49 protein-coding genes and 2 pseudogenes (1 of these 51 running past the window's edge) are annotated in these 57,671 nt (G+C 61.8%); 20 read left to right on the forward strand and 31 right to left on the reverse strand.

What is annotated here, in order from left to right:
• The 3 genes and pseudogenes from IE093_RS12880 to salA form a co-directional block, all read right to left on the reverse strand.
• Positions 1-448: pseudogene (locus tag IE093_RS12880) on the reverse strand (helix-turn-helix domain-containing protein); the annotation flags it as partial.
• A 283-nt stretch (positions 449-731) separates the two neighbouring features.
• Entirely contained in the window at positions 732-1,904 is a 1,173-nt protein-coding gene (locus tag IE093_RS12885) for an ABC transporter substrate-binding protein (protein WP_189469831.1), read from the reverse strand.
• A 52-nt stretch (positions 1,905-1,956) separates the two neighbouring features.
• Entirely contained in the window at positions 1,957-3,273 is a 1,317-nt protein-coding gene (gene salA, locus IE093_RS12890) for a salicylate 1-monooxygenase (protein ID WP_189469833.1), read from the reverse strand.
• A gap of 413 nt (positions 3,274-3,686) precedes the next feature.
• Between salA and IE093_RS12895 the strand changes: the two genes are divergently transcribed.
• Positions 3,687-4,595, forward strand: a complete 909-nt coding sequence (locus tag IE093_RS12895; RefSeq protein ID WP_189469835.1) for a LysR family transcriptional regulator — start codon at positions 3,687-3,689, stop codon at positions 4,593-4,595.
• Here IE093_RS12895 and IE093_RS12900 read toward each other — a convergent pair.
• The 15 genes from IE093_RS12900 to IE093_RS12970 form a co-directional block, all read right to left on the reverse strand.
• Entirely contained in the window at positions 4,550-5,443 is an 894-nt protein-coding gene (locus IE093_RS12900) for a universal stress protein (protein WP_189469837.1), read from the reverse strand. The two genes, IE093_RS12895 and IE093_RS12900, sit on opposite strands and share 46 nt — an antisense overlap.
• Positions 5,444-5,488: 45 nt before the next feature.
• On the reverse strand, positions 5,489-6,694 hold the full coding sequence (locus tag IE093_RS12905; protein ID WP_189469839.1) for a benzoate/H(+) symporter BenE family transporter: 1,206 nt from the start codon (positions 6,692-6,694) through the stop codon (positions 5,489-5,491).
• A gap of 33 nt (positions 6,695-6,727) precedes the next feature.
• Positions 6,728-7,459 (reverse strand): ABC transporter ATP-binding protein, encoded by a 732-nt coding sequence (locus IE093_RS12910; RefSeq protein WP_189469841.1) that lies wholly within the window; start codon positions 7,457-7,459, stop codon positions 6,728-6,730.
• A complete protein-coding gene (locus IE093_RS12915) occupies positions 7,456-8,223 on the reverse strand; it encodes an ABC transporter ATP-binding protein (RefSeq protein ID WP_189469843.1) in 768 nt (255 codons plus the stop codon). Before IE093_RS12915 ends, IE093_RS12910 begins: the two co-directional genes overlap by 4 nt.
• The gene (locus IE093_RS12920) at positions 8,220-9,305 is read right to left on the reverse strand and encodes a branched-chain amino acid ABC transporter permease (protein WP_189469845.1); all 1,086 of its coding nucleotides are present in this window, start codon (positions 9,303-9,305) and stop codon (positions 8,220-8,222) included. The genes IE093_RS12915 and IE093_RS12920 overlap by 4 nt, the downstream gene beginning before the upstream one ends.
• A gap of 10 nt (positions 9,306-9,315) precedes the next feature.
• Positions 9,316-10,176 carry a branched-chain amino acid ABC transporter permease gene (locus IE093_RS12925; protein ID WP_189469847.1) on the reverse strand — a complete coding sequence of 287 codons (861 nt, stop codon included), beginning with the start codon at positions 10,174-10,176 and terminating at the stop codon, positions 9,316-9,318.
• A gap of 64 nt (positions 10,177-10,240) precedes the next feature.
• Positions 10,241-11,413, reverse strand: coding sequence for an ABC transporter substrate-binding protein (locus tag IE093_RS12930; RefSeq protein WP_189469849.1), 1,173 nt, complete (start codon positions 11,411-11,413; stop codon positions 10,241-10,243).
• 835 nt (positions 11,414-12,248) lie between these two features.
• Positions 12,249-13,484, reverse strand: a complete 1,236-nt coding sequence (locus IE093_RS12935) for a benzoate/H(+) symporter BenE family transporter (RefSeq protein WP_189469851.1) — start codon at positions 13,482-13,484, stop codon at positions 12,249-12,251.
• Between the two features lie 210 nt (positions 13,485-13,694).
• Positions 13,695-14,474 carry a benzoate diol dehydrogenase BenD gene (benD, locus tag IE093_RS12940; RefSeq protein ID WP_189469853.1) on the reverse strand — a complete coding sequence of 260 codons (780 nt, stop codon included), beginning with the start codon at positions 14,472-14,474 and terminating at the stop codon, positions 13,695-13,697.
• Positions 14,471-15,499, reverse strand: a complete 1,029-nt coding sequence (gene benC, locus IE093_RS12945) for a benzoate 1,2-dioxygenase electron transfer component BenC (protein WP_189469855.1) — start codon at positions 15,497-15,499, stop codon at positions 14,471-14,473. The genes benD and benC overlap by 4 nt, the downstream gene beginning before the upstream one ends.
• A gap of 23 nt (positions 15,500-15,522) precedes the next feature.
• Positions 15,523-16,011, reverse strand: coding sequence for a benzoate 1,2-dioxygenase small subunit (gene benB, locus IE093_RS12950; protein ID WP_189469857.1), 489 nt, complete (start codon positions 16,009-16,011; stop codon positions 15,523-15,525).
• Positions 16,012-16,045: 34 nt separating this feature from the next.
• On the reverse strand, positions 16,046-17,413 hold the full coding sequence (locus tag IE093_RS12955) for a Rieske 2Fe-2S domain-containing protein (protein ID WP_189469859.1): 1,368 nt from the start codon (positions 17,411-17,413) through the stop codon (positions 16,046-16,048).
• A gap of 80 nt (positions 17,414-17,493) precedes the next feature.
• A complete protein-coding gene (catA, locus tag IE093_RS12960; protein ID WP_189469861.1) occupies positions 17,494-18,465 on the reverse strand; it encodes a catechol 1,2-dioxygenase in 972 nt (323 codons plus the stop codon).
• A 60-nt stretch (positions 18,466-18,525) separates the two neighbouring features.
• A complete protein-coding gene (gene catC, locus IE093_RS12965; RefSeq protein WP_189469863.1) occupies positions 18,526-18,816 on the reverse strand; it encodes a muconolactone Delta-isomerase in 291 nt (96 codons plus the stop codon).
• A gap of 63 nt (positions 18,817-18,879) precedes the next feature.
• On the reverse strand, positions 18,880-20,001 hold the full coding sequence (locus tag IE093_RS12970; protein WP_189469865.1) for a muconate/chloromuconate family cycloisomerase: 1,122 nt from the start codon (positions 19,999-20,001) through the stop codon (positions 18,880-18,882).
• A gap of 104 nt (positions 20,002-20,105) precedes the next feature.
• Here IE093_RS12970 and IE093_RS12975 point away from each other — a divergent pair, with 104 nt between their 5' ends.
• Entirely contained in the window at positions 20,106-21,008 is a 903-nt protein-coding gene (locus IE093_RS12975; protein ID WP_189469867.1) for a LysR family transcriptional regulator, read from the forward strand.
• A gap of 85 nt (positions 21,009-21,093) precedes the next feature.
• On the opposite strand, the gene IE093_RS12980 is transcribed toward IE093_RS12975, so the two are convergent.
• The 9 genes and pseudogenes from IE093_RS12980 to pilM all read right to left on the reverse strand — a co-directional run bounded on the left by IE093_RS12980 (position 21,094) and on the right by pilM (position 33,304).
• Positions 21,094-22,512 carry an FAD-dependent oxidoreductase gene (locus tag IE093_RS12980; RefSeq protein ID WP_189469868.1) on the reverse strand — a complete coding sequence of 473 codons (1,419 nt, stop codon included), beginning with the start codon at positions 22,510-22,512 and terminating at the stop codon, positions 21,094-21,096.
• A gap of 17 nt (positions 22,513-22,529) precedes the next feature.
• Positions 22,530-26,981 (reverse strand): glutamate synthase large subunit, encoded by a 4,452-nt coding sequence (gene gltB / locus IE093_RS12985; protein WP_189469871.1) that lies wholly within the window; start codon positions 26,979-26,981, stop codon positions 22,530-22,532.
• Positions 26,982-27,421: 440 nt separating this feature from the next.
• Entirely contained in the window at positions 27,422-28,531 is a 1,110-nt protein-coding gene (aroB, locus tag IE093_RS12990; protein ID WP_189469872.1) for a 3-dehydroquinate synthase, read from the reverse strand.
• 2 nt (positions 28,532-28,533) lie between these two features.
• Positions 28,534-29,076 carry a shikimate kinase AroK gene (gene aroK, locus IE093_RS12995; RefSeq protein WP_189469875.1) on the reverse strand — a complete coding sequence of 181 codons (543 nt, stop codon included), beginning with the start codon at positions 29,074-29,076 and terminating at the stop codon, positions 28,534-28,536.
• A pseudogene (locus IE093_RS13000) lies at positions 29,076-30,362 on the reverse strand (type IV pilus secretin PilQ); the annotation flags it as partial. The gene aroK and the pseudogene IE093_RS13000, both read right to left, overlap by 1 nt.
• Before the next feature lie 167 nt (positions 30,363-30,529).
• Positions 30,530-31,066, reverse strand: coding sequence for a pilus assembly protein PilP (locus IE093_RS13005; RefSeq protein ID WP_189469877.1), 537 nt, complete (start codon positions 31,064-31,066; stop codon positions 30,530-30,532).
• Positions 31,063-31,689, reverse strand: a complete 627-nt coding sequence (locus IE093_RS13010; protein WP_189469879.1) for a type IV pilus inner membrane component PilO — start codon at positions 31,687-31,689, stop codon at positions 31,063-31,065. The genes IE093_RS13005 and IE093_RS13010 overlap by 4 nt, the downstream gene beginning before the upstream one ends.
• Positions 31,686-32,243, reverse strand: a complete 558-nt coding sequence (locus tag IE093_RS13015; RefSeq protein ID WP_189469881.1) for a PilN domain-containing protein — start codon at positions 32,241-32,243, stop codon at positions 31,686-31,688. The genes IE093_RS13010 and IE093_RS13015 overlap by 4 nt, the downstream gene beginning before the upstream one ends.
• Positions 32,240-33,304, reverse strand: a complete 1,065-nt coding sequence (gene pilM / locus IE093_RS13020) for a type IV pilus assembly protein PilM (protein ID WP_189469883.1) — start codon at positions 33,302-33,304, stop codon at positions 32,240-32,242. The genes IE093_RS13015 and pilM overlap by 4 nt, the downstream gene beginning before the upstream one ends.
• A gap of 242 nt (positions 33,305-33,546) precedes the next feature.
• Between pilM and IE093_RS13025 the strand changes: the two genes are divergently transcribed.
• Together IE093_RS13025 and IE093_RS13030 are read left to right on the forward strand one after the other, a co-directional pair.
• A complete protein-coding gene (locus tag IE093_RS13025; protein WP_189469885.1) occupies positions 33,547-36,072 on the forward strand; it encodes a penicillin-binding protein 1A in 2,526 nt (841 codons plus the stop codon).
• 102 nt (positions 36,073-36,174) lie between these two features.
• Positions 36,175-36,924 carry a DUF481 domain-containing protein gene (locus IE093_RS13030; RefSeq protein ID WP_189469887.1) on the forward strand — a complete coding sequence of 250 codons (750 nt, stop codon included), beginning with the start codon at positions 36,175-36,177 and terminating at the stop codon, positions 36,922-36,924.
• 70 nt (positions 36,925-36,994) lie between these two features.
• Here IE093_RS13030 and IE093_RS13035 read toward each other — a convergent pair whose 3' ends face one another.
• Positions 36,995-38,266: a malic enzyme-like NAD(P)-binding protein gene (locus IE093_RS13035; protein ID WP_189469889.1), complete on the reverse strand. Its 1,272-nt coding sequence runs from the start codon at positions 38,264-38,266 to the stop codon at positions 36,995-36,997.
• Between the two features lie 357 nt (positions 38,267-38,623).
• On the opposite strand from IE093_RS13035, the gene IE093_RS13040 reads away from it, so the two are divergent.
• Entirely contained in the window at positions 38,624-39,604 is a 981-nt protein-coding gene (locus IE093_RS13040; RefSeq protein WP_189469891.1) for a malate dehydrogenase, read from the forward strand.
• Positions 39,605-39,728: 124 nt separating this feature from the next.
• Here IE093_RS13040 and rpmE read toward each other — a convergent pair whose 3' ends face one another.
• The gene (gene rpmE, locus IE093_RS13045) at positions 39,729-39,944 is read right to left on the reverse strand and encodes a 50S ribosomal protein L31 (RefSeq protein WP_189469893.1); all 216 of its coding nucleotides are present in this window, start codon (positions 39,942-39,944) and stop codon (positions 39,729-39,731) included.
• Positions 39,945-40,075: 131 nt separating this feature from the next.
• Between rpmE and IE093_RS13050 the strand changes: the two genes are divergently transcribed.
• The 13 genes from IE093_RS13050 (at position 40,076) to tatC (ending at position 52,602) form a co-directional block, all read left to right on the forward strand.
• A complete protein-coding gene (locus IE093_RS13050) occupies positions 40,076-42,364 on the forward strand; it encodes a primosomal protein N' (protein ID WP_189469895.1) in 2,289 nt (762 codons plus the stop codon).
• A 297-nt stretch (positions 42,365-42,661) separates the two neighbouring features.
• The gene (argS, locus tag IE093_RS13055) at positions 42,662-44,347 is read left to right on the forward strand and encodes an arginine--tRNA ligase (RefSeq protein ID WP_189469897.1); all 1,686 of its coding nucleotides are present in this window, start codon (positions 42,662-42,664) and stop codon (positions 44,345-44,347) included.
• Between the two features lie 3 nt (positions 44,348-44,350).
• Positions 44,351-45,073 carry an SPOR domain-containing protein gene (locus IE093_RS13060; protein ID WP_189469899.1) on the forward strand — a complete coding sequence of 241 codons (723 nt, stop codon included), beginning with the start codon at positions 44,351-44,353 and terminating at the stop codon, positions 45,071-45,073.
• A gap of 139 nt (positions 45,074-45,212) precedes the next feature.
• A complete protein-coding gene (hslV, locus tag IE093_RS13065; RefSeq protein ID WP_189469901.1) occupies positions 45,213-45,731 on the forward strand; it encodes an ATP-dependent protease subunit HslV in 519 nt (172 codons plus the stop codon).
• 3 nt (positions 45,732-45,734) lie between these two features.
• A complete protein-coding gene (gene hslU / locus IE093_RS13070) occupies positions 45,735-47,054 on the forward strand; it encodes an ATP-dependent protease ATPase subunit HslU (RefSeq protein ID WP_189469903.1) in 1,320 nt (439 codons plus the stop codon).
• Positions 47,055-47,182: 128 nt separating this feature from the next.
• Positions 47,183-47,566: a gamma-butyrobetaine hydroxylase family protein gene (locus IE093_RS13075; RefSeq protein ID WP_189469905.1), complete on the forward strand. Its 384-nt coding sequence runs from the start codon at positions 47,183-47,185 to the stop codon at positions 47,564-47,566.
• 155 nt (positions 47,567-47,721) lie between these two features.
• On the forward strand, positions 47,722-48,471 hold the full coding sequence (gene ubiE, locus IE093_RS13080; protein ID WP_189469907.1) for a bifunctional demethylmenaquinone methyltransferase/2-methoxy-6-polyprenyl-1,4-benzoquinol methylase UbiE: 750 nt from the start codon (positions 47,722-47,724) through the stop codon (positions 48,469-48,471).
• Entirely contained in the window at positions 48,471-49,091 is a 621-nt protein-coding gene (locus IE093_RS13085; RefSeq protein ID WP_189469909.1) for a ubiquinone biosynthesis accessory factor UbiJ, read from the forward strand. The genes ubiE and IE093_RS13085 overlap by 1 nt, the downstream gene beginning before the upstream one ends.
• Positions 49,088-50,710: a ubiquinone biosynthesis regulatory protein kinase UbiB gene (ubiB, locus tag IE093_RS13090; protein ID WP_189469911.1), complete on the forward strand. Its 1,623-nt coding sequence runs from the start codon at positions 49,088-49,090 to the stop codon at positions 50,708-50,710. The genes IE093_RS13085 and ubiB overlap by 4 nt, the downstream gene beginning before the upstream one ends.
• Before the next feature lie 53 nt (positions 50,711-50,763).
• On the forward strand, positions 50,764-51,105 hold the full coding sequence (locus IE093_RS13095; protein WP_189469913.1) for a phosphoribosyl-ATP diphosphatase: 342 nt from the start codon (positions 50,764-50,766) through the stop codon (positions 51,103-51,105).
• Positions 51,106-51,118: 13 nt separating this feature from the next.
• Positions 51,119-51,376 carry a Sec-independent protein translocase subunit TatA gene (gene tatA / locus IE093_RS13100; protein WP_189469916.1) on the forward strand — a complete coding sequence of 86 codons (258 nt, stop codon included), beginning with the start codon at positions 51,119-51,121 and terminating at the stop codon, positions 51,374-51,376.
• A 6-nt stretch (positions 51,377-51,382) separates the two neighbouring features.
• On the forward strand, positions 51,383-51,820 hold the full coding sequence (gene tatB, locus IE093_RS13105) for a Sec-independent protein translocase protein TatB (protein WP_189469917.1): 438 nt from the start codon (positions 51,383-51,385) through the stop codon (positions 51,818-51,820).
• A complete protein-coding gene (gene tatC / locus IE093_RS13110) occupies positions 51,817-52,602 on the forward strand; it encodes a twin-arginine translocase subunit TatC (protein ID WP_189469920.1) in 786 nt (261 codons plus the stop codon). Before tatB ends, tatC begins: the two co-directional genes overlap by 4 nt.
• A 91-nt stretch (positions 52,603-52,693) precedes the next feature.
• On the opposite strand, the gene elbB is transcribed toward tatC, so the two are convergent.
• A complete protein-coding gene (gene elbB, locus IE093_RS13115) occupies positions 52,694-53,353 on the reverse strand; it encodes an isoprenoid biosynthesis glyoxalase ElbB (RefSeq protein WP_189469922.1) in 660 nt (219 codons plus the stop codon).
• Positions 53,354-53,615: 262 nt separating this feature from the next.
• On the opposite strand from elbB, the gene hemB reads away from it, so the two are divergent.
• Complete coding sequence (gene hemB, locus IE093_RS13120) at positions 53,616-54,623, forward strand: porphobilinogen synthase (RefSeq protein WP_189469924.1); 1,008 nt, start codon at positions 53,616-53,618, stop codon at positions 54,621-54,623.
• Between the two features lie 186 nt (positions 54,624-54,809).
• The gene (gene ppk1 / locus IE093_RS13125; protein WP_189469926.1) at positions 54,810-57,029 is read left to right on the forward strand and encodes a polyphosphate kinase 1; all 2,220 of its coding nucleotides are present in this window, start codon (positions 54,810-54,812) and stop codon (positions 57,027-57,029) included.
• A 70-nt stretch (positions 57,030-57,099) separates the two neighbouring features.
• Here ppk1 and IE093_RS13130 read toward each other — a convergent pair whose 3' ends face one another.
• Positions 57,100-57,671, reverse strand: the 3' portion of a protein-coding gene (locus IE093_RS13130) for a 3-deoxy-7-phosphoheptulonate synthase (RefSeq protein WP_189469928.1). 490 nt of this gene lie beyond the right edge of the window; only the last 572 of its 1,062 coding nucleotides appear in the window; its start codon lies beyond the right edge, outside the window; its stop codon occupies positions 57,100-57,102.

Genomic DNA, 57,671 nt, shown 5'->3' on the forward strand with positions numbered 1-57,671 from the left:
GTCTCGTCACGCTGGGTCTTCAGGGAATGTCGGATACGTTTGAAGCGGTATCCGTTTTTTTCAGTGCTCGCCGCAGAGTCGCCGCACTGAAGCGCTTGCCAGTGTCTTCCTGCAACCGGGCTTGCAAGGTCCGAAGCTGGTGAGGATGTTGCTGCACGAGATCCTGCAACCGATCGACGTCCTGAGCATCCAGAATGGACGGGCGACCGCACCGAGGCTTGTCCACCAGAGTGGAAAGGCCAGCGGTCTCCCAGTTCTTGAACCAGATCGAGATGGTATCGCGTGTCACTTGCAGGATGTCTCTGATCTGATTGATGGTGTACCCCTGATGGCTGAGCAAGATGGCGTGGGCACGACGACGCAAGGCGCGCTTCTCGCCATGGTGATAGGCTGCTGTCAGGACTTCCAATTCCTCGTCGGTGAGAGGAGCAACAAAACGCTGGGCCACCCTTGTCATCCCTGATTGGAAATGTTGGCATAGCATGCAGGAAAACTTATGTAAAGTCACTTAACAACTCGAACCTCAAATCCACAAACAAATTAGCCACACTTAAAGCAAAGCCAAGCCATTATTACCAGCCAAGTCCCATGCTTCAGCCAAAAAGTCGAGTAGATGTGGGCCAGAGTGTCGGAGCGACGGCTTTATTGATCTCCATTCACGCCCCAGGGAGACGGTGAACGACTGTAAGGGCGAGCCGAGCCCGCCCCCACAGTCACTCGGTTAAGTCGAATTACATCCTGCAATCGCGATCGGGCACCTCGAGCTGCTCGGAAGCAATACCGACTACCACATGCCGCCCCTCGCGGATTTCACGCAGGTAGATGTTCTGGATGGGATGATGAGAAGCCGAGAAGCGCATCGGCCCCCGGGGGCTTTCGAGCTCTACACCGGCCAGAGCCTCGATGAGGGCATCCTTGTCTTCTATATTGCCAGCCACCTTGTCCAACGCCTGTGACAGCATCATGCCGGTATCGTAACCATGGACGGCATAGGTGTCGGGCATCACGCCGTAGTTGGCCTGATAAGCTTCGACGAAGGCGTGATTCTCGGGTGTATCCAGCGTTTCGGCGTAGTGCAGGGTGGTCAAGACGCCCTCGGCGGCCTCACCCAGGGCACTCAGGTTGCCATCGGTCAAAAAGCCGGAGCCCAGCAGCGGGATACTCGCGTTGAGGCCTGCCGCTGCGTAATCGCGAACGAAGCTGACGCCGCCGCCTCCGGCGAAGAAGGTATAGACGGCATCCGGCTTCAGGCTGGCGATCTGCGCCAGGTAGCTCTGGAACTCGGTGCTCGGGAACGGTACCAGGATCTGCTCGACGATCTCGCCCCCGACGCTAGTGAAGGCCTCTTCGAACGCAGCGAGGTCCTCCTTGCCGGCGGCATAGTCCCAGGTAATGGTCACCACCTTGCGATGGCCACGGTCGTAAGCGACCTTGCCCATCGGGTAGCTGTCCTGCCACATGCTGTGCGAGGTACGAAAGACGTTGGGCATACACAGTTGGTTGGTGGCAGCTCCCAGCCCGGCATTAGGAATGATGGTGATCGCACCGGTCTGCTTGGCGACGCGCAGCATGCCCATGGCAACGCCAGAGTGTACCGGGCCGATGACGACGTCGACGTTGTCGCCCTTTACCAGGCGGCTCATGTTCTGCGGTGCCCGGGAGGGATTGGCTTCGGAGTCCAGTATCACGTACTCGACATCACGATCGCCGAGTTGTCCACCCTGTTGCTCGATGGCCAGTTTCAGGCCATTGGTGATAGCTTCCCCCAGCGCGGTATAGGTGCCGGTATAGGGCAGCATCAGACCGAGTCTGACGGGATGTTCATCGGCCTGGGCCACCCCGGCCGCAAGGACGTTTACGCTCAACACCGAGGCCATGGCCACTTTCTTGTAGAGTTTTTTCATGTTGTCACCAGAGAATGCATTGTTGTTGGATGGTGGTTGTCGCCAAGGGCCGTCATGAAATGAACGCAGCCGTCTCCTGCCATCCCAATGACGCCATTACCTCTCTCACCCCAGCTCTGGGGTCGTAATTCCAGATCCAGTCGAAACGGTGCTTCAGGTCATCGGCCAATTTCTCTTCATCGCTGCCGATGCCCTCACCGCAGTACTCATAGACCTCACCGGCCTCACGCGAGGTCGTCTGCACCCGACAGGCACGCGGGCGACGACAACGTTCGAATGCCGTCAATACCTGCTCGGCGTTGTCGCGGGTGCAGCGCTCATCCGTCAGCAGGGACGCAAGCACATACGCATCCTCTAGCGCCTGACCCGCACCGGCACCCTGGTGGGGCAACATGGCATGAGCGGCATCGCCGATGAGCAGCACCCGGTCACACACATGGCAGGGCAGCTCGGGCAGCTCATGCAGCGCCCAGCGGGTCGGTTCGGGAATGCAGCGCAGGATGGCCTTCGACGCCTCGCCCCAATCCGCAAAGTCTTCCAGCATCTCGGCCTGAGATACCTCGACCACCCAGGGCTCGCCCGCCGGCAGTTGCGGCTCGGCGGTGCTGCGATCCGAGACGAAGGCGACGACATTGATCAACGTGGATTGCTTTACCGGGAAGGTCAGGATGTGTTTTTGCGGGCCGAGATACATCTGGGGCACGGTGGCAAGACGCGCCTCGACACCCACCTCGGTGAAGGCACGCTTCAGTTCCTCGACCGGCACGAGACCACGGTAAGCCTTGGTGCCGCTCCAGCGAGGCTCTATCGTGCCGTCGCTCTCCTCTGGCAGCACATGCCGGCGTACCGCGGACTTGATCCCGTCGCAGCCAATCAGGATGTCGCATTGAAAGATGGTGCCATCCTCGAAGTCGACCGTGACACTCTCCGGTTCCTGACGTACCGCGGCACAACGCTTGCCGAAATGGGCGATGCCATCGGGCAGGCAGTCAACCAGGGCATCGAGGAAGTCGGCACGGTGGACGGAGGATTGGCCACACCCTGGTGCGATGCTCGCCGCCAGATAGCCCTCGTCGTGCCAGCGTCGCCACTCGAACCAGACATCCTCGAAAGGCTGCGGCGACTTGTCGGCAATCCGGGTGTAGGGCTCCTCCAGCCCGAGCAGGGAAATGCTCCGCACCGCATTGGGACCGAAGGATACACCGGCACCAATTTCGGAAAACTTCGCCGCCGCTTCGAACAGGTTGACCTCAAGACTCTTGTCCCGGGAAAGACCGATCGCCAGGGCCACGCCTCCTATCCCGCCACCGACGATGCCGATGGAAAGACGCTTGTCTCGAGGGACTGCTTTTTCGCTTGGTTGCTGCATGATCGCCGCTCCTGTCGGGGGATGATTGTGGTTATGTGTCACAAGGCTATGTGCCCTCTGCACCCCCCACAACGAAGCGGCTTTCATTCACTGCATAAATGGCGGTAATATCCAGAAAAACCAGATAATTACAAACACAAGACAAGGGCGGGATAGACGTTTGTCTAGCCCTGAAAGGCGGCGATATCACCTTGCCCAGTGGCCCCATGCATCCCGCCACGGCGCTGCCGGAGACAGGCACTTAGAGCTCATTTCACAACCACACCAATGGAGTGGGCTGTTCCGGGGGCAGGCCTTCGCGAAGGCGCTGTGAACCCTTCCCTGGGCGCTACATTTGCCATCCATGGCAAATGACCTTCACTGCGCCCTGCCCCCGGCGCCCATCACCCAAGAGAGTTTGGAAAGGAACTCTTATGCTCAAGCTGTCGGATATCGATATCAACTTGTTGGTGGTGTTCGACCTTCTCTACCAGAAGCGCAACACACAGCTGGTGGCGCAGCATCTCGGTTTGACCCAGCCAGCGGTGAGTCACGCACTGAAGCGGCTGCGCAAGCTGTTGGGTGACGAGCTCTTCGAACGAACGTCCAAGGGGTTGATGCCGACGCCCTATGCCACTCGCATCCACGCCCCTGTCTCCGAGGCCCTCTCCAGCCTGCAGGAGACGCTCAGCCTTTCCCATGACTTCGACCCGACAACCAGCCAGCGCACGTTCAATATCTCGATGACGGATATCGGCGAGATCTACTTCCTGCCCAAATTGATGCTGCGCCTGGCCAGGGAGGCACCGAACGTCACGCTCAGCACCACCCGCAGCCACACTCTCGATATGAAACAGGAAATGGAAGAGGGCAATATCGACTTGGCGGTGGGATGGATTCCACAACTGGGGGCGGGGTTCTATCAGCAGCGGCTATTCGTGCAACGCTATGTCTGCCTGATGCGCGACGGGCACCCCCTGGCCAAGGGTGGATTCTCCCGTGAGGATTTCACCTCGGCCCAGCACATCCTGGTCGTCGCCAAGGGCACGGGGCATGGCAAGGTGGAAGAACTGCTCGCCAAGAGCGGCATCACCAGACCGGTGCGCCTTCAGGTCCCCCACTTCGTCGCCGTGCCCTATATCGTCAGCACCACCGACTTGGTGGTGACCGTCACCAACAAGCTGGCCGAGGCCACCGAGGACCGGTTTTCACTGCGTGCCTACCCTCATCCCCTGGAGCTTCCCGAGGTTCCCATCAACATGTTCTGGCACCGCCGGTTTCACCAGGATCCTGGCAATCAGTGGCTGCGCAGCCTGATCCACGAGATGTTTGCAGAGTCCTGAGGAGCAGCCGGCCGCATCACCGCCACTGGGCAACGCGCCTCATGCAGGACCTCGTGACTGACACTGCCGGCGGCCAATTGCGATAGTCCACTGCGCCCATGGGTCGTCATCACGGCCATGACGTTGGGTTGGTCAGCGAGATAGCTGACGATGGATTCGGCCGGCTCGTAACCGTGCAACACCTCCCAGTCCGCATCGAAGTCATACTCCTCCTTGATGCGGCAAGCGAGAGCGTGGATATAGCCCGATTCCATGATATCGGCATGGCCACCAGGGTCCGACGGCTCAGTCGCGCGGATCCCCTGAGGAAGCGCAGAGGCCTTCACGGCTTCGGTGCCCACCACGTGCAGCAACTGAAGCCCAGCGCCCAACTCCTTGGCCATGGACACGGCCCGAGGCAGCACCGCTTCAGCAAGCTTCGAACCATCGACACAGACCATCAGTGTCTCGACCCGTTCCTGCACCAAGGGATTGAATCGCGGCCCTCCGAGTACCACCAAGGCGTTGGAATGCTGCACGACGGCTGCCGCCACACTGCCCAGGAACAGTTCGGAGACTGGGCGGCGACTATGGGAGGTCATGCATAGCAACGCTTCGTCTGGGTTCGCGGCCAGCTGGGCCAGCACTTGGGCCGCGTCATCTCCCTGCTCGACTCGCAAGCCATCCCGGTACCGCTCGAGTCCTTCCTCGCCAAGTCGCTGCCACAAGGCCTCGCGCCGCTTGTCTACCTGCGTGGCCACGGATGTCAGCACCAACCGGCCATCGAGCTGCCGATTGAGCAGTTCGCCAAGTGCGATGCTCCGCAGAGAGTTTGTCGATTCATCTACTGCCACATGGAGAGTGCGCATCTCGATACCTCGATCACTGTTGTACTTGTTGACGTTGCATGAGGTTCATCGGGTGCCATCCCCCGCTTGCCTGGCCTCGCTATCCGTCGTAAAGCGCCGGTGAAGGGTGTTGTAAGCCAATGCGCCGATGACCACACCCCAGAAGGCCGACCCCAGTCCCAGGAAGCTGACACCGGAGGCCGTGGCAATGAAGGTGATGACCGAGGCTTCCAGGTGATCCTTGTGGGCAGCGAAGGCACTGACGTTGCTAGCAATGGCGCCGATAAGCGCCAGGCCCGCCAACACCGCGACGAACTCGCCGGGCAACGAGGTGAACAGCAGCACGATGGTGCCGGCGAAAGCGCTACCAATCAGGTAGAAGACGCCGTTGGCGACCCCGGCTACGTAGCGCTTGCCTGGATCCTCATGGGCTTCCTTGCTGGTACAAATCGCTGCGGTGATGGCCGCGATCACGGTGGTGATGCCACCAAAAAAGGCCGTTACGAAAGAGGTCAGACTGGTCACGGTGACGATCGATTTGGCTGAAGTGTCATAGCCGGAACTGCGCAGGATCGCCATGCCCGGCAGGAACTGCCCGGTGAGGCTGACCAGCACCAGCGGAATGGCCAGACTGAGGGTGGCGCTCAAGCTCCATTCGGGACGAATGAACTGCGGATCGGCCAGTTGCAGCGTCACGCCCTTCAGGCTGGCGCCCTCCAGCCAGACGGCCAGGCCGATGCCGACGATCAGCAGCAACACCAGACTGTAGCGCGGCGTCAGCCGCTTGAAGAGCAGGTAGGCCAGGATCATGCCGATGGCCAGCGCCGGCACCGATTCGAGCGACACGAACACTCCGACACCGAACTGGAACAGGATCCCCGCCATCATGGCGCTGGCGATGCCCGGCGGGATCATCTGGATGATGCGGTCGAAGGAGCCGGTCACGCCGATCACGAAGATCACCGCCGCCGCGGTGAGATAGGCTCCCACCGCCTCACCCAGCGACAGGTCGGGGAACAGCGTGACCAGCAGCGCCGTGCCCGGCGCCGACCAGGCCGTGACCACCGGCACCTTGAGCCACAGGCTGAGCAGGATGCCCGAGACGGCAGCGCCCAGCGAGATCGCCCAGACCCAGGAGGTCATCATGGCACTCGAGATCTCGGCGCTCTGGGCAGCCTGGAAGAAGATCGCCAAGGGGCCGGAGTAGGATACCAGCACCGCTACGAAGCCAGCGGTGATCGCAGGTATCGACCAGTCCTTGTGGAGTCGCATAAGTGGCTCCCTGTAGAGTGGTGAAATGGAAGGTCAGGCGACGCCGAGGTGGGTGTCGAGGATGGAGGGATCGTCCTTGAGGCCCTGGGCGTCGCCGCTGTAGACCACCTCACCCTTGACCAGCAGGATGTGCTTCTCCGCCACCTCCAACAGGTTGTCGATGTTCTTGTCGACGATGATGCAGGCAATGCCGGAGGCCTTGATCTCACGGATGATCTTCCAGATCTCGTCACGGATCAGCGGTGCCAGACCCTCGGTGGCCTCATCGAGGATGATCAGGTCCGGATTGGTGGTCAGCGCACGGCCTATGGAGAGCATCTGCTGTTCGCCCCCGGAGAGAAAGGAGCCGTCATGGTTGATCCGCTGACCGAGGCGCGGGAAGGTGTCCAGTACCCTCTCGAGAGTCCAGGTGGACTCTCCCCGCTCGTTGGGCCTAGCGGCCATCACCAGGTGTTCGCGCACGCTGATGCCGGGGAAGATGCCCCGCCCTTCCGGTACATAGCCGATGCCCTGGCGGATCAGTTGCCAGGGGCGACGCTTGGCGGTGGACTCCCCCTTGATGCGAACCTCGCCCTCTCGCGGCGGAACGAAGCCGAGGATCGACTTCAAGGTGGTGGTCTTGCCCATGCCGTTGCGCCCCAATAGGCTCAGCGTCTCGCCGGGCATCAAGGTCAGGTCGACACCATGCAGGACATGGCTCTCACCATAGAAGGTGTGCAGCCCCCGGGCATCGATCAAGGGGGTGATCTGTGCTGCTGCCGTCATGCCATTACCTCCTCGTGGTGCCGTCCAAGATAGACGTCACGCACCTTTTCACTGCGACGGATCTGATCGGTGGAACCACTTTCCAGCACGCAGCCGTCCACCATCACGGTGATCCGGTCGGCCAGGCGGAAGACGCTGTCCATATCGTGCTCGATCAGCACCAGGGTGTAGCGGTCGGTGAGGCTCGCGAGCAGCTCTGTGACTTGGGCGGTCTCCTCTCGCCCCATTCCTGCCATGGGTTCGTCGAGTAGCATCAGCGAGGGGGCTGTCGCCAGTACCATGGCGATCTGCAGTTGGCGCTGTTCGCCATAGCTCATGTCGGCGGCGGGCGTGTAGGCCCGATGGACCAATTGGCAGGTCTCCAGCACCTCGAGGGCCCGCTCGTTGACTTCCCGGGCCTGCTGGCGCGAACGCCAACTGGAGAAGACACCGCCCATGTGGATGCGCGCTGCCAACTGGCAGTTCTGCAGGCAGTTGAGTCGCGGGAAGATATTGGTCTTCTGATGGCTGCGGCCGATGCCCATGCGAGCGATCTGCCGCACGCTCTTGCCCTGTATGGGCTTGCCACGATAGCGAACCTCGCCAGCGGAAGGCGGAATCTCCCCCGAGAGCAGGTTGATCAGGGTGCTCTTGCCGGCGCCGTTGGGCCCCAGGATGGCGTGTATTTCATGAGGTTTGACGTCGAAGTCGACCTCGTTGACCGCCACCAGGCCGCCGAAACGACGGGTCAGGCCATGGGTCGCCAGGATCGGTTCTTGGTTCATGACTCAGCCCTCCCTTTCGGCATGACGGCTTGATGGGGGTGGGCGTCGGTCCGGGGCTTGCGGCCCCCCTTCGCCAACCGGCGCAGCAACGAGGTCTTCAGCAGCTCCGCCTTGCCGGGCGGCGCGATGATCAGGCCGGCGATCCCACGCGGCAGCACCAGTACCGCGACGATGATGGTCAAGCCCATCAGGATCGGCCAGTGGGTGGTGAGATGCTCGAAGACGAACAGCAGGATCTCGTAGGTGAAGGCGCCGAGGATCGGACCGAAGATGGTGCCCATACCCCCCAGGATCAGCATCATCAGCACCTCGCCGGAGGTATGCCAGCCGAGCTGGGCCGGGTTGGCGAAACCGTACTGCATGGCGGCCAGCATGCCGGCTATCGCCGCCATCACCCCGGCGATGACGAAGGCGATCAGCTTGTAGCCGCTGGTGGCATAGCCCAGGGCCTGCATGCGGTGCTCGTTGTCATGGATGCCGTCGAGCACCTGACCGTAATAGGAGCGGGTCAACCAACGCAGGAACAGGTAGCCGGCCACCAGCACCCCAAGACAGAAGTAGAAGAAGGTGCGCGGATCGTCGAGGTTGAGTAACGTCGTTTCGCCCACCGCGAGGCTCGGCCGAAACATGATGAAGACCCCGTCCGTGCCTCCGGTGAAGGGCGAGGTACTGACCAGGTAGAAGAGCATCTGCCCGAAGGCCAGGGTGGTCATGATGAAGAAGATGCCCTTGGTGCGGATCACCAGTACCCCCACCACCAGCGCTGCCACGGCTGAGACCACCATCACCAGTGGCAGCATCCACCACAGCGAGGCGGGGCTGAAATCGGGGCTGGCCAGCGCCAGGGTGTAGGCACCGACGCCGAAGAACAGCGCATGGCCCAGGCTCACCAAGCCAACGATGCCCACCAGCAGGTCGAGGCTCATGGCGAACAGCGCCAGGATCAGCATCAGGGTCAGCTTTTCCAGAATGAAGTCGGACTGGCCGCCGAATACGCTTGCGCCCCACAGGGGAAAGGTCGCGACGATCGCCGTCAGCGCCAGCATGATGAAATAGACGCGCTTGGGATAACTGTGCAACATGACTGCCTCCTCAGGCGAAGAGCCCGCGTGGCTTGACCAGCAGCACGGCGGCCATGATCAGGTAGATCACCATGCTGGCGAGACTGGGAATCAGCACCGAGCCGAAGGTCTCGGCCATGCCGATCAGGATGGCGCCCCAGAAGGCCCCCTTGATCGAGCCGATACCGCCGATGACCACCACCACGAAACAAGTGATGAGGATGCTGTCGCCCATTCCCGGGGCAATGGAGGTCAGCGGTGCCGCGATCATGCCGGCGAAGGCGGTCAGCGCCACCCCGACGCTGAAGATCAGCGTGAACAGGGTGCGCACGTTGATGCCCAGGCCCTCGACCATGTCGCGGTTCACCGCGCCGGCGCGGATGATGATCCCCAGCCGGGTATGGCGGATCACCCAGTAGATGGCACCGGCCAGGGCCAGGCAGACCCCCATGACGAACAGACGGTAGACCGAGTACTGCAAGTTATCGGTGAGCTGCAGGCTGGCATCGAAAGGCGCTGGGACCGGTACGCTGTGCACGTCGCCGCCCCAGATGATGCGCTGTGCCTCGTTGAGGACCAGGATCAGTCCGAAGGTCAGCAGCACCTGATAGAGGTGATCGCGCTTGTAAAGCGTATCGAGGAACAGCCGCTCGATGATCAAGCCAAGCACGATGGCAATGGGGATGGCGATCAGGATCGCCAGCCAGAAGTTGCCCAAGCGCATGGTCAGGTCATAGACCAGGTAGGCTCCGATCATGTACATGGCGCCATGGGCCAGGTTGATGATGCCCATGATGCCGAAGATCAGGGTCAGGCCGCTGGCGATCAGAAACAGCAGCAGGCCGTACTGCAGCCCGTTGAGGAGCTGCACGCCGAAAAATGTGAGATCCATGATGATCTCCTCCGCGATGCACGGGACGGGCCGACCCCGTCCCGGAAGTCAGGGGTTCACCGAATCACATGCGGCAGGCATCGTCCGGCACCTCGAGTTGCTCGTAGGCGACATCGACGACGTCGTGCTTGCCGTTGCGGATTTCACGCAGGTAGACGTTCTGGATGGGGTGGTGGGAGTCGGAGAACGTCATGGGGCCTCGTGGACTGTTCAAGTGCACCTTGGAGAACGCCTCGATCAGGGCTTCCTTATCCTCGGTATTACCGTCGACGGCGTACATGGCCTGAGCCAGCATCATGCCGGTGTCATAGCCTTGTACGGCATAGGTATCCGGTAGCTCGCCATAGGCCTCCTCATAGGCCTCCACGAAATTGCGGTTGGCCTCGCTCTCGATGGTCTCGGCATAGTGCATGGTGGTCAGCACCCCATCCCCGGCATCGCCCAGGGCCGCGATGTTGCCCTCCGTCAAGAAGCCAGAACCGAGCAACGGGATACTGTCCTTGAGGCCCGAAGCGGCGTAGTCACGCACAAAGCTGACGCCGCCGCCACCAGCGAAGAAGGTATAGACGGCATCCGGTTTCAGGCTGGCGATCTGCGCCAGGTAGCTCTGGAATTCGGTGCTCGGGAACGGCACCAGGATCTCTTCGACGATCTCGCCGCCGGCCTCGGTGAAGGCTTGCTCGAAGCCGGCGATATCCTCCTTGCCGCCCGCATAGTCCCAAGTGATGGTCACGACCTTGCGGTGCCCCTGGTCGTAGGCGACCTTGCCCATCGGGTAGCTGTTCTGCCACATGCTGAAAGAGGTGCGGAAGACGTTGGGCATGCACAGCTCATTGGTGGCAGCACCCAGCCCGGCATTGGGAATGATGGTGATCGCACCGGTCTGCTTGGCCACCCTCAACATCCCCATGGCCACGCCGGAGTGCACCGGGCCGATCACGAAATCGACGTTGTCTCCCTTCACCAGACGGCTCATGTTCTGGGGCGCCTTGGAGGGGTTGGCCTCGGAGTCCAATTCCACGAATTCGACATCGCGCCCGCCGAGCTGGCCGTCCTGCTGTTCGATGGCCAGTTTCAGGCCATTGGTGATGGCCTCGCCCAAGGCGGTATAGGTACCGGAATAGGGCAGCAACAGGCCGAGCTTGACGGGGTGTTCATCGGCATTGGCGATACTGGCTGCCAGGACACCGGCACCGACCAGAGAAACGACAGCGGTTTTCTTGAAGATGTTATTCATGTGAGTCACCAGGGTTGAGTCTTATGGTTATGGCAAGGCTCCCCCGACCCATCGCAACCGAGGGAAGCGAGGGAATATGGCTTGCGTTGCTGGGTCAGGAAGGCGTCGAGAAGAGGATGCGATCAGGCTTCGGCATCCAATGGTTCGTCGAGATGCGGATCGCACTCTTTGCCGGCGTGGAAAACAGCCTGGATGTCTGAGGGTTCGAAGTACTGGTTGACGGTCATGCTCATTGCCTCATCGTTGTCGTTATACCTGCATCAAGTCCTGGAAAGACGTGGCAGGGGCTCGTCCTGAGTCCGGGTCGTGGACGATATGTTTCCGTCTCTGGAGATGATTCTGGCGGCCGAGGCAAGCTGTCACCAATATCGTTTGAGTTCGCCACCATACCTGAGAGGTATCATCGCCATTCCGAGCTACTTTGATTTGCGGCATTTCAGGGAACTCGTTTGTCGTCCGACTCCCCCTCAACAACTCCCGACTTTCTCCAATGCAATCATGCAGATACACAGGCGCTTCCGGAGCGGAATCAGTGTTGGGGCTGTGTGCGCCCTCCGATCAAGGCGATATACCTGGCCTGTCGGCAGCGATCAGACAGGGAACGGTCATGTATTTCGACGGATCTGCACCTCTCCGGCATCGATGACCTCTGACAAATCGGCGTTATCGACAGGCCATTTTTCGACAAAAGAATAATGCTGCTAGCGTCTCATAGACGAAAAAAAGCCCGTACTGCCTGAGGCGAGTACGGGCAAGGAGGATTTCGGTTCAGTGCTCGATGCAGCGACTGGAAAGCGCGACCAACACAAAACCTGCGCTGCTCAACATGAGATCATCAATTCGCCAACGGTTTTCTTTCCAGGATGAATTCGAAGTCCTTGGTTTCAAAAATCAGCGAGACGAAGACGCCCAGTACCAGGGCCCAGAAGGAAGAGCCGATCCCCAGGATCTGCAGGCCGGAAGCAGCGATCAGGAAGGAGAACAACCCGCCCATCTCGTGCTTGCCCGAGAACGCCATATGCATTGCGGAGGTGATTACACGGAGCAGGGCCAGACCGGCGATGATGGCGATGAAGTAGCCCGGCATGGCTTCGATCAGGCTGACCACAAAGCCATAGAAGGGGGCACCCACCACGAAGATGGCCCCGGCGATCACCGCCGCCACCCAGCGTTTGTCACGGTGACCCGCCTCCGGCGAGGAACAGATGCCGGTCATCGGCGCCGCGATGCAGGTGCTGTGCAGGTTGAAGAAGGCGGAGATCATGGTGCCTAAGCCGCCCACGGCGGTGATGGCGTTGGCCGGCACCTCCTTGTAGCCCATGCCTTTGACCAGGCCCACACCAGCGGGTGTCTCCATCCCCACCAGGATGAGGGCCAGCGGCAGCCCATAGGCCAGGAAGGCGTTTAGGGTGAACTCTGGCACGATGAACTCGGGGAAGGTCACCGAGAACTCCACACCGGAGAAGTCGACGCCGGAGTAGGCCATGTAGGCGATACCGGCCAACATGGCAACGATCAGCGGCGGTATCTTGCGAAGCAGACGCGCCGACAGGAAGAAGGCAAGGATCATGATGGCCGCCGGCAGCATGGCGTTTTCCAGCGGTGCCACCATGTTGAGCCCGAACTTGAGCAGGATGCCGGCGACCATGCCCATGACGATGGGCATGGGGATCAATTTCATCACGATGCCCATCACCCCGGCCAGACCGGCCACCAGGGAGATGGCACCAGCAATCAGGGTCGCCCCCAGGGCAGCCTCGAGCCCCACGACAGGAATGATCGCCGCAAACAGCAACGCCCCGGGAATGGAGTTGGCCATGGGCAGGGGCAGCCGATAGTACGCAGGCATGAAGAGGCCGAAGAGGCCGTTGATCATCAGGTAGCTGATGACCCAGATCATGATGAAGTGGGAATCGAGCCCCGCGGCGGTCCCGGCACTGATATGGATGATGCCGGCGCTGAGGCCGAAGATGCCAGCGACGATACCCGCGCTGACGTTATCGACGTTGAGATCTCTGACGAAGTCAGAGGGCGCATGCCGGAGGCTCACGCCTTTCTCGATATGTTTCACGGTGTGCTCCAGGGGAATTGTTGTCTTTGGAATCGTCTTTGCTTCGTTGGGTGCGGTAGGGCTGCCCGGGAGCAGGCCTCCGGAAGGCCGGCCCCGCGCGAAGGCGCTGTAAACCCTTCCCTGGGCGCTACATTCGCCATCCATGGCGAATGACCTTCGCTGCGACCTGCTCCCGGTGCCACTCACTCATCAGTGGGTTGGAAAGATACGTTAGCCAAGGTCGCCGCCCGCCACCGGCACCACCGTACCGGTGATATAAGTGGAGTCGTCGGAGGCCAGGAACAGGATCGGGCCGACCTGCTCGTCGAGGGTGCCGTAGCGCCCCATGAAACTGGAGGCCTTGGTCTGGTCGATCAGCGTCTGGTACCAGGCCTTCTCCTGCTCGGTCGGCTCGGCATCGTTGCGCGGCGTCTTGCGCGGTGGCGCTTCGGTGCCGCCCGGCGCCGTGGCATTGACGCGGATGCCATGCCCGGCGTACTCGAAGGCCAGCGCCACGGTCATGGCGTTGACCCCGCCCTTGGCCGCGGCATAAGGCACGCGCATCAGGCCACGGGTGGCCACCGACGAGACATTGACGATATTGCCTTTCGACTCCAGCAGGTGCGGCAGTGCCGCCCGGCAGCACCATAGGGTCGGGAACAGCGAGCGACGCACCTCGGCCTCGATCTGTTCCGGTTGGTAGTGTTCATACGGCTGGGCCCAGATGGTGCCACCGACATTGTTGATCAGGATGTCGATGCGGCCGAAGTTCTCATGGACCTGGTTCATGACCTGCTCGGCGCCTTCCCAAGTTTCCAGGTCGGCCTGCAGGGCGATGGCCTCCACCCCCTGCTCCTTGAGTTTGGCGACCACGTCCTGGACATAGTCGGCGCGATCCACCAGCGCCAGGCGTGCGCCCTCCGCTGCCGCGCGTTCGGCGACACGCTGCCCGATGCCCTGGGCGGCGCCGGTGATCACCATTACCTTGTCAGCAAAGCGAGTCATGCTCATGCCGCCTCCCCGGGCGCCTGATTGGGGGTGAATTTCTCGTAGTGGAAGCTCTGCGGCACGATGCCCTCGTCGTCGAAGTGACGCAGCACCGCATCGACCATCGGGGGCGGCCCGCACAGGTAGACATCCACGTCGCCGTCGTGCATCACCTCGGCATCCATGTGATGCGTCACATAGCCCTTGCGCGGATTGCGGCTACCTTCGTCCACCACCACGGTGGTGTACGTGAAGGTCGGCAGCTGCTCGACGAAGGCGTCCAGGGCATCCACCTTGACCAGATGGTCGTCCTTGTTGACGCCATAGATCAGGTGTACCGGCTGATCGCACCCCTTCTCCACCAACTGCTCGAGCATGGAGAGGAAAGGCGCCAGCCCGGTACCGCCGGCCAGCATCAGCATGGGGCGTTTCACATCGCGCAGGTAGAAGCTGCCCATCGGTCCGGTCAGGCTCAGGCGATCGCCCACGGCGGCACGTTGGGTGAGGTAGCCGCTCATCACGCCGCCCGGAATGTTGCGGATCAGGAAGGTGGCACGCTGTTCCCCCGGCTTGGAGCTGAAGGAATAGGAACGGTGCTGATCGCTGCCCGGCACGTCGATGTGGATGTACTGGCCGGGCAGGAAGGTCAGCTCGGCGTCATCATTCAGATCCACGGCCAGCTCGATGCTGTCCTCGGAGAGTTGCTCGACCACGGCCACGGTGCCTTCGATCTTGCCCACCGCTGTCTTGCACAGAGTGGAAGCCACCGGCACCTGGATGACGCAGTCCGAGGACGGCACCATCTGGCAGGTCAATACCTGCCCTTCGGCGGCTTCCTCATCGGAGAGCGCGTCTTCCAGGTAGTCATCGCCCATGTCGAAGGCGCCCTGTTCGCAGTGTCCCTTGCAGGTGCCGCAGACACCGTCGGAGCAGTCCATCGGCAGATTGACCTTCTGCCGGTAGGCGGCATCGAGAACCGTCTCACCTTCCTTGCAGCCGATGAAACGGGTGACGCCGTCCTCGAAGTTGAGGGCAATGGTGTAGCTCATGGTCGTTCTCCTCCCGCACCGAGTCAGACGTGGTAGACGTCGATGACCTGGTGGATGTAGTCGTTGTTCAGCACTACTTTCTTGCTAGTGATCAGCGGGCTTTCCCCCGACACGTCCAGGGTGTAGAAGGAGGTGCCGAAGTAGCTGTCGGTCTGCTTGTAGCGGTGACTCAAGGTATGCCAGTTGAAGCGCAACTCGATCTTGTCGCTGTCCTGGCTCAGCACCTCCAGGTTGCTGATCTGGTGGGTGGTGCGCGGCTCAGGTGTGCTCGCCCCGCTACGCTCGGTCTTGATTCGGTAGACCCGGTCCTCCAGCCCCTCGCGGCTCGGGTAGTAGACCAGCGAGATCTCTGACTGAGGGTCACGGGTCAACTGGTCGTCGTCGTCCCAGGCCGGCATCCAGAACACCGCGTCCTGGCGATAGCACTGAAGCCATTCGTCCCACTGACGATCGTCGAGCAGCCGCGCCTCGCGATAGATGAAGGCCTGGATGTCGTGATAGGCGATACTCATGTCGTCTCCTCCTCTTTTCACAACCGCTTGGCGCTCAGGCCGATGCCGTGGCGATAAACTGGCTGCGCTCTTTGTCGATAGCGCGCAGCATCTCGTGCACCCAATGCTTGTGGTGCAGCACGTAGAGCCCTTCGTCTTCCGGCGACGCTCCGCTCAAGAGCGGCTTCATGTCGATGGCCTGGGCGTTGTCGTCGGCACCCTCGATCCACTGCTTGGCGCCGCGCGACAGGTCGTTCCACTCGGCCAGCTGCCCCTGGTAGCCGTTGTGGCAGCCACGGAACTCTTCCAGATCGTCCGGCGTACCCATGCCACTGACGTTGAAGAAGTCCTCGTACTGACGGATGCGCACGCGGCGGTTCTCGGCCGACTCGCCCTTCGGCGCGAAGCAGTAGATGGTCACCTCGGTCTTGTCCACGGCGATCGGACGCAGCACGCGGATCTGGGTGGAGAACTGGTCCATCAGGTAGACGTTGGGATACAGGCACAGGTTACGGGTCTGGTTGACGATGGAGTCAGCCCGCGCCGCGCCAAGCTGCTCCTCGATCCAGTCCTTCTGGGTGTAGACCGGGCGCACCTCGGGGTTGAGCAGCCGAGTCCACAGCATCATGTGGCCATTCTCATAGGAGTAGAATCCGCCCTGGCTTTTCGACCAGCCATCGGCGTCAACCGCCTTGGTGCCACCGGCATCGTAGTTGCGGCGGTCCATGGTCGATGCGTAGTTCCAGTGCACGGTGCTGACGTGGTAGCCGTCGGCGCCGTTCTCGGCCTGCAGCTTCCAGTTGCCCTGGTAGGTGTACGACGAGGTGCCGCGCAGCACCTCCAACCCTTCCGGCGCCTGGTCGACGATGTTGTCGATGACCTTGGTGGTCTCGCCCAGGTACTCCTCGAGCGGAGCGACATCGTCGCTGAGACTGCCGAACAGGAAGCCCTTGTAGTTGGCGAACCTTGGCAGGCGCGTCAGGTCGTGGGAGCCGTCCTGCTTGAAGCCGTCCGGGTAGGCGCCGGTCTTCTCGTTCTTGGCCTTGAGCAGCTTGCCGTCGTTCTTGAAGGTCCAGCCGTGGAACGGGCAGGTGAAGGTGCCCTTGTTGCCACGCTTGCGGCGGCACAGAGTCGCGCCGCGGTGGGCACAGGCATTGATCAGGCCATGCAGCTCGCCGTCCTTGTCGCGGGTGATGACGATGGGCTGACGGCCCATGGTCACGGTCATGTAATCGCCCGGCTCGGCGATCTGACTCTCGTGGGCCAGGAACAACCAATTGCCCTCGAAGATGTGCTTCATCTCCAGTTCGAAGAACTCGGGGTCGGTGAACATGCTGCGGTGGCAGCGGAAGATGCCGTTCTCGGCGTCGTCGACGACGGCACCGCGGACGCGTTGTTCGAGTCGATCAAGCTGTGCGGTCATGATCCAAACTCCTCGATTGTTGTCATGGTGAGCCCGCCCATGGCGGGCCCGTTCTGGCAGTCAGGGATTCGTGGGACGCGTCAGACCTTGGCCTGGCTGGCCTGCTGGCTCGCCGCTTCCTCGCTCTCCAGGGCACGCGGACGCTTGTGGCGCGTCTGCAGTTCGGGGTCGTCGGTCCTTGCCAGTTCGACGTCGAACACCACCTCGGTGAAAGGCGCTTCCAGGCCGCGCTTGTCAGCCTCGGCCGCATCCTCGATGCGCTTGCCCTCGATCACCAGCTCCTCGCGGGTGGCGAAGGCGAAGTCGTCGAAGGTGTAGGGGTCGCCGGCCAGGTTGATCTGGGTGGTCAGGTGCTTGTGACCCGGCGCGGAGATGAAGTAGTGGATATGCGCCGGGCGCTGACCGTGGCGCCCCAGGGCAGACAGCACCTGCTCGGTGGGGCTGCCTTCCGGTACGCCGTAACCGGAGGGAATGATGCTGCGCGCGCGGTAACGGCCTTCACTGTCGGTGAGGATGGTACGGCGCAGGTTGTACTCGCTCTGCGACGGATCGAAGAAGGAATAGCCGCCCTTGGAATCGGCATGCCAGATCTCGACCTTGGCGCCAGCGACCGGCTGGCCGTCGACGTCACGCACCTGGCCGGTCAGCCACATCACCTCGGCATCGGTATCGGTGCCATCGTCCATGCGTGCGAAACCCTCGGCCTCCGGGGCGCCAGCGACATACAGCGGGCCCTCGATGGTGCGCGGGGTGCCGCCGGTCAGACCGCGCTGCTCATCCTCGGCGTCGAGGCGCATATCAAGGTAGTGGTCGAAGCCCAGGCCCGGCGCCAGGAGGCCGAACTGGGTACCCGCACCCAGGGCGTTGAGCAAGCTCACCGAGGACCAGAATTCTTCCGGAGTGACATCGAAATCATCGATCAGTCGGTACAGATCGGAGAGCAAACGGTGCATGATCTGCTTGGCGCGCTCGTTACCGCCGGCCTGGTCGAGACCGGCGACGGTCTTCAGGAAATCCTGGACTTCAGGGGTGTCGAAGATCTTGACGCTCATGGTGTTATCCTCATCGTTGTCGTTATGCCCACTTGCCGAGGGGCTGGCGTGTCATGTCGTTCAGCGATCGTCGTCGCGGATGGAAGACGGATGGCGACACAGCGGCTTGACGCTGATCTCCATGTAGGGAAAGAGTGGCAGCTTGCTGACGAGTTCCTGCAGCTCGGCGTTGTCCTCGACGTCGAAGATGCTGACGTTGGCGTAGCTTCCGGCCACCCGCCACAGGTGACGCCACTTGCCGGAACGCTGAAGCTCCTGGGAATAGGCTTTCTCGGTCGCCTTGATCTCGGCGGCCTGCTCGGCCGGCATGTCCGGCGGCAGCTTGACGGTCATTTCCACCTGAAACAGCATGTGTCTCTCCTCTTCAGTCTCTACGCGACCGTTGACTTGCGCGACTCAGTTTTTGCGTGCCCTTCAGTGGTTACGGGCATAGTGGGCCAACTTGTCTTCGTCCAGGGTGATGCCGAGTCCTGGCCCCTTCGGCAGGTCGACGCCGAAATCGTGGTAATTCAACGACTCGACGACGATGTCGTCCTTGAGCAATAGCGGGCCGAACATCTCGGTGCCCCAGGCCATTTCGCCCAGCGTCGCCCAGGCATGCAGCGAGGCGGCGGTACCGATGGTGCCCTCCAGCAGGGTCCCGCCGTAGAGGCCAATGCCGGCAGCTTGGGCCACATGGGCCAGTTCGAGGACGCCCTGCAGCCCGCCGGACTTGGCAATCTTCAGCGCATAGGCGCCGCTGAAGCCGCTCGCCGCCAGGGTCAGACCATCGCGGGCGTCCTGTACTGCCTCGTCGGCCAGCATGGGTACCAGGAAACGCTGCGAGAGACGCACCAGACCGGCATGCTCGCGAGCGGGGATGGCCTGTTCGATCAGGTCGATGCCGGCGTCTTGCAACGCAGCGATGCCACGTACGGCGGTGGCCTCGTCCCAAGCCTGATTGACGTCGACCCGTACGCTGGCCCGGTCACCCAGCGCTGCCTTGATGGCGGCCACGTGACGCACGTCATGGTCCACGGGGTTAGCGCCGATCTTGAGCTTGAAGTCGCAGTGACGGCGGTCCTCGAGTCGCTGGAAGGCTTCGTCGATGTCTTTGCGGGTATCGCCACTGGCCAGCGTCCACAGCACCGGCAAGTGATCATGACGCGCCCCGCCCAGCAGTTCGGCCACCGACAGTCCCAGGCGCTTGCCCTGGGCGTCGAGCAGTGCGGTTTCCAGTGCCGACTTGGCGATGCTGTTGCCGCGTGCATGACGCTCCAGGCGGGCACGCAACACATTGAGATTGCCCGAAGGCTGGCCGATCAGCAGCGGCGCGAGATATGTGTCGATGTTGCGCTTGATGCTCTCCGGGCTCTCCGGGCCATAGCTCAGCCCACCGATGGTGGTGCCTTCGCCCAGGCCCTCGATGCCGTCGCTGTGGCGCATGCGCACGATGACCAGGGTCTGGCGCGCCATAGTGGTCATGGAAAGCTTGTGAGGCCGGATGGTCGGCAGATCGACCAGCAGCGTCTCGATGGTTTCGATCACGGATGACATGAGGGCTCCGAATTTCGCCAATCGGGTGATTGAGTGGCAGTTTGATTGCAGCGAGAAGACGGAACCAATATTGTTTGAGTGCTCAGCCATACCCTGGAGGTATCATGGAGCTGCGACACCTGAGGTACTTCTGCGTCGTCGCCGAGGAACTCAACCTGACATGCGCGGCCGAGAGACTGCACATGTCACAGCCCCCTTTATCCCGACAAATCAAACAATTAGAGAGGGAAGTCGGTGCCGATCTGTTTGAACGGGGACCGCGAGGGCTACACCTGACTGCCACGGGACAGTTCTTCCAGCAGCATGCCCTGCAGATCCTGGAGAAAGTCGATGCCACCCTGGATGCCACGCGGCGCATGGCGCGCAGCAAGCGCGTGATGTTCGGCATCGGCTTCGTGCCATCAGTGTTCTACGGCCAGTTGCCGCTACTGGTGAGAGGATTGCGACAAAAGGATAATGTCGAGCTGACCCTGGCAGAGCTGACCACGGTCCAGCAGATCCAGGCGCTCAAGGCGGGACGCATCGACATCGGATTCGGGCGGCTCAGGATCGACGACCCAGACGTGGAGCAGGAGGCATTGTTCGACGAACCGATCATGGCGGCATTGCCGGTCGGCCACCCATTGGAAGGCACCACCCCAACACTGGAAGAACTCGCCGCCTATCCATTGATCCTGTTTCCTGCCAAACCTCGCCCCAGTCTGGCCGATACCATCCTCGGGTTGTTCCGCCGCCACGGTCTGAAAGTCAACGTGATGCAGGAGGCCAACGAGCTGCAGACCGCTCTCGGCCTGGTAGCCTCCGATATCGGCATCACCCTGGTGCCGGAACAGGTGAAGCGAGTGCAGCGCGACGGCATCGTCTATGTCTATCTCGCCGACAAGAACATCACTTCGCCGGTGATCTGCAGTCGACGCAAGGGCGAAGCTCCCTCTCCCATCATGCAGGAGGCCAACGCCATCCTCGAAGTGCTGGTGGAAAATCGCAGAAGCGGGCGCTATCCCTGATTTATCCAGATACGCGAAGGGCGCCACCCATGGGCGCCACCCATGGGTGGCGCCCTCCTTGCGTTGCGCGGGATGTCGCTGGCCGTCAGACACCCAGGTAGTCGAGGATCCCCTCGCCGGCCTGGCGGCCTTCGTAGACTGCGGTGACCACCAGGTCGGAGCCGCGCACCATGTCGCCGCCGGCAAAGATCTTCTCGTTGCTGGTCTGGAAGGCGAAGGGGCCATGCTCCAGCGCCTTGACCCGGCCACGCTCGTCGATGGCAACGTTGTGCGGCTCGAACCAGTCGATGTCGCTGGGCTGGAAGCCGAAGGCGATGACCACAGTGTCGGCGGGCAGGATCTCCTCGGAACCGGGCACCACCTCGGGCCGTTGACGACCGTTCTCATCGGGCTCACCCAGGCGGGTACGCACCACCTTGATGCCTTCGACCTTGTCCTCGCCGATCACCGCCACCGGTTGGCGGTTGAACAGGAACTCCACGCCCTCTTCACGGGCATTGGCCACCTCGCGCTTGGAGCCCGGCATGTTCTCCTCGTCACGACGGTAGGCGCAGGTCACACTGGCCGCCCCTTGGCGGATCGCGGTGCGGTTGCAGTCCATGGCGGTGTCGCCACCACCCAGTACCACCACACGCTGCCCCTCGAAGGAGACATAGTCGGCGGGGTCCTTCTCGAAGCCCAGGCAGTGGTTGACGTTGGCGATCAGATAGTCGAGCGCCTTGTGCACGCCGGGCAGATCCTCGCCGGGGAAGCCGCCCTGCATGTACTTGTAGGTCCCCATACCCATGAACACCGCGTCGTACTCTTCGAGCAACCGCTCGATGGCGATGTCCTTGCCGATCTCGGTATTGAGCCGGAACTCCACGCCCATCTCCTCGAACACCGCGCGACGGCGTTCCATGACGTGCTTTTCGAGCTTGAACTCGGGAATGCCGAAGGTCAGCAGGCCGCCGATTTCCGGATAACGATCAAAGACCACCGGCTTGACCCCGTTGCGCACGAGAATATCGGCGCAGCCCAGGCCGGCCGGGCCGGCACCGATCACGGCGACACGCTTGTCGGTCCAGGTGACCTTGGACATGTCCGGGCGCCAGCCCATGGCGAAGGCGGTGTCGGTGATGTACTTTTCGACCGAGCCGATGGTCACCGCGCCAAAGCCGTCGTTCAAGGTGCAGTCGCCCTCGCACAGACGATCCTGCGGGCATACCCGGCCACACACCTCGGGCAACGAATTGGTGCGGTGCGACAGCTCGGCGGCTTCGAGGATGTTGCCCTCGGACACCAGCTTCAGCCAGTTGGGGATGTAATTGTGGACCGGGCACTTCCACTCACAGTAGGGATTGCCGCAATGCAGACAACGATGTGCCTGACTGGCCGCTTCCTGCGGCTTGAACGGCTCGTAGATCTCGGCGAACTCCTTGGCCCGGGTGCGCGCTTCTCTCTTTTGCGGGTCCTGGCGACCCACGTCGATGAACTGGAAATCGTTGCTCAAACGGTTTGCCATGGTCGTGTCTCCTCCGCTTACTCGGGCCGCCGACGGGATTCGGCAAGCAAGCTGTTGAGGCTTGCCGCCTTGGGCTTCACCAGCCAGAAATGACGAATGAAGTCGCTGAAGTCCTCGAGGATCGCCACACCGCGCTTGGAGCCGGTGTGGGCGACATACTCCTCGATGACCTCCCGCAGGTGACGCCGGTAGGCCTCCATGGTCTCGGTATTGATACGGTGGATCTCCACCAGTTCGTGATTGTACTTGTCGACGAAAGTACGATCCTCGTCGAGCACGTAAGCAAAGCCACCGGTCATGCCGGCACCGAAGTTGACACCGGTCTCGCCGAGTACGCAAACCAGACCGCCGGTCATGTATTCGCAGCAGTGGTCACCGGCCCCTTCGATGACCGCGTGTGCGCCGGAATTGCGCACCGCGAAACGCTCACCGGCGGTACCCCCGGCGAACAGCTTGCCGCCGGTGGCACCGTACAGGCAGGTGTTGCCGATGATCGCTGTCTTGTGGCTCTCGAAGGTGCTGGCCGCCGGCGGCACGATGGTGATCGAGCCACCGTTCATGCCCTTGCCGACATAGTCGTTGGCATCCCCCTCCAGGAAGAGGTTGAGACCACGCGCGTTCCACACGCCGAAGCTCTGCCCCGCCACACCGATGAAGCGTGCGGTGATCGGCGCATCTTCCAGGCCTTCTTCGCCGTAGCGCTTGGCGATCGCCCCGGAGGTCAGCGCCGCCACCGAACGATCGCAGTTGGTGATGGTGAAATCGAACTCACCGCCGGACCTGGCCTCGATCGCCGGCAACAGGGCTTCCAGCACCTCGCGGTTCTTGGCGCCCGGATCGTGCGGCACGTTGCGACTGACCTGACAGAACTGCGGTGCGTCGGCAGGCACGAAGTCGTTCTCGAGCAATGGCGTCAAGTCGAGCTTGCGCTGCGCGGGCGTTTGGCCTTCGATCACCTCGAACAGGTCGGTGCGGCCGATCAGGTCGGTCAGCTTGCGTACACCGAGCATGGCCATCAGCTCGCGCACTTCCTCGGCGATGAAGCGGAAGTAGTGCTTGACCATGTCGACGGTGCCACGGAAATGCTCGTCGCGCAGGTATTGATGCTGGGTGGCGACGCCAGTGGCACAGTTGTTGAGATGACAGATGCGCAGGTACTTGCAGCCCAGCGCCACCATCGGCGCGGTGCCGAAACCGAAGCTCTCGGCGCCGAGGATCGCTGCCTTGACCACGTCGAGACCGGTCTTCAGACCGCCGTCGGTCTGCAGGCGAATCTTGTCACGCAGACCATTGATACGAAGTGCCTGGTGCACCTCGGGTAGGCCCAGCTCCCAGGGACTGCCTGCGTGTTTGATCGAGGTGATCGGGCTCGCCGCAGTGCCACCATCGTAGCCAGAAACGGTGATCAGATCGGCATAGGCCTTGGCCACACCGGTGGCGATGGTGCCAATCCCCGGCTCGGAGACCAGCTTCACTGACACCTGGGCATCGGGATTGACCTGCTTGAGGTCGAAGATCAACTGCGCCAGGTCTTCGATCGAATAGATGTCATGGTGCGGCGGCGGCGAAATCAGGGTCACGCCGGGCACCGAGTAGCGCAGGCGGGCGATCAGTTCGTTGACCTTGCCACCCGGCAACTGGCCGCCCTCGCCGGGCTTGGCGCCCTGAGCGACCTTGATCTGCAGCACCTCGGCATTGACCAGGTAGGCCGGAGTGACGCCGAAACGACCCGAGGCGATCTGCTTGATCTTGGAGCTTCTGATTGTACCGTAGCGAGCGGGATCCTCGCCGCCCTCGCCGGAATTGGAGCGGCCACCAGTCTCGTTCATGGCCTGGGCCAACGCCTCATGGGCCTCCGGCGACAAGGCGCCAAGACTCATGCCGGCGCTGTCGAAGCGTGGCAGCAGATCGTCAACCGGCTCGACTTCTTCCAACGGCACCGGCTCAGGAGCCGCCTTGAGCGAGAGCAGGTCGCGAATGGTCGCGACCGGCCGCTCGTTGACCAGTTGCGCGAACTTCTTCCACTTCTGGTAGTCGCCCTCCTGCACCGCCTCCTGAAGCGTCTTGACCACATCCGGGTTGTAGGCATGGTACTCGTGGTTATGCACGTACTTGACCAAGCCGCCCTGATAGATGCCCTTACGCGGGATCCAGGCATCTCTTGCCAGCAGTTCCTGCTGCATCTGCAGCTCGGCAAAACCGGTCCCCTCGATACGTGAAGCCATGCCGGTGAAGCACAGCTCCATCACCTCGGAGTGCAGTCCCACAGCCTCGAACAACTGAGAGCCGCGATAGGAAGCGAGCGTCGAGATCCCCATCTTGGACAGGATCTTGTAGAGGCCTTTCTGCAACCCCTTGCGATAGTTCTCGCGAGCATCCGCCGGGCTGCCGACGAGCTCGCCGGTACGGTGCATGTCGGCCATGACCTGATAGGCCAGGTAAGGATAGACCGCGGTAGCACCGACACCGAACAGCACCGCCATCTGGTGGGCATCGCGGGCATAGCCGGTCTCGACCACGATATTGACGCGCGGACGCAACGCCTTGCGGCCCAAGTGGTGATGCACGGCACCCACGGCCAGCGCGGCATGAATCGGCAACTGCCCCTTGGCGAGCTCGGCGTCAGAGAGCACCAGGAGCACCTTGCCGCTTCTTGCCGCCTCCTCGGCCTGCTGGCACACCTCGAGGATCGCCTGCTTGAGGCCCTGCTGTTCGGGGTCGTAGGCCAGCGAAATGTGATAGCTGGCGAAGGCTGGGTCGTCCTGGTTGACCAACGCGGTGAACTTGCGCGGCGACAAGATCGGCGTGGTCAGGATCAGGCGATGGGCATGTTCCGGGGTCGCTTCGAAGACATTGAGCTCGGCGCCGCAGCAGGTCTCCAACGACATCACGATCGCTTCGCGCAGCGGGTCAATCGGCGGATTGGTGACCTGGGCGAACTTCTGCCGGAAGTAGTCGGTCAGCAGACGGCTGTGGCGCGACAGTGTGGCCATGGGCGTGTCGTCGCCCATCGAACCCACTGCTTCCTGGCCGCTCTCGGCCAGCGGCCGCAACACCTGGTCGCGCTCCTCGAAGCTGACCTGGAACATCTTCTGATAGACGTTCAGCTCGTCGGTTTCCATCGGCTGGAAGCGCGCCAACTCGGTGAGCGCCGATTCCAGATATTGGGCGTTGTCCTTGAGCCAGCGCTTGTAGGGATAGGCCGACTTGAGGCGGTTGTCGATGTCCTGGGTATGCAGCACCTCGCCGGTCTCGGTGTCGATGCCAAGCACCTGTCCGGGGCCGACGCGGCCCTTGGCTACCACGTCCTCGGGCCGGTAGTCGTAGGTACCGATCTCCGAGGCCAGGGTGATATAGCCGTTCTTGGTGATCACCCAGCGCGCCGGACGCAGCCCGTTGCGGTCGAGCATGCACACGGCGTTGCGGCCGTCGGTCATGACCATGCCGGCCGGGCCATCCCAGGGCTCCATGTGCATGGAGTTGTACTCATAGAAGGCACGCAGTTCGCCATCCATGGTTTCGACGTTCTGCCACGCCGGCGGCACCATCATGCGAATGGCGTTGTAGATGTCCATGCCACCGGTCATCAGCACTTCGAGCATGTTGTCCATGCTAGAGGAGTCGGAGCCGGTGGTGTTGACGATCTCGTCGAGCCCGGTGATGTCGGGCAGCAGTTCGCTGACGAAGTTTTCCTTGCGCGAGTTGGCCCAGCCACGGTTGGCCTCTATGGTGTTGATCTCGCCATTGTGGGCCAGGAAGCGGAACGGCTGCGCCAGCGGCCAGCGCGGTGCGGTATTGGTGGAGAAGCGCTGGTGGAAGACACAGATCGAAGTTTCCAGGCGCTCGTCGCCAAGGTCATGATAGAAGGTCGGCAGGTCCACGGGCATCATCAGCCCTTTGTAGGACAACACCTTGGTCGACAACGAGCAGACGTAGAAATCTTCCTCGTCACGCAGTTGCTCTTCAGCCCGTCGACGCGCCATGAACAGGTCGACATTGAGCTTGGCCTCGAGACGGTCGTCGCCGGCCTCGACGAAGACCTGACGAATACGCGGCAGGCAATCCAGGGCCATGGGGCCGCAGACACTGGCGTCGGTGGGCACGTCACGCCAGCCGTGCACGGTCAGGCCGCGCGCCTCGAGCTCGGCTTCCAATACCTTGCGGGCCTGGGCCTCGCGGGCATCGTCGTCGGGCAGGAAGATGCTGCCCACGGCGAATCCATTGCCCAGTTCGACCCCCAGGGTTTCACGGGCCACGGCACGCATGAAGCTGGCCGGCATCTTCAGCAGCAAGCCACAGCCGTCACCGGTCTTGCCGTCGGCGGCGATGCCGCCACGGTGAGTCATGCAGGTCAGCGATTCGATGGCGGTTTTCAGCAGGTCGTGACTAGCCTGCCCTTCCATATGGGCAATCAGCCCGAAACCGCAGTTGTCACGAAATTCGCCAGGCTGGTGGAGACCTCTCATCATGGGCGTGCCTCACAGGAAAACGAAATCTTGTGTCCAGAAAACTACCGTGTTATTTTTAAAAGTTAACTTTTTATTATTTAGCCTCTATTGCGGCCTGTTTCTGGTGCGAAAAAGGTTGTACAGCATAGCCAGCAGGGCGCCCTCACGCAATTCTCCACCCTTTATCTCACAACAAAAATCGCCATAAATCGGCAGGTTAGCCAACAACACCGAAGAAAACACCTGACAGGTCAATAACTTGGCAGGATCAACGATTTCGTTCTATGAATAGAGATTTTTATGCAAAATCAGCCATTTTCGCCATGCCGATCCTGCATGAGGCATGCGGATTGCTAAAAGCGACCCTTCTCCACGCGAGACGAAAAAGCGCCTCTTCCCCAAGGAAGAAGCGCCTTTTTCTGGCTCGAGCGACGACTCAGCGGCTGAAGGGAACCGCCACTTCAGCCGCGTGGAAACGTCTCTAGCAAGGCATCGAGTTCAGCCTTTGGTGTGGCGTCATGCACGCAGGCGTCGCCAAGTGCACGCAGCAGGATCAACCGCAAGCGGCTATCGAGATTCTTCTTGTCGAGCCGCATGACCTCGAGGAAGTCATCCCGGGTCATGTTGCCAGGCGCCACCCTCGGTAGACCGGCCGCCTCGAGGATAGCGCTGACCCGCACGACGTCATCGTCGTCGAGCCAACCTAGACGATGCGATAGCTCGGCGGCCATCAGCATGCCGGCCCCCACCGCTTCGCCATGCAGCCAGGCGCCGTAACCCTGATGCGCTTCGATGGCGTGACCGAAGGTATGCCCCAGATTGAGTAAGGCTCGTACTCCCTGCTCGGTCTCGTCTTCGGCCACGACCGCGGCCTTGAGGGCACAACTGCGATGAATTGCCTCGCGCAGCATCGCTCCGTCAAGAGCACGCAACTCCTCCATGTGCGCCTCGAGCCAAGCCAGGAATCCGGCATCGCGGATCAGTCCATACTTGATCACCTCGGCCAACCCCGCCGAAAGCTCTCGCTCGGGAAGAGTACGCAAGGTATCGGTATCGATCAGCACCGCCCGCGGCTGCCAGAAGGCGCCGATCATGTTCTTGCCGCGCGGGTGGTTGACCCCGGTCTTGCCTCCCACCGATGAGTCGACCTGCGACAGCAGGGTGGTGGGCACCTGGATGAAGGCGACGCCCCGCTGGTAGCAGGCCGCAGCAAAGCCGGCCATATCGCCGATCACGCCACCTCCCAATGCCACCAGAGTGCAGCGCCGATTGAAGCCAGCGGCTAACAGGGCATCCCAGATGAGGCTTACCGAATCCAGTGTCTTGGTATGTTCGCCGTCGGGCAGCACGACTTCGCGTACCTCGCGATCGCCGGACAGCCCCTGCTTGACGCGCTCCAGGTAGCGTGGCGCCACGGTGTCATTGGTGACGATCATCACCTGACGACCGACCAGGTAAGGCTCGAGCCAACGTGGATCGCCCAACAGGCCGGCGCCAATGTGGATCGGATAGCTGCGCTCGCCAAGTTCGACGTTCAAGGTGAGAGGGGCATCGGATATCGCGTGTGACATGATCAAGCCTTGCATTGCAGTGGGTTCACCAAGCGACCGACCCGGCGCACGATCTCGTTGACCACCGAGCGAGGGCCACGGCGATCGGTACGCACGATCAGGTCGGCAGTTGCACGGTACAACGGGTCGCGTTTGGCGAACATGGTACGCAGGATCTCTTCACGATCGTTGCCACGCAGCAGAGGGCGATTGCGATCCTTGGCGGTGCGTTTTAGCTGCTGCTCGACAGTGGTATAGAGATAGATCACCGTGCCCCGATCGCGTAGCGCTCGCCGATTCACCTCGCGCATCACCGCCCCACCGCCGGTGGCGAGCACGATACCTTGGCGCTGGGTGAGCTCGTCGACCATCTGCTGCTCACGCTCGCGAAAGCCGGCTTCACCCTCGACATCGAAGATCCAGGGGATGTCCGCGCCGCAGCGATCCTGAATTTCGTGGTCGCTATCGACGAAATCGCGCGAAAGCTCGGCCGCCAGCAGGCGGCCGATGGTGCTTTTGCCGGCCCCCATGGGACCGATCAGGAAAAGATTGGGAAAATCCTGCATCAGCGAATTGCCAGCCCGTCCTCGATGATTCTAGGAGTAATGAATACCAGCAACTCTACCTTTTCATTGGAGTCTTGGGTATAGCGAAAAAGATTACCGATGACGGGCAGGTCGCCCAGAAAAGGGGTCTTGAACAGGCTGTGGACCTGCTCGGTGGTCAGGATCCCGCCCAGCACCACGGTTTCGCCGTTGTCGACCAGTACCTGGGTCTCGATCTGATTGGTGTCGATGGCCGGCGCACCCTCGAAGCTCCGCTCGGAAACGGTGTCGTTGTTGATCGCCAGGTCCATGATTATACGATTGTCGGGCGTGATCTGCGGAGTCACCTCCAACGACAACACTGCTTCTTTGAACTCGGTACTGGTGGCCCCACTTGAGGTCGCCTCCTGGAAGGGAATCTCGGCGCCCTGCTTGATCACCGCGGCGCGTTGGTTGGCGGTGATCACACGCGGCTGGGAAATGGTCTGGCTCTTGCCCTCGCTCTCCAGCGCACGCAGCTCCAGATCAAGGAGGATATCGCCGGACAGATAGCCGAAGGCAAAAGTGCTCAAGGGGTTGGCCGCGCTGCCAAGATCCACGGCGAGGCCGGTCCGGGCGCGGTTCAAACCCTGGGGATTGAGGTCACGCGCCACGTTGTCCACCAGATTGTTTACCTCGGGCGGATTGAGCGTATCGCCCGCTCGCTCGCGCGAACGGAAACCGCGAGTCGAACTTGCCCCCCAGTTGACCCCCAACTCACGCGAAGCGCTATCTCGAGCAATCACGATACGCGCCTCGATCTGCACCTGGCGCACGGCAATATCGAGCCGTTCGATGGTGCGCCGGATCTCCTGCATCTGGTAGGCGGTATCCTGGATCATCAAGGTATTGGTGCGCGAATCCACGGCTACCCGGCCGCGTTCGGTGAGCAGACCGAAACCACCGTCACCACGCAGCAATGCGGCCAGGTCCGCAGCTTTAGCGTAACGTACCTGCAAAATCTCGGTCACAAGCGGCGCCAGCCTTTCCAACTGCGCTCGTGCTTCGATCTCCTGACGCTCGAGACTGGCCAGTTCTTCGGCCGGCGCCACCACGATCACGTTGCCCTCCCGACGGCTGGCCAGACCATGGCTCTTGAGCACCAGATCCAATGCCTGATCCCAGGGCACGTCCTGCAGGTTCAGGGTCACGCTACCAGCGACACTGTCGCTGGCCACCAGGTTGAGGCCGGTGAAATCGGCGATAATCGCCAGCACCGACCGCACCTCGATGTCCTGGAAGGTCAGCGTGATGCGCTCACCGGTGTAGGGAAGGCGCTCACTTTCATGGGAGTCGAGAGTAACGGGCGCGGAGTCCGCCCAGGCCAAAAGTGGCAACAGCAGCCCCAGCAGCACACTGGCCAGGCCGCGTATCATGTCATGCATGGCTTCCATTCCCTGCGTTGTTTGCCGTGTCCGGCATTTCGTTTTTGTGATCAGTTGCGGCGACTGGATTCGCCATCCAAGGTCAGGTACCGCGACCGCTCGACCCAGCCACCCTGGCCGGTGGCGATCACCTCGATCAGGAGCACCGAGTCACCGTCAATGTCGACGATGCGTCCGAAATCGGTACCCAGATAGCTGCCGGTGGCCAAACGGTGCACCTGACCATCCGGCGCTCTTACCAGAGCGGAATGCCGCCCTCCCACCACAAGCGTGCCCACCAGTTCCAAGGATTCCAGCACATAGGCTTCCAGCGGCTCTTTCGGCCGTGACAAATTCGGCGCCAACTCGCTGGAGCCCGCTAACGCCTCCTCGGCATCAGGCTGTCTGGCCAGAAAGGGGCTACGGGTATCGGCGTGGTCATAGGTGGCATCAGCGGAACTAGGCAATTCGGGTAAGGCAGGTAAGTCCACCTCGCGGGGATCGACACGCAGCGTCGCCAATTCTCGATCCAGGCGTTCGAGTTCGGGGTCGACACAAGCGACCAGCAGCACGACCATGGCCAGCACCAGTATCCACCGGGACATCATTGCGCCTCATCCCCGCCGCCAGGCGGACGATAGCGGTAAGTCTTCGCCAGCATCGACAGGCGCAGCACCCCTTGGTCGCCAGTTGGTTCGAGCGTGAAATCATGTTGGGTGACAATACGCGGCAAGCTGGCGACTCCTGCCAGGAAGTAGGCAATACGGTGATAATCGCCTCGGACCTGAATGTCGAAGGGCTGCTCGATGTAGAACTCCTGCTCCACGGGGCTGCGCAAGCGAATGATGTCGATCTCGAGCTGGTTGCCGATGGCGGTTTCGCTGATATGGTCGATCAACGCGGGAATCTCCGCGTCGGTGGGCAGCATCTCACGTAAAGCGCTAATACGCTCCTCTAGTTCGGCGACTTGCTTACGCACCACCGGCAGGCTTGCCGCCTGCGCCGCCTTGTCGCGATAGTCGCGCATCAACTCGCGCTCCTGATGCTTGGCATCGACCAGCCCCGCGACCTTGGGCGCAGCCAGATACCAGTGCACTCCGCCGAAGGCCAGCCCCAGTACCAACAGACAACAGAAAAGCTGTAGCGACCATGGCCAAGCGCCCGACTCCTTGACGTCCAGTGCACGCCAGTCCAATTCACGCAGGCGGCGCCACTCCCTCGACAGGCTCATCGCGCCTCCTCTCCAGCAGGTGGGGGCTGAGCCACACTGAGGCTGAAGCGACGCAGGTGCTGACCGGCTTCGCTCTCGACTTCCAAGAGCACCGGAATCTCGAGCACCGTGGTCTTGGCCAGCGCGCGCAATTGATCCGACACTTGGTGGTTGTTCTCGACCAACCCGACCAGAAGCACGGTATCTCCCTGGCGCGACAACCGCGTATAGTGGACGCCTTGCTCAAGGTTTTCGGCAAGATGGTTGAACAGGCGCACCGTCTGCGCGCGCTCATGCTGCAAACGTGCAAAAGCCCCGATACGCGCCAGCATCCGATCGCGCATGCCCTCATACTCGATAATCGAAAGGATCGAGTCATCGAGCCGCACCATCTGTCGCTGAATATGATCGTTGCGTTGCTGTTGCGCGGTGAGCTGCTGGTGAGAGTGATAGGCCATGCCAGCACCGCCCGTTAGCCCCACCGCAAAAGTCAGTATCAACAACAGGTAGAAACGCTTGCGGTGTCGCTCGCGCACGTGCTCCCGCCAGGGCAGCAGGTTGATCTCGATGGTCATGCGCGCGCCCTCATTGCCAACCCGCAGGCCGTCAACATGGCCGGGGCATCGCTCGCCAAGTCAGGTAGATCGATTCGCGAATTGACCTTCATGCGCAGGAAAGGATTGGCGACCGCCACTTCCATGCCGCTCTCCTCGGCCAAGCGATCGACAAGGCCGGGAATCACGCAGGTTCCCCCGGCCAGCACCAGCCGTGTGACCTCATGCTGGCGCCCGGCGGTGTAATAGAGCTGCAGTGAGCGCCCGACCTGCTGTACCAAGGTATCGAGAAAGGGATCGAGCACCAGCGCGCAATAATCCTCGGGTAGACCACCACGCTTCTTGGCCAGCGCCGCCTCTTCAAGGCTCAGGCCATAGCGGCTGCGAATCTCTTCGGTCAGCCGGCGCCCTCCGAAGACGGTATCATGGCTGTAGATGACTCGACCGTCTCGCAGCACATGGAAGGCATTCATGGTGGCACCGATATCGACCAGTGCCACACAGTCGTCATCACCACTCAACGATGGCAACTGATGACGCAATTCACCAAAGACCCGTTCCATGGCGAAAGTCTCGACATCTACCGCTGTCGTCTCCAACCCAGCCTGACGTAGCGCCTCGGCCAGTTGACTGACATCCTGCTGACGACAGGCGACCAGCAGCACGTCCTGCTGGTCGTCATGGTGGGCATTGAGCCCCAGGCGTTGGAAGTCGAAGGCCACTTCACTGAACGGAAACGGGATATGCTTGTCGGAATCGAGTTGGATGCGGGCCTCGATTTCACTATCGTTGAGCGACGCCGGCAGTGTCAGGGTCTTGGTGATCGTCGCGCTGGCCGGCACCGCAACGCTGGCCTGGTGCGTAGTGGGTCGGGCATGGTCGACAGCTCGCTGGAGAGCCTTGACGACCTCGCCCATGTCACGGATACGCCGCTCGACTACGGCCCCTTCTCGCAAAGGGCGTATGGCATAGCTGCCGATTCGATACTGGGCTCCGGCGCGTTTGAGCTCGATCAACTTGACCGTTGCCGAGGTGATATCGACCCCGATCAATCCATTGCTGGACTTTTTCAGTCGTACCAAGGTAGTTCCTTTGCCTGGTCAACGCGGGTAGTCCCCGCTATTGTTCTCCGACCGCTGCATGGCATCTCCAAGCCATACGCAATGAGAGGTTACACGAAATTGCCTGAACTCACACAATCAGGTAACCATGACCGCTTCAACGCTGGTGAGTCTCTTGTCGGGTTCTTATAATACGCAGCTTGATGGATCATCTCGCTCATCGCCGCCGTAACGCTTTCGACCATCACGGATACCGCTACTTCATGAAGTTCGTCAGAAAGATCGTCATCTCGACAGTGTGGCTCGCCCTGTCGCTAGGAACGGCCAGTGTGCTGGCTGTAGTGGGAGCCGCTCTGTATTTCGCGCCGGGCCTGCCGGATGTTCGCCAACTGCAGGATTTCGAACTGCACACACCGTTGCGAGTCTTCACACGGGACGGCAAGTTGATCGGCGAGTTCGGCGAAGAACGTCGCATGCCGGTAAGCTTCGACGAGATTCCAGAGGATCTCGTGCAGGCGCTGCTCGCGGCCGAGGATGCCAGCTTCTTCGATCATCCAGGCGTCGACCCCAAGGGCATCGCCCGTGCTGCGTTCGAACTGGTCGCCAGCGGCGGTGATATCCAGTCCGGTGGCAGTACCATCACCATGCAGGTGGCTCGCAACTACCTGCTGACGCTCGACCGCACCTTTACCCGCAAGATTCGAGAGATCCTGCTGGCCCTGCAGATGGAGCAGGTACTGAGCAAGGAGGAAATCTTCTCGCTCTACGTCAACAAGATCTTCCTCGGCAATCGTGCCTATGGCATTGCCGCTGCCGCCGAAACCTACTACGACAAGTCGCTCGGCGAACTTACCCTGGCCGAAAAGGCGATGATCGCTGGCCTGCCCAAGGCGCCCTCGACTTTCAACCCGCTGGCCAATCCCGAACGTTCGCTGATCCGCCGCAACTGGATCCTGTATCGCATGCGAGAGTTGGGATATATCGACCAGACAGCCTATCAGGATGCCGTGGCCGCCCCGATCACTGCTCGCCGCTTCGCGGTTCAGGTCGAGATCGACGCTCCCTATGTCGCGGAAATGGCGCGGCAGTTCGCTGTCGAGCGTTATGGCGAGGACGCCTATACCGGTGGGTACCGCATCCACACCACCCTCGACAGTGAACTACAGCCCTACGCCAGCCAGGCGCTGACTAGCGGCCTCATCGACTACGATACCCGCCATGGTTGGCGCGGCCCCGAGCAGCGCGACATCCCCGCGAGCCTGGTCGAGGCCCAGGAACGTACCGAACGAAGCGGCCTAGAGGAGGAGCTCTCCGAGTCACCGGAAGTCATGGAAACCGCCCGCCAGGCGGCTCAGAGCAGCCAGACTCGAATCGAAGGCATCAACGGCGACGTCAGCAACTGGCTGCGCGTGCTTGAGCGCACACCCAGCTATGGCCCCTTGGAACCCGCCATCGTGGTGACGAGCGAAGGCCGCGAAATGGAAGTCCTGACACAACAAGGCGAAATCGTCACCCTGGGCTGGGACGGCTTGAGTTGGGCTGGGCGTTACCACACCGCCCGCTGGCACGAAGGGGAACCCTCCTCGGCTGCCGAGATCGCCAGTCGCGGCGATCTGGTGCGCATCCTGCAAAACGAAGACGGTAGCTGGCGACTGTCGCAGCGTCCCGATGCCGAAGGGTCGATCGTGGTATTGGAGCCGGATACCGGCGCAATCCTCGCCCTGCAAGGCGGCTTCAGCTTCTCCGCCAGCAAGTTCAATCGCGCCACCCAAGCCCAGCGTCAGGCAGGCTCGATCTTCAAACCCTTCGTCTATCTGGCGGCGCTACAGAACGGCAACATGAACGCCGCCACCGTGGTCAACGATGCACCGGTGGTGATGCCCGACGCCGGCGATGTCTGGCGACCGGTCAACTCCAGCGGCGACTTCCTCGGCCCTACCCGCCTGCGGGTAGCCCTGGCCAAATCACGCAACCTTGTCACGGTGCGCATCCTGCAAACCCTGGGGCTGGACAACACCCTGGAGTTCCTGAAGGGTTTTGGCTTTGCCGAAGGGCGCCTGCCTCATGGGCTGTCATTGGCGTTGGGCAGCGCCTCCCTGACACCGCTGGAGATGACCAATGCCTACGCCGTATTGGCCAATGGCGGCTTCCAGGTGTCGCCTTGGTTCATCGAGAAGGTGACCCGCGGCAACGACGATGAGGTTCTGGAAGAGGCCAAGCCGCGCGTGGCGTGCCGGGAGTGCGCCGAAGACGCCACCGAGACGGATATCGATGGCGAACACTATCCCATTGCCCCCCGTGTCGCCGACCCGGCAGCCGTATACATTCTGCGCGACATGCTGCGTGGCGTGATCGAGAATGGTACCGGGCGCGCCGCCATGGAATTGGGTCGCCACGACATCGTTGGCAAGACTGGAACCACCAATGAGTGGCGTGATGCCTGGTTCGCTGGCTACAACAGCGACCTGGTGACCACCGTGTGGGTTGGCAAGGACAACAACGAAAGCACCGGCGAATATGGTGGTCGCGCTGCCTTGCCGATCTGGATCGACTTCATGGGACGCGCCCTGGAAGGCAAGCCCGAGGCCATACCGGAACCCCCAAGCGAGATCGTCAGGGCACGAATCGACCCGGAAACCGGGCGCCGCCTGCACGACGACCAGGCCGGCGGCATCAGCGAGATCTTCCATACCGACCACATGCCTGACTACCAGCCGCGTACCATCGAGCGCGAGCTGGAAGACCGCAGTGGTTCCCAAGGGACAGGTACCTACGAAGCCATTTTCTGATACTGACTGCCGCCGGCACGACAAGGATGTCGCGTCGGCGAACACACATTCCTGTCACACTCCGACACCACTGCGCCTACGGCAAACCAGGGGGTTCTTGCCATGCAACGCCTTTTGACCGGCCTGGCGGTCACGACGGTGCTTCTCTCATCAGGTCCTTTGGCACTGGCCAGCCCTTTCTATTCGCCGCCAGCCCCCGAGGAGGATGCCCCCACATTCAGCGGCGATGCCGAACTCGGTTTTACCCGTCTATCGGGCAATACCAACAGCCAAACCCTGATTGCCAAGGGTCGCCTCACTTGGCTGACCGGTGACTGGACTCACACCCTGCGCGGCGAAACCCGCAACGTGACCCGCGACGGCGAAACCAGTGCCGAGCAGTATCTGGTGGCAGGTCGCGAACGCTACGATCTCTCCGGGCCGCATTATCTGTTCGGTTTCGCCCGCTGGGAGCAAGACCGCTTCAGCGGCTTCGATTACCAGTTCACCACCATCGGCGGTTACGGCCGACAAATCCTGGACAGCGATACCCATGATTTGTCAGTGGAAGCCGGCCCTGGCTATCGTATCGACGCCATTCGTGACGACGAAACCGAGGAGTTGGGCGTTGCCTATGGAGCCTTCGCCTATAGCTGGGAGTTCTCCTCTACCGCATCGTTCGACCAGGAAGCGTCCATAGAGGCCACCGATGACAATGTCACTACCCGCTCGTTGTCATCGCTTACCGCCAAGCTGAATTCTCGCCTGGCGCTGCGCCTCTCACATGAGATCAAGCACAATTCGCAGCCCCCTGAGACCGCCGACGCAAGTACCGATCTTACGACCAGTGCCTCGTTGCTCTATAGTTGGTGAGAGGTAAGAAACAAGACGCCGGCCTCCAGGGCCGGCGTTTTTTTGACACACTAGTCAAGCGACCGGTTGCTTAGCCACCATAGACGTCTTCTACGCTGGTCAGCGGGTAGTGCGAAGGATAAGGCTTGCGCGCCACTCCGGAGTCCACCGCGGCCTGCGCCACCGCAGAAGACACCCGGTCCAACAGGCGAGAATCCAGTGGCGCGGGAATGATGTAGCCGCGTCCGAACTCCAAGGAATCGATCTCGTAGGCATCCAGCACTTCCTGGGTCACCGGCTCGCGAGCCAGGTCCTTCAGGGCATGCACCGCGGCGACTTTCATCTCTTCGTTGATGCGTGTGGCGCGAACATCCAGTGCTCCACGGAAGATGAACGGGAAGCCAAGCACGTTGTTGACCTGGTTGGGGAAGTCGGAACGGCCGGTAGCCAAGATCACGTCGTCGCGGGTGGCATTGGCCACGTCGGGATGGATCTCCGGGTCCGGGTTGGAGCAGGCGAACACCACCGGATTGGCTGCCATTTTCTTGAGCTGCTCGGGCGACAACAGGTTGGGCCCGGACAAACCGACGAAGACGTCGGCTCCCTCGATGGCATCATCCAGGGTACGGCGCTCGGTCTCAGTGGCGAACATGGCCTTGTACTGGTTGAGATCCTCACGACCGCTGTGGATCACGCCCTTGCGATCCAGCATGAAAATATTCTCGGCCCTGGCCCCGCAGGACACCAGCAGCTTCATGCAGGCAACCGCAGCGGCACCAGCCCCCAGACACACGATGCGGGCGTCTTCAACTTTCTTGCCGGCGATATCGAGAGCATTGAGCATGCCGGCGGCGGTGACAATGGCAGTGCCGTGCTGGTCGTCATGGAATACGGGAATGCTGCACTGCTCGACCAACGCGCGCTCGATCTCGAAACACTCCGGCGCCTTGATATCCTCGAGATTGATCCCCCCCCAGGTGTCGGCGATACGCGCCACAGTGTCGATGAAGGCCTGCGGGCTCTCGGCATTGATCTCGATATCCACTGAGTTGATGCCGGCGAACTTCTTGAATAGTACACCCTTGCCTTCCATGACCGGCTTGCTGGCCAGCGGACCAAGATTACCCAGACCCAGAATCGCCGAACCATCGGAAATCACCGCCACCAGATTGCCCTTGCCGGTGTACAGATAGGCGTTCTCCGGATTCTTGGCGATTTCACGGCAGGGCTCGGCCACTCCCGGGCTATAGGCCAGGGCGAGATGCTTGGCTGATGTCGTCGGCTTGGTCAGCTCGATGGAGAGCTTGCCGGGAATCGGCTGAGAGTGGTAATCCAGCGCCGCTTGCTTCTTCGCGTCTGTCATGCGTCTTGTCCGGTCCATGTCATGGAGATGTCGCGACAGAATATAGAAAAACCCTCAGCGTCACAACTTACGCCAAGTTATTGTCGCCCCAGGCTTTTAATCGCTTGTTTGAAAGAATTTCCAGATATTTTATACACCTTATGGCAACACGACCTAGCATAAATCAAAGCTTATCCCAATGCCTGTCCGCGACACTGCATCGGCAAAAGCTGTACTACGCTGAGATGGGATGCCCAAGGAAATATCGCCACGGCGAACAACCCGTTCGATTTCAGACGGTCTGTCGCCGCCGGCGTTTCTCGGTGGCTTTATCCATGCCAGCTACTACCCTTTCTTTAGACAATCAGGAGTCCGTTCATGAAAGCACCCGTACGCGTCGCGGTTACAGGTAGCGCTGGACAAGTCAGTTACAGCCTGTTGTTCCACATCGCCTCCGGCAACATGCTGGGCAAGGACCAGCCCATCATTCTTCAACTACTCGATATCACGCCATCCCTTGGGGCACTCGAGGGTGTGGCAATGGAGCTCGGGGATTGCGCCTTCCCCCTGCTCAAAGGCGTCACCTGGAGCGACCAGGCCGAGCAGGCGTTCAAGGATGCCGACTACGCACTTCTCGTGGGAGCTAAACCACGCGGCCCGGGCATGGAACGTAAGGATCTGCTGGATGAAAACGCGGCTATCTTCCAGGTGCAGGGCAAGGCCCTTAACGCAGTGGCAAGCCGCGACGTGCGAGTCCTCGTGGTTGGCAATCCGGCCAACACCAACGCACTGATCGCACAACGCAATGCGCCCGATCTGGCGCCTCACTGCTTCACGGCAATGACGCGCCTGGATCACAATCGTGCCCTCGCCCAGCTCGCCAACCGGATCGACTGCGATACCTCCGACATCCGCAAGCTCATCGTATGGGGCAACCACTCTTCGACACTATATCCCGACGTGAGCCACGCACTGGCAGGTGACAGAGCGATACGCGACCTCGTCGACCAAAAGTGGCTAGTCGACGAGTTCATTCCCGCCGTACAGCAACGCGGTGCCGCCATCATCAAGGCGCGCGGGCAATCGAGCGCCGCTTCCGCGGCGTGCTCAGCGATCGACCATATGCGCGATTGGGTGCTCGGCACTCCAGCCGATGACTGGGTGAGCATGTCCGTCCTCTCCGATGGCAGCTACGGCGTCACGGAAGGGGTGTTTTATTCCTTCCCTTGCCGTTGCAGCAACGGGCGCTACGAGATCGTCCAGGGACTCGAGATCGATGACTTCTCCCGCGACCGCATGACGGCCACGGAGCAGGAACTTCTCGAAGAGCGGGACGTGGTGTCGCACTTGCTGCCCTGAACACGCCCCCACCTGCTGTATCCGCTCCCGATGCTGGCCGTGCCAAATGCAAAAAACCCGCCTCCAAGGCGGGTTTTCGATACGCTAGCGGCAACGGCACATTACGTTGGGACAGCGCTATTGCTTAGCCGCGCTTGACGGCAGCCCCGAAACGCTTGTTGAAGCGCTCGACGCGTCCACCGGTGGTCGCCTGCTTCTGCTTGCCGGTATAGAAGGGGTGACACTGAGAGCAGACATCCAGAGAGAGGTCATGGCCAGCGGTGGAGCCGACTTCGAAGGTCGCACCACACGAGCAGGTGGCAGTGACCTTCTTGTATTCAGGATGGATACCTTGTTTCATCTTTAAGCCTCATGAAGCAGTATGCCGCCACCTGATCCTTGCCAGGCACCGCATACGGGTTGTCTGTCGTACGGGACTTGGATCGTACGGACTCGGACCGATTATCGCCATGCGGCCCACCAGAGGCATGCATGGAGGGCGGCTATTCTAGCAGAGCCAACACCGGAGGCCAATTGCCAGTAACTCCCTCACCCGCGTCTCACCCCACGGTGCTCGGCATTGCCGTGCCCACCCCGTTGCGACGTCTCTTCGACTATCGAGCTGCCTCGGACGTTCCTCCCGGAGGTTGGCGACCCGGCTTGCGAGTCCGCGTACCGTTCGGGCGCCGCGAGGTAATGGGCATCGTCATCGAGTGCCGTACTCACAGCGAGATCGCGCTGGCCGACCTCAAGCCCGTATCGGCCTGGCTGGATGCCTCACCGCTGCCCGACGACTGGCTATGGCTGTGCCGCTTCACTGCGCGTTATTACCAGCATGCCCTGGGCGACACGCTGCACCAGTCGCTGCCGGTGTTGCTACGCCAGGGGCGGCCACTCGAGGCGCGCACCCGGGAACGGTGGTTTCTGACCGCCAGTGGCCGCGATTGCCCTCCCGAGCGGCTCGGGCGCGCCCGCCGTCAGGCCGAGCTTCTGGCGCTATTGCGGCTACACCCTCGAGGACTGACAAGCAATATCATCACCGCTCAAGGATTCAGCCGCGCACAGCTCGACGCGCTGGTCGACAGAGGTCTGATCGAATGTCAGCAGGAGGCCGTGATCGATGGCCCCTCCCCCGGCAGCGGCGGTTGGCTGGCCGAGCCGGCGCTATCACTCAACCGTGAACAGGCCACGGTACTCGCCGCACTGCATGAGGGGTTGGACCGCTACCACCCCTGCCTGCTACAAGGAGTGACCGGCAGCGGCAAGACCGAAGTCTATCTGCAACTGATCGAAGCCGTGGTCGCGCGCGGCCGCCAGGCGCTGGTGCTGGTACCCGAGATCGGCCTCACCCCCCAGACCTTGGCGCGCTTCCGCAAGCGCTTCCGTGTACCGGTGGTCGCGCTGCACTCGGGAATCAGCGATGGCGAGCGCCTCGATGCCTGGCTGGCCGCCACCAGCGGCCGCGCTCCGATCGTGATCGGCACTCGCTCGGCTATCTTCACGCCTCTGGCAAGGCCCGGGGCTATCATCGTCGACGAAGAGCACGACGGCTCCTACAAGCAGCAGGACGGCCTGCGTTATCACGCCCGTGACCTCGCCGTGGTTCGCGCCCATCACCATGCCATCCCTGTACTGCTGGGCAGCGCCACCCCCTCGCTGGAGAGCCTTGCCCTAGCCCAGGCCGGGCGCTACCGCCACCTTCACCTGACCCGGCGCGCCAGCCGTCACCCACCGGCACGCCTGGAGCTGGTCGATCTACGTGGCCGCGCTCGCCAAGGGGGACTGATCGCCCCGACGATCGATGCCATCCGCAAGACACTCACCGCCGGCCACCAAGTACTGGTGTTCATCAATCGACGCGGCTTCGCGCCGACACTGGCCTGTCACGAATGCGGCTGGCTGGCCGAGTGCGACCGCTGCGACGCACGCCTGACCCTGCATCGTCAACCGCCGCAGTTGGCCTGCCACCACTGCGAGCGCCAGCGCCCGCTGCCCGATGCCTGCCCGGATTGCAGCAGTGCCGACCTGCGCCCTCTGGGTGCTGGCACCGAGCGCGCCGAGGAGACTCTGGCTGCCCTGTTTCCCGATGTGGCCGTGCACCGTATCGACCGAGATAGCACGCGGCGCAAGGACGCCTTCGAGAACACGTTGGCCGAAGTCAGACGCGGCGCCCCCTGCCTGCTGGTCGGCACGCAAATGCTGGCCAAGGGCCACCATTTGCCACATGTCACCCTTGTGGTAGTGATCAACGCCGATGCCGGCCTCTATGCCAGCGATTTCCGCGCTCTGGAGCACAGCGCCCAATTGCTGATCCAAGTGGCCGGACGCGCCGGTCGTGCCGAACACCCCGGCCGAGTGATGGTGCAGACCCTGCACAGCGACGACCCGCATCTGCGCTTGCTGGCGGAACACGGCTATGATGCTTTGGCCCGCCAGTTGCTCGAGGAACGTCGTGCCGCCGACCTGCCGCCCTACCGCTTCCTGGCCCTGGCACGCTTCGAGAGTCCCCGCGAGGCCGATGTCACGACGCTTGCAGACACGGCCGCCAGCGCCCTGCGTGACTGGCTGGGCCCGAACTCCAGCCCGGTGCAGTGCCTGGGGCCGGTACCGGCGCCCATGGAGCGCCGCCAGAACCGCTACCATGTGCAACTGATGCTTTCCAGTACCCAGCGCAGCAAGCTTCACGAGGCCAGCGCCTGGCTCGCCGCCTGGCTGGAGAGCAACCGCGAGGCACGCCGTGTGCGCTGGTCGCTGGATATCGACCCGCAGACGCTGAGCTGAAAGACGGGAGACGGGAGACGGAAGACGGAAGACGGAAGACGGAAGACCATATCAGTCTCACTTACCCCCTTTTTCAAGGAGCGCTTAGCACCATTCTTCCCTCTTCCAGCCGCGTAGCGGCGCTCTTACAACTTCAAGCTTACAGCTTGCCGCTTCGCGGCAGGGTTTAAAGCCACGCCGCAATTGCCGATAATGACCCACCATTCGCCCTAGCGCGACGATTCATACCTGCCGCCGCGAGATTCATCTTTGTCATCCGCTCGCGTTGCGCCAGGGTTACAGGACACTCGGGATCTCATGAAAGACACCATCATCTCGCTGCTCGAAGACGCGCTCGCCACCCTCAAGCAGCAGGGCGACCTGCCCCAAGACATCGCACCGACCATCAAGGTCGATGCCACCAAGGACAAGGCACACGGCGATTACGCCACCAACCTGGCGCTGATGCTGGCCAAACCGGCCGGCAAGAAGCCTCGCGAATTGGCCGAAGCGCTGGTCGATGCCCTGCCGGCCTCTTCCGCGGTCGACAAGACCGAGATCGCCGGCCCCGGCTTCATCAACTTCTTTGCCGCCACCGATGCCGCCGCCCAGATCATCCCCACGGTGCTCGACGCCGGCGATACCTTCGGCCGCAGCCTGACCGGGCAGGGCCAGAAGGTGCAGGTGGAGTTCGTCTCTGCCAACCCCACCGGACCGCTGCATGTCGGCCACGGCCGCGGCGCAGCGATCGGCGACAGCCTGTGTAGGCTGCTCGAAGCCACCGGTTACGATGTCACCCGCGAGTTCTACTACAACGACGCCGGTGCCCAGATCAACAACCTGGCGGCTTCGGTACAGGCTCGCGCCAAGGGACTAGGCCCCGACGATGAAAGCTGGCCGGAAGACGGCTATCGCGGCGACTACATTGTCGACGTCGCCAACAGCTATCTCGCCGGCGACACAGTGCACGCGGACGACCGCCATGTCACCGCCAAGGGCGACCCCGACGATCTGGACGCCATCCGCGAGTTCGCCGTGGCTTACCTGCGCCGCGAACAGGACCTCGATCTCAAGGCCTTCGGCGTCGAGTTCGATGTCTACTTCCTCGAGTCCTCGCTGTACGAGGACGGCAAGGTCGAGGCCACCGTAGAGCGGCTCATCGAAGGCGGCCACACCTACGAGCATGATGGCGCCCTGTGGCTGCGCACCACCGACTTCGGCGACGACAAGGACCGGGTGATGCGCAAATCCGACGGTGACTACACCTATTTTCTGCCCGATGTCGCCTATCACTTGGACAAGTGGCAACGCGGCTTCAAAACGGTGATCAATGAGCAGGGGGCGGACCACCACTCTACCGTGACGCGGGTTCGTGCCGGCCTACAGGCGCTAGAGACCGGCATCCCACAGGGCTGGCCCGACTACGTGCTGCACCAGATGGTGTTGGTCACCCGTTCCGGGGTCGAGGTCAAGCTCTCCAAGCGTGCCGGCAGCTACGTGACCCTACGCGACCTGATCGATGAAGTTGGCCGCGATGCCACCCGTTACTTCCTGGTCGCACGCCGTGCCGACTCCCAGCTCACCTTCGATATCGACCTGGCCCGCTCCCAGTCCAACGACAACCCCGTTTACTATATCCAGTATGCGCACGCCCGAGTGTGCAGCGTACTGCGCAAGGCCGAGGCAGAAGGCCTCGATTTCGACCGGGTTCAAGCCATGGATCAACTCGCACGGCTCGATACCGACCAGGAAAAAGCGCTGATGAACCGCTTGGCGCGCTTTCCCGAGGTGGTCGAACATGCCGCCATCTCGCGCGAGCCCCAGCAGATCGCCCAGTACCTGCAGGACCTGGCTGCGGACTTCCATACCTGCTACAACGCGGTCAAGGTGATGGTCGACGACCCCGGCCTGCGCAATGCCCGTCTGGCACTGGGGCTCGCCACACGCCAAGTGCTTCGCAACGGTTTGGACCTGCTGGGCGTCAGCGCCCCAGAGGAGATGTGATCCATGGCCGCTCACAGCTCGCGCCAGGCCAAGCGTAGCGGTGCCACGTCGCGCCGCCGTGCCCCCAAGAAGGCCAGGGGCGGGATTCCCGGCTGGTTATGGGGTGTCGCTGGCTTGGTGGCCGGCTTCTTTCTGGCCCAGTACGTTCAACAGTCGGCGCCCACACCGTTGGCCACGGTCGTGCCCAAGCCACCCTCCAGCACATCGGGGAACACTTCGTCACCCGATGGCGGGGATAAGTCGTCGGCCAGCGAACCGCCCATGCCGACTTTCGAGTTCTATACCCTGCTGCCTGAATCCGAAGTCATCGCGCCGCGCTCGGAAGCCTCGGCACCTCGGCCGCGGGCCTCCACTCCCCCGGCACAGTCCGAACCCGAAACCACCGACGATCCCATCGCCGCTCAACTAGCTAGCATCGACGAGGCGGTGCAACGCAGCATGGCACCGCGCGAGGAGAGCCGCCAGGCTCCCCAGCCCCCTGCCGACAACAGCCGCTACATGCTGCAAGCCGCTTCGTTCCGGGAAACCGGCGATGCCCAGCGCCTGGCCGGCAGGCTGCGTGATTTCGGCCTGCTGGCCAAGATCACCGAGGTCCAGACCGGTGAGGGCGATACCTGGCACCGGGTACAGGTCGGTCCCTACGAAGACCGTCGCGAACTCAACCGTGCCCAGGACCTGATGATCACCCAGGGGATAGAGCCGCTGCTGATTCGCCTGCAGAATTGAGCCAAGCCCGTCACGCTTGATTTTTCGCGGTGGTGCCCGCACCTCCCATAGAACTCGTTACATGGCGCCCGGTCACCGTTTGCGGCGCCGAAAATCATCGGGAGCGCAACTGCTACCGCTCCCCCAAGGAGTCCTCTCCATGACCACGATCGTATCCGTGCGTCGCGGCGACCATGTCGCGCTGGCCGGCGATGGCCAGGTGTCGTTGGGCGACACCGTGCTCAAGGGCAACGCCAGCAAGGTCCGGCGCCTGTACCACGGCCAAGTGTTGGCCGGCTTCGCCGGTGGAACCGCCGATGCCTTCACCCTGTTCGAGCGCTTCGAAGCCCAGCTCGAGAAGCACCAGGGCCACCTGGTCAAGTCCGCCGTGGAGCTGGCCAAGGACTGGCGCACCGACCGCGCCCTGCGCCGGCTCGAAGCCATGCTGGCGGTGGCCGACAGGCATGCCTCGTTGATCATTACCGGCAATGGCGATGTAGTGGAGCCGGAGCGCGGCATCATTGCTATCGGTTCAGGTGGCAACTTCGCGCTGTCCGCCGCCCGCGCTTTGCTCGAGAACACGGAGCTGTCGGCGCGCGAGATTACCGAGAAGTCGCTTGCCATCGCCGCTGACATCTGTGTCTACACCAACCACCACTTCACGCTGGAAGAGCTCTGAGCCATGACCCAGATGACCCCCCGCGAGATCGTCCATGCGCTGGACCAGTTCATCATCGGCCAGCAGGACGCCAAGCGTGCCGTGGCTATTGCCCTACGCAACCGCTGGCGGCGCATGCAGCTCGATGAAGAGTTGCGCAGCGAAGTCACTCCCAAGAATATCCTGATGATCGGCCCCACCGGGGTCGGCAAGACCGAGATCGCCCGTCGCCTGGCCAAGCTCGCCAATGCCCCTTTCATCAAGGTCGAAGCCACCAAGTTCACCGAGGTCGGCTATGTGGGACGCGACGTCGAGTCGATCGTTCGCGACCTGACCGAAGCGGCGATCAAGATGGTTCGCGAGCAGGCCAAGGACGAGGTACGCCACAAGGCCGAGGACGCCGCCGAGGATCGTATTCTCGACGCCCTGTTGCCGCCGCCACGCGGCCAGGAGGACAGCCCACGCCAGGACAGCTCCACGCGCCAACTGTTCCGCAAGAAACTGCGCGAAGGTCAGCTCGATGACAAGGAGATCGACATCGAGATCACCTCCCAAGGCCCGGGCATCGATATCATGACCCCGCCAGGCATGGAAGAGATGACCAGTCAGTTGCAGAGCCTGTTCGCCAACATCGGTCGGCAGAAGAGCGAGACCAAGCGTGTCACGGTCAAGGATGCCTGGCAGTTGCTACGTGACGAGGAGGCCGCCAAGCTGGTCAACGAGGAGGATATCAAGCGCCGCGCCATCGAGGCCGTGGAGCAGAACGGCATCGTCTTCCTCGACGAGATCGACAAGGTGGCAAAGGGACACCAGGGTAGCGGTGGCGATGTATCTCGCGAAGGCGTGCAGCGCGACCTGCTGCCGCTGATCGAGGGTTCCACGGTGTCAACGAAGCATGGCATGGTACGCACCGACCATATCCTGTTCATCGCTTCCGGGGCGTTCCACCTGTCCAAGCCCTCGGACCTGATCCCCGAGTTGCAAGGGCGCCTGCCGATCCGCGTCGAACTCAATGCACTGACGCCGGATGACTTCCAGCGTATCCTCACCGAGCCGTCGGCGTCGTTGACCAAGCAGTACCAAGCGTTGCTGGCCACCGAAAGCCTCGAGATCGAGTTCACTCAGGACGGCATCCAGCGTATCGCCGAGATTGCCTGGCGGGTCAACGAGGGGACCGAGAACATCGGTGCCCGCCGCCTGCACACGGTGATAGAACGCCTGTTGGAAGAAGCCTCCTACAAAGGCAGCGACTTGGGCAGCCCATTGACCATCGACGCCGACTACGTCAACTCCCAGCTCGGCGAACTGGCAATGGACGAGGACCTGTCGCGGTATATTCTATAAGTCACGCGCTTCGGGCTACGAGCCCTCGAAGCTCGAAGCTCGAAGCTCGAAGCTCGAAGCTCGAAGCTCGAAGCTCGAAGCTCGAAGCTCGAAGCTCGAAGCTCGAAGCTCGAAGCCAGGAGGCTACCATGTCTGCCCCCATTCCCACCCATGTGCATTACCACAAGAAAGCCCGTGAACTCGAGCTGACCTACGAGGGAGACGAAAGCTACCGTCTGTCGATCGAGTACCTGCGCGTCTATTCGCCGTCGGCTGAGGTGCGCGGCCACGGTGGCGACACCGCAGTGCTGCAGGTCGGCAAGAAGGACGTGGGCCTGAAGAACATCACCCAGGCCGGGCGCTATGCGCTTAAGCTGCACTTCGACGACGGTCACGACAGCGGCCTGTACAGTTGGGACTATCTGTACGACTTGGCTCTCAACCGCGAGGCGTATTGGGCCGACTATCTGCGCCGCCTCGACGAGGCTGGGGCATCTCGTGAGCCGCAGGGTATCCAGATCAAGCAACTCTGAGACTACGCTTTGTCGAAAACTGCCTGCGCTCGACGACTTTTCGGACAAAGCTTAGCGCCGCTTTCCTGGGCAGGCGCCCGAGGTCAAAGACAAGGCCGGCATGGGGAGGCTACAATATCGCCACCGCCTTATCCTCAACCTCCCAGGACCTTTCCATGGACAAGCGCACCACGACTCACTTCGGCTATCAGGAAGTCCCGATCGAGGAGAAGGCCTCGCGGGTTGCCGATGTTTTCCATTCGGTGGCGGCTCGCTACGACGTCATGAACGACCTGATGTCGTTCGGCATTCACCGACTGTGGAAACGCCTGACGCTGGAACGCGCTGGCGTACGTCCGGGACATCATGTGCTCGATATCGCCGGCGGCACTGGCGACCTCACCCTACAATTCGCGCGCCGCGTCGGTCCGCGTGGCCGGGTGGTGCTGGCCGACATCAACGAGTCGATGCTGCGCGTGGGCCGCGACAAGCTGCTCGATCACGGCGTGGGAGGCAATGTCGAATACGTCCAGGCCAACGCCGAATGTCTGCCGTTTCCCGACAACCACTTCGACTGCATCACCATCGCCTTCGGCCTGCGCAACGTGACCGAGAAGGACGCTGCATTGCGCTCCATGGCTCGGGTTCTCAAACCTGGCGGCCGGCTACTGGTGCTGGAATTCTCCAAGCCGACCCATGCCCTGCTGTCCAAGGCCTACGACGAGTACTCCTTCCGTCTGCTACCGAAGATGGGCGAACTGGTGGCGGGAGATGCCGACAGCTATCGCTACCTGGCCGAGTCGATCCGCATGCACCCCGACCAGGAAACGCTCAAGGCGATGATGGAGGGCGCAGGCCTGGCACGCGTCGAATACACCAACCTCACCGGCGGCATCGTCGCCCTGCACCGCGGCATCAAGTTGTAATGTTGCGCTTGCTCGAACACACCTTGAACACCCTGCTGTCCCGCGACCCGGCGGCCCCCGCCCGCTTGGCAAGGCTCGACGGCGCTCGACTGCTGTTTCGCCTGGAACGCCCCCACTTGGAACTCATGGTCCACTTCTACGGCCAAGGCCTGCATCTCTGCCACGTGAGCGATAGCGATGAATGCGACGCCGATGCCGTGGTCGAGGTCGACAGCGAGGCCTTGGGCCGCTTGCTCGGCGGCGAGTCCATCGAACGGCTGATGTTCGGCGGGCGTCTGGCGGTGCGTGGCCGCACCCAGCTATTGGAGGACACCCGCGACCTACTGTTCGACCTCGACCTTGACTGGGAGGGCGAACTCTCCAAGTGGCTCGGCGACACTCCGGCCCACAGCCTGGCCGAAGGCGTGCGACGTCTGTCGCGTTGGGGGCTACGCACCCGGCAGCAGTTACACGCCGATGTCAGCGAGTATGTTTTCGAGGAAGCTCGGCTGCTACCCGGACGCGCACAGTTCGAGGTACTGCGCGACCAACTGACCGAGCTGGAGGTTGCCACCGACCGTCTGGAAGCCCGCCTGGCCCGGCTGAACCGGCGTCTGGCCGAGGGGGAGGGAGGCCGATGAGCTTGCGCCTGGTGTGGATCTTCTGGGTCATCACCCGCTACCGATTGGATACCCTGATTCCCCTGGAGCGATTGCACTGGCTGCCGCGTTTGATCTTCATCCTCTCGCCACTGCGCCTGTTCCCGGTAGGGCAGCGTTCGCGAGGCGAGCGCCTGCGACTGGCCCTGGAAACGTTGGGGCCGATCTTCGTCAAGTTCGGCCAGATGCTCTCGACGCGACGCGACCTGCTGCCTCACGATATCGCCGACGAACTCAAGCGCCTGCAGGACCGTGTCCCCCCTTTTCCCGGCAAAGTCGCCGAGGCATTGGTCGAGAAAGAACTCGATATGCCGCTGACTCGCGCCTTCGCCGAATTCGATACACGGCCCCTGGCCTCGGCCTCGGTCGCCCAGGTACATGCCGCACGCCTGCACGGCGGCGAGGAGGTGGTAGTCAAGATCATCCGCCCCGGGATAGAGCGCGTCATGCGTCAGGATATCGCGCTGCTGTATCGCGTGGCGCGCCTGCTGCAACGTGTCCCCGAGGCCCGGCGCCTACGACCGGTCGAAGTCGTCGCCGACTACGAATCGACCCTGTTTGACGAGCTTGACCTGCACCGGGAGGCCGCCAACACCTCTCAGCTCAAACGCAACTTCAAGGATTCACCACTGCTTTACGTACCGGGCATCCACTGGCCGCTGACCCACCGTCGCGTGATGGTCCAGGAGCGAATTCATGGTATCCCGGTCGCCGATCTCGATGCACTCCGTGCCCAAGGTACTGACCTGCGCAAACTTGCAGAACGCGGCGTGGAGATCTTTTTCACCCAAGTCTTCCGCGACAACTTCTTCCATGCCGACATGCATCCGGGCAACATCTTCGTTGCCAATGGCAAACCCTACGACCCGCAATACATCGCCATCGACTGCGGCATCGTCGGCAGCCTGACCCGCGAGGACCAGGACTACCTGGCGCGCAACCTGTTGGCCTTTTTCCGCCAGGACTACTATGAAGTCGCCGCCCTGCACATCGAGTCCGGCTGGGTCGGCGAGGGCACCCGCGCCAACGAGTTCGCCGCCGCCATTCGCACCGTCTGCGAACCGATCCTCGAGAAACCGCTCAAGGACATTTCCTTCGGCCAAGTGCTACTGGGCCTGTTCCAGACCGCACGTCGCTTCAACATGGAGGTCCAACCCCAGCTGGTATTGCTGCAGAAGACGCTGCTCAATATCGAGGGACTCGGCCGGCAGCTCTACCCGGATCTGGACCTGTGGAGCACCGCCAAGCCCTATCTGGAGCGCTGGATGAAGGAGCGCGCCGGCCCGCGCGGGCTATGGGATTCTCTGAGCCGTCAAGCGCCGGAACTGGCACGCCAGCTTCCCGAACTGCCGGTACTGGCCCATCAAGCCCTGAACCGTGCCGAACTCGAGCACAAGCAGCGCCGTCGCCAGGCCGAAGCACTCGCCAGCATGCGTCGGCACCTGAGCCATGCCGCCCGTGGGGCGCGTCGGCTGCGCCTGGGGCTGCTACTGTTGGCCCTTGCCCTGGCCTGGCAGCCATTATGGGGCTGGGCAACCATGCAGCCCTGGCCTGTGCTGCTGGCGGCCGCTCTTGGCGTGCTTCTACTGGCCTGGCACTGACCCCACCAAACTCAACGATTGGTTTCTTGATTTCACTCAATGGGGCTTTTGCAATGAACGATATACTCGAACAGCTTGCCGAAGTACTAGCGCAACGTCGCCACGCAGACCCAGCGACATCCTACGTGGCATCGCTGCATTATAAGGGCCTGAACAAGATTCTCGAGAAAGTGGGCGAAGAAGCCACCGAGACCATTCTGGCCGCCAAGGATGCTGCCGACGACGTTGAAGGTCAACGGCAAGCGGTGGTCGCCGAAACCGCCGACCTGTGGTTTCATAGTCTCGTGATGCTGTCGCATCTGGGCATCGATCAACGGGACGTGCTGGATGAACTGGCACGGCGTTTCGGCATTTCCGGGCTGGACGAGAAAGCCGCCCGCACCTCCGATCAATAAAGAGGAAGACACCATGTTAGGTGGCATCAGTATCTGGCAGTTGCTGATCGTACTCGGCATCATCATTCTGATCTTCGGCACCAAGAAGCTGCGCAATGTCGGCGGCGACCTGGGCGGTGCCGTGAAGGGCTTCAAGAAAGCCATGAACGAAGATGGCAAGGACGAGAAAAAGGACGACTCGCAGCAGCGTGTCGGCCATGACGACCAGGATGGCAACACCTACGACGTCAAGGCCGAGCGAAAGCCCGAGGAACAGGACGAACGCAAGTAACCGCCCATGTTCGACATCGGCTTCCTCGAACTGCTGATCATTGGTGTGGTCGGCCTGTTGGTGCTTGGTCCCGAGCGCCTTCCCAAGGCGGCGCGCACCGCCGGGCTGTGGGTTGGCAAGATCAAGCGCACCGTCTCCGGCATGCAGCGGGAGATCTCCGCCCAGTTGGAGGCGGAAGAGCTGCGCCAGAAGCTCAACGAGCAACAAAAGAAACTTGACGAGAGCCTCGGCAAGGTCAAGCGCGACGTCGAGCGTTACGCCGAAGCGGACAGCGATGACAAGGCGCGTTCCGAGACGCCGACCGAGAGTGAAGGCGACAGTGCCCGGCGCCTGGACCATGCCCTCGAGCAGGCCCGGGAAAGCGCGGACGACGATGCCGCCTCGGATAGCTCCGATGTGCCAGCCGCCACACCGCCCCGAGACAAGGAACCCCGCTCCCGATGACCTCGTCGCGTGACCCGCAGGACAAGGACCAAGCCCAGGCACCGTTGATCGAGCACCTGATCGAGCTACGTTCGCGCATGATACGCGCGCTAGTTGCCATCCTGGTGATCTTCCTGGGCCTCTACGCTTTCGCCAACGACATCTACTCCTTCGTCGCCCAACCATTGATGGCGCTGCTGCCGGAAGGCTCGCAGATGATCGCTACCGAGGTGGCTTCGCCCTTCCTGGCGCCGTTCAAGCTGACCTTGGTGGTCGCAGTTTTCATCGCCGTGCCCTTCGTGCTGCACCAGGCCTGGGCCTTCATAGCCCCAGGCCTCTACGACAACGAGAAACGCCTGGCCATCCCGCTGCTGGTATCCAGTGTGGGACTGTTCTACGCTGGCGCGGCCTTCGCCTACTATGTGGTCTTTCCGCTGCTGTTCCAGTTCTTCACCCAGACCGGGCCCGAGGACGTCGCGGTGATGACCGATATCAACCAATACCTGAACTTCGTCCTCAAGCTGTTCTTCGCCTTCGGCGTGGCCTTCGAGATCCCCATCGCCACCTTCCTGATGATCTATTCAGGAGCCACCACGGTGGAAAGCCTGTCGAAAAAACGCCCCTATATCCTTCTGGGCTGCTTCGTCATCGGTATGCTGCTGACCCCGCCGGACGTGATCTCCCAGAGCCTGCTGGCGGTGCCCATGTACCTGCTCTACGAGGTCGGTATCCTGTTCGGGCGGCTGGTAAAGCGAAAGCCCGCCGATGAAAGCGACGAAGATACGGAAAGTGACGAGCCATAAGCTGGAAGGCAGCATCTTGCCACCAGAAGCTAGCATCAAGGGTTTTTCTTCAAGCTTCCAGCCGCGAAGCGGCGCTCTTCCAGCTTCCAGCTCAGTCCATCATCTCATCGAGTTTGTCGACCAACTTGAAGATACCGCTGGCGGTATCGGTGATGCGCTCGGCCAACATATAGGCCGGGGTGGTGACCACGCGGTGCTCGTGGTCGACAACGATCTCGTCAAACTTGCTACTGCGGTGTAGCCCCCCCATGGCACTGATCGCCCCGGCGACACTGGGATCATGACCGACGGTCACCGGGATACCCTCGCCCAGCAGTCGAGGCACCAGCACAGGAGCAATGCACATCAGCCCTATCGGTTTGCCAGCTTCACGAAACCCCGCGATCTTGTCTCGAAGCAGCGGCAAGACCTCCATATCGGCGCCCGCCGCAGCGAAATCCGACAGATTCTTGGCGACTCCGAAACCGCCGGGAACAACGAGCCCATCGAAGTCATCCGGCTCAAGCACCTCCAGTGACTCGATCTCTCCCCGGGCCAGGCGCGCGGCTTCCACCAACACGTTGCGACGCTCTCCCTCCATGACATCGCCATTCAAGTGATCGACCACCTGATGCTGATCGATGTCAGGGGCGAAGCAACGATAACCGATGCCCCGTTGGTCGAGGCGTAACATGGTCAGGGTCGCCTCATGAATTTCTGTCCCATCCTGCACCCCACATCCCGAGAGGATGACTGCGACTCGTTTGCTCATGCCATTCTCCTTGAATGCCCGAGACCCGCCTGTTCCCGACGAAACTCGACAATGGAATCTTTCACTTTAGCAGGTGCGACAAGGCGGCGCTTCCGACACCGTTCGGCATTGATATACTCGTGACAGACGATCGAAATACCATTCACTTACGTTTTCCGAGGTCGGAAAGACCGTTGTTGTCATCTCCTCGTCATATTTCAACGAGATGATGAACGGCAATATCGGTCGCCGCCTTTCGGGTTACCTCGACCGGAGAATTACCTTGAGTCTGTTTACTGCACGTCAATATCCATCGACACGTCTGCGGCGCATGCGTAAGGACGACTTTTCACGACGCCTGATGCGTGAATCGACACTCACGCCAGGCGACCTGATCTGGCCAGTGTTCGTACTTGACGGCCAGGGGCGACGCGAGGCCGTGCCCTCGATGCCTGGTGTCGAGCGTATGTCGCTGGATTTGTTGATCGACGAAGCCCATGAGGCCTACGAGCTCGGCATACCGGCACTGGCCCTGTTCCCGGTGATCGATGCCAGTCTCAAGAGTGAACTGGCTGAGGAGGCCTACAATGCTTCCGGCCTGGTACAGCGCAGCGTACGCGAGCTCAAGGCTGCTTGTCCCGAGCTCGGCATCATCACCGACGTGGCGCTGGACCCCTACACCAGCCACGGTCAGGACGGCATTCTCGACGAGCATGGCTATGTCCACAACGACCGTACTGTTGAGACGCTGCTCAAGCAGGCCCTGTCGCATGCCGAGGCCGGTGCTGACGTAGTGGCACCTTCAGACATGATGGACGGTCGCATCGGCGCGATCCGGGCCGTGCTCGAGCAGGAGCAGCTGCACAATACGCGAATCATGGCCTATAGCGCCAAGTATGCCTCCCGGTACTACGGCCCCTTCCGCGATGCGGTGGGCTCGGCCGCCAACCTCGGCAAGGCCGACAAGAGCACCTATCAGATGGATCCGGCCAACAGCGACGAAGCCCTGCATGAGGTCGTACTCGACCTGAGCGAAGGCGCCGACATGGTGATGGTCAAGCCCGGCATGCCCTACCTCGACGTGGTACAGCGGGTCAAACGGGAGCTCAAGGTACCGACCTTCGCCTATCAGGTCAGCGGCGAATACGCCATGCACATGGCGGCTTTCGAGCAGGGCTGGCTGGATGCCGATGCGGTGCTGCTCGAATCGCTGATGTGTTTCAAGCGTGCCGGGGCCGATGGCGTCCTGACCTATTTCGCCAAGCGAGCCGCCCGGCTGCTCGCACAATGACGGAAGGGACTGCGCCCTTCCGCCAGGGAAATGCTGAACAAATCGACGAGCGAGATGAAGCGCAAGGCGCACGGAGCACAGGAACCGGAGCATATGGGGTATATGTGAGGATTCCGCGCACCGCGCAACGCAGCGATTCACTCGCGCAGGCATTTGTACAGTACTTCCCTAACTCATGGAGGCAAGATGGAAGAATCGCGCAGTCCCGATAACGCTACATCATCGTACTCCAGCGAAACAGCGGGCGAACTGCCGGTCGCGGAGACGAACAATGATCAACCGCTGCGGGTCAATCGTACCCGCACGGGTATCCATGCCAAGTCGCCGCCCTCCTCGGAGACCGACCTGAGCGACCCCACACTGTATTTCAACCGCGAGCTGAGTCACCTGCAATTCAACATCCGCGTGTTGGAGCAGGCTCTGGACGACTCGCACCCCTTGCTCGATCGGCTGATGTTCCTGCTGATCTTCTCGTCGAACCTCGATGAATTCTTCGAGATCCGGGTCGCCGGTCTCAAGCACCAGCTCGACTTGGGGCGTGAGCAAACCGGTGCAGATGGCATGTCGCCACGCCGAGCACTGACAGAGATCGCGCGCATTGCTCACGAGCAAGTCGAGCGCCAGTACCGATTACTCAACGAGGTCCTGATCCCGGCCCTGCAAGAGCAGGGACTGCGCTTCCGACGCCGAAACGATTGGACCGAGGCTCAAGCTGCCTGGGTACGCGACTATTTCGAGGAGGAGATCGTGCCGGTGATCAGCCCCATCGGCCTCGACCCTTCCCATCCTTTTCCGCGCCTGGTCAACAAGAGCCTCAACTTCATCGTCGAGCTCGAAGGCAAGGATGCCTTCGGCCGTGAAGGAGGCCTGGCCATCTTGCCGGCACCGCGTTCACTGCCACGCCTGATCGCCCTGCCAGAAGCGCTGTGCGGCGAAGGCTTCAGCGAATACGTGTTCTTGTCATCGATGATTCATGCCCATGCCGACTCGGTGTTTCCTGGCATGCAGGTCCGTGGCTGCTATCAGTTCCGTTTGACCCGCAATGCCGACCTGTCGGTGGACCCGGAAGAGGTTTCCGACTTGGCCTCGGCGTTGCGCGGTGAACTGCTGGCCAGACGTTACGGCAGTGGCGTGCGCCTGGAAGTGGCGGACAACTGTCCCGATGAGTTGGCGGCCTTCCTGATCGAGCAGTTCGAACTCGACGAACAGGATCTTTATCGGGTCAACGGCCCGGTCAACCTGACGCGGATGATGTCGGTACTCAACGTTGTGGAACGTCCCGACCTGCGCTATCGGCCCTTTACGCCCGGGCTACCCAAGCCACTCAAGAAGGGCGATAGCCTGTTCAGTGCCATCGCCGACGGCGATATCCTGCTGCACCACCCCTTCCAGGCCTTCGCCCCCATCGAGGAATTGCTCGCCGAAGCCGCCCGCGACCCGAATGTCCTGGCGATCAAGCAGACGCTGTACCGCACCGGCGCCGAATCGCCGATCGTCAGCGCGCTGGTGGAGGCCGCTCGCAACGGCAAGGAAGTGACGGTGGTGATCGAGCTTCGCGCTCGTTTCGACGAGGCCGACAACCTCCAGCTTGCCTCGCGTCTGCAAGAAGCTGGTGCGATCGTCATCTATGGTGTGATGGCCTACAAGACACATGCCAAGATGCTGCACATCGTGCGCCGCGAAAAAGGCGGGCTTCGCTATTATGCGCATCTCGGCACTGGCAACTACCACTCCAAGACTGCGCGCCTCTACACCGACTATAGCCTGCTCACGGCCAACGAAAGGTTATGCGAGGACGTGCACAAGGTCTTTCAGCAGCTCTCGGGGATGGGCAAGGCACGGCGCATCGAAACACTGTTGCATGCCCCCTTCACGCTCCACGAACGCATGGTAGCGATGATCGAGCGCGAGGCGACGCATGCCGAGAAAGGCAAACGCGCCCATGTGATCATCAAGTGCAATTCACTGACCGAGCCCCGGCTGATCCGTGCCCTCTACCGCGCCTCCAGGGCCGGCGTGGAGTGCGACCTGATCATCCGTGGCATGTGTTGCCTGCGCCCAGCGGTGCCGGGCATCTCGGAGAACATCCGTGTGCGCTCGATAGTCGGTCGTTTCCTGGAGCATACCCGGGTTTTCTACTTCCACAACGACGGCAAGCCCGAGGTCTGGGCCTCTAGCGCCGACTTCATGGAACGCAACATGTTCCATCGCGTGGAGACCTGCTTCCCCCTGCTCGATAAGAAACTGGCAGCACGGGTGCGCAAGGACCTGGAAACCCACCTGGTGGACAATTGCCAGAGCTGGCTGCTGCAGCCCGATGGCAGTTACATCAAGCAACAGCCGGGCGATGGAGCGCCGATCAGCGCCCAGGAGACGTTGCTCTACGCCTACGCCGCCAAGGCGTAGCAACTTCAGCAAGGACGCAGTTCCTTGGAGCCAGCGGCGCCTTCTCCGCGCGCCGCTGGCCAAGATATCGCTACCGCAACCGCTCGGCCGCCAGGCTCAACAAATGCTCGGTCGTCTCCCAGCCCAGGCAGGCATCGGTGATCGAGACACCGTAGCGCAGCGCACCAGGCGTGAGCGCCTGCTTGCCCTCACGGAGGTGACTCTCGAGCATCACGCCCACTAGGCTGCGATCACCGGCCAGGCGCTGATCCAGAACACTCCGCAGCACCTCACCCTGGCGACGGTGGTCCTTGCGTGAATTGGCGTGACTGCAGTCGACCATCAGCCGTGGTTCAAGGCCAGCCTGTCGCAAGGCCTCGCGACAGGCCCGCACCGCCTCCGCCTGGTAATTAGGCTGGCCATGGCCGCCACGCAACACCACATGGGTGTGAGGATTGCCAAGCGTCTCACGCATGTAGGCTCGACCGTCCAGGTCGAGAGCGAAATGACGATGGCCATGGGCTGCGGCCCGGATAGCATCGATGGCGACGCCGACTCCCCCATCGGTGGCGTTCTTGAAGCCTACGGCGGCTTCCAGGCCACTGGCCATTTCCCGGTGGACCTGCGACTCGGTGGTACGCGCGCCGATCGCCGTCCATGCAA

Origin of the sequence: Litchfieldella qijiaojingensis, assembly GCF_014651875.1 — a bacterium.
Lineage (GTDB): Bacteria > Pseudomonadota > Gammaproteobacteria > Pseudomonadales > Halomonadaceae > Litchfieldella > Litchfieldella qijiaojingensis.

What these genes read in the sequence shown, in the direction of transcription:
- IE093_RS13060 (WP_189469899.1), top strand. Translation starts at nt 44,351, where the DNA reads ATGGCCGCTCACAGCTCGCGCCAGGCCAAGCGTAGCGGTGCCACGTCG.
- IE093_RS12975 (WP_189469867.1), top strand. Translation starts at nt 20,106, where the DNA reads ATGGAGCTGCGACACCTGAGGTACTTCTGCGTCGTCGCCGAGGAACTC.
- IE093_RS12900 (WP_189469837.1), bottom strand. Translation starts at nt 5,443, where the DNA reads ATGCGCACTCTCCATGTGGCAGTAGATGAATCGACAAACTCTCTGCGG.
- benB (WP_189469857.1), bottom strand. Translation starts at nt 16,011, where the DNA reads ATGAGTATCGCCTATCACGACATCCAGGCCTTCATCTATCGCGAGGCG.
- IE093_RS12980 (WP_189469868.1), bottom strand. Translation starts at nt 22,512, where the DNA reads ATGGCAAACCGTTTGAGCAACGATTTCCAGTTCATCGACGTGGGTCGC.
- hslV (WP_189469901.1), top strand. Translation starts at nt 45,213, where the DNA reads ATGACCACGATCGTATCCGTGCGTCGCGGCGACCATGTCGCGCTGGCC.
- catA (WP_189469861.1), bottom strand. Translation starts at nt 18,465, where the DNA reads ATGAGCGTCAAGATCTTCGACACCCCTGAAGTCCAGGATTTCCTGAAG.
- catC (WP_189469863.1), bottom strand. Translation starts at nt 18,816, where the DNA reads ATGCTGTTTCAGGTGGAAATGACCGTCAAGCTGCCGCCGGACATGCCG.
- tatC (WP_189469920.1), top strand. Translation starts at nt 51,817, where the DNA reads ATGACCTCGTCGCGTGACCCGCAGGACAAGGACCAAGCCCAGGCACCG.
- tatA (WP_189469916.1), top strand. Translation starts at nt 51,119, where the DNA reads ATGTTAGGTGGCATCAGTATCTGGCAGTTGCTGATCGTACTCGGCATC.
- ppk1 (WP_189469926.1), top strand. Translation starts at nt 54,810, where the DNA reads ATGGAAGAATCGCGCAGTCCCGATAACGCTACATCATCGTACTCCAGC.
- IE093_RS13085 (WP_189469909.1), top strand. Translation starts at nt 48,471, where the DNA reads ATGTTGCGCTTGCTCGAACACACCTTGAACACCCTGCTGTCCCGCGAC.
- ubiE (WP_189469907.1), top strand. Translation starts at nt 47,722, where the DNA reads ATGGACAAGCGCACCACGACTCACTTCGGCTATCAGGAAGTCCCGATC.
- argS (WP_189469897.1), top strand. Translation starts at nt 42,662, where the DNA reads ATGAAAGACACCATCATCTCGCTGCTCGAAGACGCGCTCGCCACCCTC.
- aroB (WP_189469872.1), bottom strand. Translation starts at nt 28,531, where the DNA reads ATGTCACACGCGATATCCGATGCCCCTCTCACCTTGAACGTCGAACTT.
- IE093_RS12925 (WP_189469847.1), bottom strand. Translation starts at nt 10,176, where the DNA reads ATGGATCTCACATTTTTCGGCGTGCAGCTCCTCAACGGGCTGCAGTAC.
- IE093_RS13075 (WP_189469905.1), top strand. Translation starts at nt 47,183, where the DNA reads ATGTCTGCCCCCATTCCCACCCATGTGCATTACCACAAGAAAGCCCGT.
- IE093_RS12910 (WP_189469841.1), bottom strand. Translation starts at nt 7,459, where the DNA reads ATGACGGCAGCAGCACAGATCACCCCCTTGATCGATGCCCGGGGGCTG.
- rpmE (WP_189469893.1), bottom strand. Translation starts at nt 39,944, where the DNA reads ATGAAACAAGGTATCCATCCTGAATACAAGAAGGTCACTGCCACCTGC.
- IE093_RS12915 (WP_189469843.1), bottom strand. Translation starts at nt 8,223, where the DNA reads ATGAACCAAGAACCGATCCTGGCGACCCATGGCCTGACCCGTCGTTTC.
- salA (WP_189469833.1), bottom strand. Translation starts at nt 3,273, where the DNA reads ATGCAGCAACCAAGCGAAAAAGCAGTCCCTCGAGACAAGCGTCTTTCC.
- benD (WP_189469853.1), bottom strand. Translation starts at nt 14,474, where the DNA reads ATGAGCATGACTCGCTTTGCTGACAAGGTAATGGTGATCACCGGCGCC.
- aroK (WP_189469875.1), bottom strand. Translation starts at nt 29,076, where the DNA reads ATGCAGGATTTTCCCAATCTTTTCCTGATCGGTCCCATGGGGGCCGGC.
- ubiB (WP_189469911.1), top strand. Translation starts at nt 49,088, where the DNA reads ATGAGCTTGCGCCTGGTGTGGATCTTCTGGGTCATCACCCGCTACCGA.
- IE093_RS12930 (WP_189469849.1), bottom strand. Translation starts at nt 11,413, where the DNA reads ATGAATAACATCTTCAAGAAAACCGCTGTCGTTTCTCTGGTCGGTGCC.
- IE093_RS13050 (WP_189469895.1), top strand. Translation starts at nt 40,076, where the DNA reads ATGGAGGGCGGCTATTCTAGCAGAGCCAACACCGGAGGCCAATTGCCA.
- IE093_RS13005 (WP_189469877.1), bottom strand. Translation starts at nt 31,066, where the DNA reads ATGATGTCCCGGTGGATACTGGTGCTGGCCATGGTCGTGCTGCTGGTC.
- IE093_RS13015 (WP_189469881.1), bottom strand. Translation starts at nt 32,243, where the DNA reads ATGACCATCGAGATCAACCTGCTGCCCTGGCGGGAGCACGTGCGCGAG.
- gltB (WP_189469871.1), bottom strand. Translation starts at nt 26,981, where the DNA reads ATGATGAGAGGTCTCCACCAGCCTGGCGAATTTCGTGACAACTGCGGT.
- benC (WP_189469855.1), bottom strand. Translation starts at nt 15,499, where the DNA reads ATGAGCTACACCATTGCCCTCAACTTCGAGGACGGCGTCACCCGTTTC.
- IE093_RS13040 (WP_189469891.1), top strand. Translation starts at nt 38,624, where the DNA reads ATGAAAGCACCCGTACGCGTCGCGGTTACAGGTAGCGCTGGACAAGTC.
- IE093_RS13030 (WP_189469887.1), top strand. Translation starts at nt 36,175, where the DNA reads ATGCAACGCCTTTTGACCGGCCTGGCGGTCACGACGGTGCTTCTCTCA.
- IE093_RS12885 (WP_189469831.1), bottom strand. Translation starts at nt 1,904, where the DNA reads ATGAAAAAACTCTACAAGAAAGTGGCCATGGCCTCGGTGTTGAGCGTA.
- IE093_RS13010 (WP_189469879.1), bottom strand. Translation starts at nt 31,689, where the DNA reads ATGAGCCTGTCGAGGGAGTGGCGCCGCCTGCGTGAATTGGACTGGCGT.
- IE093_RS13035 (WP_189469889.1), bottom strand. Translation starts at nt 38,266, where the DNA reads ATGACAGACGCGAAGAAGCAAGCGGCGCTGGATTACCACTCTCAGCCG.
- IE093_RS12920 (WP_189469845.1), bottom strand. Translation starts at nt 9,305, where the DNA reads ATGTTGCACAGTTATCCCAAGCGCGTCTATTTCATCATGCTGGCGCTG.
- IE093_RS13025 (WP_189469885.1), top strand. Translation starts at nt 33,547, where the DNA reads ATGAAGTTCGTCAGAAAGATCGTCATCTCGACAGTGTGGCTCGCCCTG.
- hslU (WP_189469903.1), top strand. Translation starts at nt 45,735, where the DNA reads ATGACCCAGATGACCCCCCGCGAGATCGTCCATGCGCTGGACCAGTTC.
- IE093_RS12970 (WP_189469865.1), bottom strand. Translation starts at nt 20,001, where the DNA reads ATGTCATCCGTGATCGAAACCATCGAGACGCTGCTGGTCGATCTGCCG.
- IE093_RS13095 (WP_189469913.1), top strand. Translation starts at nt 50,764, where the DNA reads ATGAACGATATACTCGAACAGCTTGCCGAAGTACTAGCGCAACGTCGC.
- IE093_RS12955 (WP_189469859.1), bottom strand. Translation starts at nt 17,413, where the DNA reads ATGACCGCACAGCTTGATCGACTCGAACAACGCGTCCGCGGTGCCGTC.
- IE093_RS12895 (WP_189469835.1), top strand. Translation starts at nt 3,687, where the DNA reads ATGCTCAAGCTGTCGGATATCGATATCAACTTGTTGGTGGTGTTCGAC.
- IE093_RS12905 (WP_189469839.1), bottom strand. Translation starts at nt 6,694, where the DNA reads ATGCGACTCCACAAGGACTGGTCGATACCTGCGATCACCGCTGGCTTC.
- elbB (WP_189469922.1), bottom strand. Translation starts at nt 53,353, where the DNA reads ATGAGCAAACGAGTCGCAGTCATCCTCTCGGGATGTGGGGTGCAGGAT.
- tatB (WP_189469917.1), top strand. Translation starts at nt 51,383, where the DNA reads ATGTTCGACATCGGCTTCCTCGAACTGCTGATCATTGGTGTGGTCGGC.